The following is a 56,611-nucleotide window of genomic DNA, read 5'->3' on the forward strand; positions in this document are numbered from 1 at the left end:
CGAGCAGAACCACCGTAGGTTTTAGCCAGAACGGTAGTGATTGCAGCAGTCAGGGTAGTTTTACCATGGTCAACGTGGCCGATAGTACCAACGTTGACGTGCGGTTTTGTACGTTCAAATTTTTCTTTAGACACGGCTATATTCCTTACTATAGTGCTCTCCCCTCAGGAGAGAGCACGGGACTTAGGTTTTAATCCTGTGGATTACTTACCACGGGCTTCAATAACGGCCTGAGCAACGTTGTTAGGCGCATCATCATACTTCAGGAATTCCATGGTGTATGATGCACGACCTTTGGTCAGAGAACGCAGCTGAGTTGCATATCCGAACATTTCAGACAGCGGAACTTCAGCGTGGATCTTAACGCCAGTTACTTCGGATTCCTGACCGCGCAGCATACCGCGACGACGGCTCAAGTCACCGATAACGTCACCGGTGTTCTCTTCAGGAGTTTCTACTTCAACCTTCATGATTGGCTCAAGCAGAACTGGTTTTGCTTTCTTAAAGCCTTCTTTAAAGGCAATAGACGCAGCCAGTTTAAACGCCAGTTCAGAGGAGTCAACGTCGTGGTAAGAACCGAAGTGCAGACGGATACCCATGTCAACAACCGGATAGCCAGCCAGAGGGCCCGCTTTCAGCTGTTCCTGGATGCCTTTATCAACGGCAGGGATGTATTCGCCAGGAATTACACCACCTTTGATGTCGTTGATGAACTCGTAACCTTTCGGGTTAGAGCCCGGCTCCAGTGGGTACATGTCGATCACAACGTGACCGTACTGACCGCGACCACCAGACTGCTTAGCGTGTTTACCTTCGATATCGGTAACTTTCGCGCGAATCGCTTCGCGGTAAGCAACCTGAGGTTTACCCACGTTCGCTTCAACGTTGAACTCGCGCTTCATACGGTCAACGATGATGTCCAGGTGCAGTTCACCCATACCTGCGATGATGGTCTGGTTAGATTCTTCATCAGTCCATACGCGGAATGATGGGTCTTCTTTCGCCAGACGGCCCAGAGCCAGACCCATTTTTTCCTGGTCAGCTTTGGTTTTTGGTTCAACCGCGATGGAGATTACCGGCTCAGGGAATTCCATACGCTCCAGAATGATCGGGTGATCCGGGTCACACAGGGTGTCACCGGTGGTCACGTCTTTCAGACCGATAGCTGCAGCGATGTCGCCCGCACGAACTTCTTTGATCTCTTCACGTTTGTTAGCGTGCATCTGTACGATACGGCCAAAACGTTCACGCGCCGCTTTCACGGAGTTCAGGATGGTGTCACCGGAGTTAACCACACCAGAGTAAACGCGGAAGAAGGTCAGGTTACCCACGAATGGGTCGGTAGCAATTTTGAACGCCAGTGCAGAGAACGGCTCGTCGTCGCTTGCGTGACGCTCAGCCGGAGTATCTTTACCGTCGTCCAGGATGCCGTTGATCGCAGGAACGTCAACCGGGGATGGCAGGTAGTCAACTACCGCATCCAGCATCGCCTGAACACCTTTGTTCTTGAACGCAGAACCACAGGTTACCAGGATGATTTCGTTGTTCAGAACACGCTGACGCAGAGCTTTTTTGATCTCTTCTTCAGACAGTTCTTCACCACCCAGGTATTTCTCCATCAGCTCTTCAGAAGCTTCAGCAGCGGATTCGATCAGGTTCTGGTGCCATTCGTCAGCCAGGTCCTGCATCTCAGCCGGGATATCTTCGTATTCGAAGGTAACGCCCTGGTCTGCATCGTTCCAGTTGATGGCTTTCATTTTCACCAGATCGATAACGCCGGTGAAGCCTTCTTCAGCACCAATTGCCAGCTGCAGCGGAACAGGGTTCGCGCCCAGACGGGTTTTGATCTGGCCAACAACTTTCAGGAAGTTAGCACCCATACGGTCCATTTTGTTAACGAACGCGATGCGTGGAACTTTATATTTGTTCGCCTGACGCCATACGGTTTCAGACTGTGGCTGAACACCACCAACTGCGCAATAAACCATTACCGCGCCGTCAAGAACACGCATGGAACGTTCTACTTCGATGGTGAAGTCAACGTGCCCTGGGGTGTCGATGATGTTTACGCGATGCGGTTCGTACTGCTTAGCCATACCTGACCAGAATGCAGTAGTCGCTGCGGAGGTGATAGTAATACCACGCTCCTGCTCCTGTTCCATCCAGTCCATGGTGGCTGCGCCGTCATGAACTTCACCGATTTTATGGTTTACACCGGTGTAGAACAGAATACGTTCGGTAGTAGTGGTCTTACCGGCGTCGATGTGCGCACTGATACCGATGTTACGGTAGCGTGCGATGGGTGTTGTACGAGCCATTTGATTCCTCGTTTGTTTCTTTAGGCGTTCAGTTAAGTAACCCAGAGCGGGCAGCTTCTCTGAAGCGCCCGCCTGGTGACTAATACTCCGAAGGGATTACCAACGGTAGTGTGCGAACGCCTTGTTGGCTTCTGCCATACGGTGAACGTCTTCACGTTTCTTAACTGCAGTACCTTTGTTTTCTGCAGCATCAGAAAGTTCGTTCGCCAGACGCAGAGCCATGGATTTATCACCGCGTTTACGAGCAGCTTCAACGATCCAACGCATTGCCAGGGCATTACGACGAACCGGACGAACTTCAACTGGAACCTGATAAGTAGAACCACCAACGCGGCGGGACTTAACTTCTACAGTTGGGCGAACGTTGTCGAGAGCGACTTCGAAAGCTTCCAGTTCATTTTTACCAGAACGCTGAGCCAGGGTCTCCAGCGCGCTGTATACGATTGCTTCTGCAGTAGATTTTTTACCATCTACCATCAGGATATTTACAAATTTTGCCAGCAGTTCTGATCCGAATTTCGGATCTGGAAGAATTTTACGCTGACCAATGACGCGACGACGTGGCATGGGAATACTCCGTTGTTAATTCAGGATTGTCCAAAACTCTACGAGTTTAGTTTGACATTAAGATAAATCAGTTTGGCCTTACTTAACGGAGAACCATTAAGCCTTAGGACGCTTCACGCCGTACTTGGAGCGAGCCTGCTTACGGTCTTTAACACCTGAGCAGTCCAGCGCACCACGAACGGTGTGGTAACGAACACCCGGAAGGTCTTTAACACGACCGCCACGGATCAGGATCACGGAGTGCTCCTGCAGGTTGTGACCTTCACCACCGATGTAGGAAGTCACTTCGAAACCGTTAGTCAAACGCACACGGCATACTTTACGCAGTGCGGAGTTTGGTTTTTTAGGAGTGGTGGTATACACACGAGTACATACACCACGTTTCTGCGGGCATGCTTCCAGCGCAGGCACGTTGCTCTTTGCAACTTTGCGTGCACGTGGTTTGCGTACCAGCTGGTTAACTGTTGCCATTAAATAGCTCCTGGTTTTAGCTTTTGCTTCGTAAACACGTAATAAAACGACCTCATACAATATGAGGACGCGAAATTTTAGGGCTACGTCGAAAAGGTGTCAAGAAATATACAGCGATCTCAAATCACCAGTTCATTTGACTGGCGTGCGTCACAGTAAGATTGACGAAATCAGTATAGCCAACCACGTCAATTTTGGCTGAAATTTGACCAGAAAGACCCCGCGCATCCAGATCGTCCTTTAGCGCAGAGACAGTTATGGGGGCATTCGTGAGGATTTCAACGAAACGGCTGCCTTCCAGCGCAGCAAGTACGCCATCCTGAATCAGCAGCAGGTCATCACCTTCGCGCAGCATGCTCAGTAGCGTGTCGATATCACATTGCCACGGTGAGCGGCTCAGGGTATGGAGCATGGCAGCCTCAGAAAGTCAGAACAGTGTCGTAGTGAGAGAGTTGTTCGCGCAGCGCAGCAGAAGACAGGCACGAGACATCCAGAACAAAAGGCGTCTTCTCATCTAATCCGCGAGCGGCCAGCGAGTCGGCACACACATAGAAGGTTTCAATGTCGTACAGCGGCAACACTTTAAAGGTGGCGATGTAATCCCGCATCAAAATCGCCTGCGGTTGCTGGCCCGCCAGAAGCTGAAACACCCCGTCCCCTAAAAAGAAGACGCCGATCTCCTCGGTCAATGCAGATGTCGCGAGCAGCGCATCCAGCCCTTCTCGGCCCGATGCGCTACCGTGCGGGGCAGTGGTAAAAACAAACGCGATGCGTTTCATCAGAATTGCACCACTCGGTCACAGGTGAGCGCAGCCTGCGCCAGCGCGCCCAGACCACTTAGTGAAAATCCGGGCTGCAGGTTGGAACCGGCTAAACCAAGACGCGCGGCTTCGGTTGTATCAGCGACACCGCGACGCAGGGCCGCTGCCACGCAGATATGCAATTCAACACCCTGCGTCTTATTTAACGCCTGCCAGGCGCGCACCAGATCAAACTCATCGCTGGCCGGCGACGTAAACTGGTTCGCGTTATAGACCCCTTCCCGATAAAAGAAGACGCTCACCAGTTCATGTCCGGCTTTTAGCAGCGCCTGGGCAAATTGCAGTGCGCTGCTGGCCTGCTGAGTGCCATACGCCGGGCCTGTCACCATTAACGCAAAACGCATTACTTATCCTGCCCCAGGAAATCACCGCTTTTGAACTGGCGAATATAGAGGTAGACCGTATGTTTGGAAATGTTCAGGCGGTCAGCCACCTGATTGATGGCGTCTTTGATATCAAAAATGCCTTTTTCATAGAGATTCAGCACGATCTGACGGTTCTTGGCGTTGTTCGATACGTTGCGATCGGCATTCACCTCTTCAATCGTGAACTCCAGCGTCTGCGTGACGAGATCCTCAACTGAAGAGGCAAAGTTAACAGAAGAGCCCACGTCTGGCGTTTCAGGCGGAATAAAGGTGCTCATGATTTGCGAGAATGGCACATCAAGGTTCATGTTGATGCACAGCAGTCCGATCACACGATGCTCGCGATTTCGAATAGCAATGGTTTCTGATTTCATCAGCACGCCGCTTTTGGCGCGAGTGAAATAGCATTTGGAGACGCTGCTGTCCGCGCCGGTCATGTCATGCAGCATACGCAATGCAAGGTCGGTAATTGGCGAACCAATTTTACGGCCAGTATGCTCACCATTAGCAATGCGGATGGCGGAACACTTCAGATCTTGCAGGGAGTGCAATACGATTTCGCAGTGGGACCCAATGAGCATCGCTAACCCGTCCACCACCGCTTCGTAGGATTTCAGAATATCGAAGTCGGTCTGGTCGAAAGGACGTTGATCCAGCAAATCAAGTTCACTGGTTTCGTTGGTTAAAAGCGACCTGGACATGAAAAAAACACTCCTTTTCAGGAGCCTGTCGTTAGGTTTTCAGGGCAGGCTCATTATCTACACGGACAACTAAATTAATACAGCGTACCTGGCACTTTCCAGTGTTAATTATATCTGCCCCACAATAAAAAAAACCGCCGCCTTAAAGGCGGCGGTTTTCATTACATTACTTCTTCGCGTCTGCGGCAGCTTTTTGATCTGCCTGCGCTTCTGGTTTCGCATCGGCTTTCGGTGCCGGTTTGATATCCAGCAGCTCTACGTCAAACACCAGCGTAGAGTTGGCAGGGATACCCGGAACGCCGGTTTTGCCATAGGCCAGATCCGGTGGGATAACCAGCTTGATCTTACCGCCTTTCTTGATGTTTTTCAGACCTTCAGTCCAGCCTGGGATCACACCATCCAGACGGAAGGAGAGCGGCTCACCGCGGGTGTAGGAGTTATCGAACTCTTTACCGTCGATCAGCGTACCTTTGTAGTTCACCACGACAGTATCGCTGTCTTTCGGTGCATCACCGGTACCTTCTTTCTCAACTTTGTATACCAGACCGGTAGAAGAGGTTTTTACGCCCTTCTCTTTAGCAAAGGTATCGCGGTAGGCTTTGCCTTTCGCTTCGTTGTCTTTCGCGTCCGCTTCCATCTTCGTCTGAGCGGCACCTTTCACACGCGCTTCGAACGCCTGCAGAGTCTGTTCAATTTCCTGGTCAGACAGTTTGCTCTTATCAGCAAACGCATCCTGAACACCCGCGATCAGCTGAGCTTTGTCCAGTTTGATGCCCAGTTTCTCTTGTTCTTTCAGAGAATTTTCCATGTAACGACCCAGAGATGCGCCCAGTGCGTAGGCAGATTTCTGGTCGTCATTTTTGAACGCCGCTTTGCTGTCTGCAGTTGCAGCAGGCTTCGCAGCAGTATCAGCAGCGAAGGACAGCGGCGCGTTCAGCGCAACAGCCATCGTCGTCGCCAGCAGCGTTACTTTAAACAGTGATTTCATCCATATCTCCAGGGCCTGGGGACTCTCACCCCAGCATTAAACGTAAATGAGCTACGTACTATAAAACGTTGTGGAAGAAATCTACAGACAGACTCTCCCGATTCTCGCCACTTTTAAGACTATTTTTGTTTAAATAAGTTTCTTGCCAAAGGGATGGATACTGCACTAAGGAACAAACTCAGTTAAACTTCGCCGCCGCTGGCCCATTATGGCGAATCAGAAACAGACGAGGTGAATGATGAAGGACACAACGATTGAAGCGAGACTGGCTGAACTGGAAAGCCGCCTGGCTTTTCAGGACATCACCATCGAAGAGCTTAACCAGACCGTGACCGCGCATGAACTCGAAATGGCGAAACTGCGGGATCATATGCGCCTGCTGACGGAAAAGCTGAAGGCTACGCAGCCGTCAAACATCGCCTCACAGTCTGAAGAGACGCCACCACCTCACTATTGAGGCGAAAAAAAAGCGGGATAATCCCGCTTTTTTATTTTCCGTTATACGGAATTAGTGGCAGCCACAGCCGCCGTTACCGCAACCACCTTTACCGTGGTCGTGACCATGGTCGTGGCCATGGCCACCGCAGCAGCCGTCATGGCCGTGATCGTGGTCATGGTCGTGACCGTGCGCACCGTGAACGTGACCATGAGCCAGCTCTTCTTCGGTTGCTTCACGGATAGCGACAACTTCTACGTTGAACTTCAGGTTCTGGCCAGCCAGCATGTGGTTGCCATCAACCACAACGTGGTCGTCTTCAACTTCAGTAATTTCAACCGGAACCGGGCCCTGGTCAGTTTCCGCCAGGAAGCGCATGCCAACCTGCAGTTCGTCAACGCCCATGAACACGTCTTTAGGAACGCGCTGAACCAGGTTGTCGTCATACTGGCCGTATGCGTCGTTCGCGCCTACAGCAACGTCAAATTTATCGCCAACTTCATGACCTTCCAGCGCGTTTTCCAGGCCGGAAATCAGAGAACCGTGACCATGCAGGTAGTCCAGCGGCGCACTCACCGGAGACTCATCAACCAACACACCGTCTTCTGTACGTACCTGATAGGCCAGGCTGACCACCAGGTCTTTTGCTACTTTCATGATATCTCCTGAGCGTGGGAAAATTGCTGGCGCAGATTGTAGCGGAAATCTGCACCCGTGTACCCTTTAGCTTAAAAAAACTCAGGGCATATCGCTAGTCCGGATGAAAAATGCCGATCACTTGCTCTTCTTTGCGTACATGATCGCGCGCTTCTTTGTCGGCCTCACGCATCTGGTGGCCGCACTTAACACACTCAACAACATCAATATTATTTTCACGCCACATTGCCAGAGTATCTTGCGCCTGGCAGGAAGGGCACTTTGCGCCCGCAATAAAGCGTTTACGTACAGCCATATTTGGTTACCCTTTATTCAAATTCGTCCCAGCCGTCCAACTGGCGTCGTTCCTGCTGCATCTCACGCTGGAAAATCTCCTCCAGCTCGCGACGCGCTTCCCGCACGCGGGAAATCTGCGCCGTATCCGTGTGTACGGGCATCAGCTCGCGCAGCATTCGCATATCCAGCCGTCGGAAGTGCATCTGGGCCCGCTGCGCCTGATGCGGGTGCATACCCAGCGAAATCAACGCTTTGCGCCCCAGCTCCAGCGCACTGGAAAACGTCTCACGCGAGAAGTGTTTCACACCCGCCTGCAACAGTTCGTGCGCTTCAACACGTCCCCGCGCACGCGCCAGAATATGCAGATGCGGGAAATGCTGCTGGCAGAGTTCGACCAGCTTCATCGTATCTTCCGGATCGTTACAGGTTATGACGATCGACTCCGCCGCCTCCGCACCTGCGGATCGCAGCAGTTCGAGCTGCGTCGCATCGCCGTAGTAAACCTTATAACCATATTTGCGCATCAGGTTGACCGCGCTGATATCCCGCTCGAGCACCGTGATGCGCATTTTGTTCGCCATCAGCAGACGACCAATCACCTGCCCGAAGCGGCCAAACCCCACCACAATCACTTGCGGCTTATCGTCTTCCACCCACGGGGCTTCATCTTCATCGTCAGCCGGGTTTAAGCGGCGCGACAGCAGTTTATCCACCAGCTTCATCAGCAGCGGCGTGGTCATCATCGACAGCGTGACCGTCACCAGCAGAAGCGCCATCTGATCGTCTTTGAACAGTTTCTGGGACGATGCCGTAGAGAACAGCACAAACGCGAACTCTCCCCCCTGGCTTAGCACGCTGGCAAACTGCATACGTTCCGAACTGCGCAGCCCGGATATACGCGCCAGGACATACAGCACCAGCGTTTTCACCGCCACCAGCACAGCCACGCTCACAATAACCCACAGCAGATGGGTATAGAGCACACCGAGATTGAGCGCCATGCCCACCGAAATAAAGAACAGCCCTAACAGCAGCCCTTTAAAGGGTTCGATCGCAATTTCCAGTTCGTGGCGGTATTCGCTCTCGGCGAGCAGCACCCCGGCGATAAACGTACCCAGCGCCATCGACAGCCCCAGCGCGTCCATAAACAGCGCAGAGCCTAATACCAGCAGCAGCGTTGCGGCGGTAAACACCTCGCGCACGCCTGACGCGGCGATGAAGCGGAACACCGGCCGCAGCAGAAAACGTCCCCCAATTAGCATGCCCGCAAAAGCCAGCACCTTCATGGAGACTTTTGCCCAGTCAAAGTGATCGTCACTCGGCCCGGCCAACAGCGGCACCAGCGCTAACGCCGGGATCACCGCTAAATCCTGAAACAGCAGCACCGAAAAGCCCAGTTGCCCCGACTCACTGCGGTTCATGCCCTTATCCCGCATCAGCTGCAATGCCATCGCCGTTGAGGACATGGCAAGGCCAATACCGCCGATGGTCGCCGCCTGCCACGAAAAGTCAGTGAGCATCAGCAACCCGGCCAGAATGGCCGCGCTGAACAGCACCTGCGCCGCACCAACGCCAAAGATAGAGCGCCGGAGCTGCCACAGCTTTGACGGATTAAGCTCCAGGCCAATGATGAACATCAGGAAGACCACACCCAGCTCGGAGAAATGGAGAATTTCATCGACATCGCTGATGAATCCCAGCCCCCAGGGGCCAATCGCGATCCCCGCCAGCAGATACCCGAGTACCGCGCCAATACCGAGCCGTGCGGCCAACGGTACAGCCACCACCGCGGCAAACAAAAACAGCACCCCGGCGAGGAGTAAATTCGATCCTTCCATTAACGCCCTCCTGCCGGAATCGGTGATGCCAGCCATTCTCCGTACGCTCTGGCGTGGCTCGCCAGCGCCTTCGGATCCTGACGCCGTGCCCAGTAGACAATAATCGGGCTCATCCAGTGCATACGGCACATCGCCGCCGTCAGTTCAAACGGTCGCAGGATATCGCTCATCGGATAACGGTTAAGGCCATCGTAGCGGTAGGCGCTCTCCGGCTCACCGGTGGTAATCACACTACGCCAGTACTTTCCCGCCAGTTGGTTGCCCCCCACCCCGCTGGAAAACCCCCGGCTCAGCACCCGATCCAGCCACTCTTTCAGCAGGGCCGGACAGCTATAGGTATAGAGCGGATGCTGGAACACAATCACATCATGCTGACGCAGCAATTCCTGCTCGTACGGAATATCGATAAAGAAATCAGGGTAGTGCGCGTAGAGGTCGTGCACCGTCACGTTACTGAGCTGAGTAGCCGGCTTAAGCAGGACGCGGTTTGCCACCGAGTCCTGAGATTCCGGATGGGCATACAGCAGCAGCACTTTTGCTGTCTGAGACATCACTCCCCTCCCGGTTCTGTTTCTGTTTTTGTGTATCGTCGTTGTTTTGGGCTACCATGGCGGCCCGGTGCGGAAAATGGCCCACACCTTACATTATCATAATGACAAATTAACATAGTCGGAACATACGGCGCTTCTATGATTGTTTTCTCCTCGTTACAAATTCGCCGCGGCGTGCGCGTCCTGCTGGATAACGCCACCGCCACCATTAATCCAGGTCAAAAAGTGGGTCTGGTCGGCAAAAATGGCTGCGGTAAATCCACCCTGCTGGCGCTGCTGAAAAACGAGATTAGCGCGGATGGCGGTAACTTTACTTATCCGGGAAACTGGCAGCTCGCCTGGGTAAACCAGGAGACGCCCGCCCTGAGTGAGCCGGCGCTCGACTATGTTATTGATGGCGATCGTGAATACCGTAAGCTGGAAGCGGAACTGAACGCCGCCAACGAGCGCAACGATGGCCACGCCATCGCCACTGTCCACGGCAAGCTGGACGCCATCGACGCGTGGACCATTCGCTCCCGCGCTTCCAGCCTGCTCCACGGCCTGGGGTTCAGCAACGAACAGCTTGAACGTCCCGTCAGCGACTTCTCCGGTGGCTGGCGTATGCGTCTTAACCTGGCGCAGGCGCTGATCTGCCGCTCCGATTTGCTGTTGCTCGATGAACCGACCAACCACCTCGATCTCGATGCGGTCATTTGGCTGGAGAAGTGGCTCAAGAGCTATCAGGGCACTCTGATTCTGATCTCCCACGACCGCGACTTCCTCGATCCGGTTGTGGATAAAATCATTCATATCGAACAGCAAAATATGTTCGAATACACCGGAAACTACAGCTCTTTCGAACGCCAGCGGGCGACTCGCCTCGCCCAGCAGCAGGCGATGTACGAAAGCCAGCAGCAGCGCGTGGCGCATCTGCAGAGTTTTGTTGACCGCTTCAAGGCCAAAGCCTCAAAGGCCAAGCAGGCCCAGAGCCGCATCAAGATGCTGGAACGCATGGAGATGATTGCCCCGGCGCATGTGGATAACCCGTTCCACTTTAGCTTCCGCGAGCCGGAGAGCCTGCCAAACCCGCTGCTGAAGATGGAAAAAGTGAGCGCCGGATACGGCGATCGCATCATCCTCGACTCCATCAAACTCAACCTGGTGCCAGGTTCGCGCATTGGTCTTCTGGGGCGTAACGGTGCCGGTAAGTCAACGCTCATCAAACTGCTGGCGGGCGAGCTTAACCCGGTAAGCGGCGAAATCGGTCTGGCGAAAGGCATCAAGCTTGGCTACTTCGCCCAGCATCAGCTGGAATTTTTACGCGCGGATGAATCCCCTATCCAGCATCTGGCACGTCTGGCGCCGCAGGAGATGGAGCAGAAGCTGCGCGACTACCTCGGCGGCTTTGGCTTCCAGGGTGATAAGGTCACTGAAAACACAGAGCGTTTCTCCGGCGGCGAAAAAGCGCGTCTGGTGCTGGCGCTGATCGTCTGGCAGCGCCCGAACCTGCTGCTGCTCGATGAACCGACCAACCACCTCGACCTCGACATGCGTCAGGCGTTGACCGAAGCGCTGATTGAGTTTGAGGGCGCGCTGGTTGTGGTCTCGCACGATCGGCACCTGATCCGCTCCACCACGGACGATCTCTATCTGGTGCACGACGGTAAAGTCGAGCCGTTTGACGGCGACCTGGAAGACTATCAGCAGTGGCTGACGGACGTGCAGAAGCAAGAGAACCAGCCGGAAGAGTCGGCGAAAGAGAACGCCAACAGCGCGCAGGCGCGTAAAGATCAGAAGCGTCGTGAAGCTGAACTGCGTACTCAGACTCAACCACTGCGTAAAGAAATTGCCCGTCTCGAAAAAGAGATGGAAAAGCTCAACGCCACGCTTGCCGCCGTTGAAGAGAAGCTGGGCGACAGCGAACTGTATGACCAGAGCCGTAAAGCGGAGCTGACCGACTGTCTGCAAACCCAGGCGAAGACCAAATCCAGCCTCGAAGAGTGCGAAATGGCATGGCTGGATGCCCAGGAACAGCTGGAAGCGATGCTGCAGGCTGACTGACACGCCGGGAGGGTTATGGGTTTCGATATCACGAGCGACATTACATTCCGTAAGCTCAGCATCTTCATGACGTTTATGGAGAAGGGCAATATCGCGCGTACTGCCGAAACGCTGGGTCTGAGCGGCGTCAGCGTGCATCGTGCACTGCATACTCTGGAAGAGAACGTCCGCTGTCCGCTCTTTACCCATAAGGGACGTAACCTGATTGCCCTTCCGTCCGCCTGGACGCTGCTGGAGTATTGTCAGGAAGTTATGCAGGTGATGGAGCGCGGGCTGGAAGAGTCCCGTAAAGTCGCCGGTATTGGTCAGGGACGGTTGCGCGTCGGCACGCTCTACTCGCTGACGCTGGAAACCGTGCCGCGCCTGATCATGGGCATGAAGTTGCGTCGCCCGGATCTGGAGATGGATCTGACCATGGGCTCCAACGATACGTTGCTGCATATGCTTGACGACGGTACGCTGGACGCGATCCTCATCTCGATTTCCGAAAGCAATATCGACCGCAACAGCCTTGAAGTCCTCCCCCTGTTTCATGATGACATTTTCCTGGCCGCGCCTGCCTCTGCCACGCTGAATACCAGCGGGCTGGCGGATTTACGCGATTACAAAGATCAGAAATTTGTCTCGCTGGCAGAAGGGTTTGCCACCTATGCGGGGTTCCAGGAGGCATTTCATATCGCTGGATTTGAACCGGAAATCGTCACCCGCGTGAATGACATTTTCTCAATGCTCAGCCTGGTTCAGGCGGGCGTCGGCTTTACGCTGATGCCGGGCAGGATGAAGAAGGTCTACGAAAATTCAGTGCAGCTACTGAAGCTGGCAGAACCGTACCAGATGCAGCAGCTTATCGCGATTGTGTTCGCCCGCAACCGCGAGCAGGACCCGAGCCTGCGGGCATTAGCCGCCGAAGGGCGGATGTATGCGCGCAGCCTGCAGGAAAGTGTGTGATACAAAACAAGGCAACCGAACCCGTAGGCCCGGTAAGGCGTAGCCGCCACCGGGCTAAAAATTCACGCACGAAGCCTTCCTGCCAGATGCACCGCCACATCCACACCGCTGCGCTCGAGTGATATGGTCTCCCCTTCCCACGCCGCCTGACGTGTCAGGCAGGTCAGGACGCCACCGGGCGGCATCTCGATCGCCAGCCGGGCTTCGCGTTCGTTCGCGGAAATCATCGCCTCCTGCCAGCGCACCGTACGCGCCATGTTCATCGCCAGATCGTCCGCGATCTTTTCCGGCTGCCAGAGCACGCGCCCGGTGCTGCCGCTCAGGTACGCACAGCGTGGACGAGCCAGCGTGACGGACTCAAACGCCGCCGCCAGCTTTTGTGCCGGCTCCGCCAGCAGTTCACAATGGGATGGCACGCTGACTGCCAGCCTTTGCACTTTGCTCGCCCCCTTTTCCAGAGCGCATTTTGCCACCTGCGCCATCCCTTCATCGGATCCGGCAATGACGATCTGCGTTTCGGCATTCAGGTTAGCAATATACGTTCCGCTACCCTCGATAAGCTGTTCCACCTGCGGCAGGGTTAAGCCCATGATGGCCGTCAGGCCGTAGCCGTGGGGCCAGGCCTGCTCCATCAGGTCGCCACGCAGCGCCACCAGCTTAAGCGCGTCCGTAAATTCCAGCGCCCCTGCCACTACCGCCGCGGGATAAGCGCCAATCGATAAACCGCTGACGATGTCAGGCGACACGTCACGTCGCTCCAGCTCGCGCGCCCAGGACACGCCAGCAATCAGCAGAGAAAGCTGAACCGCACGGGTATGGGTTAACGAGGCGGCACTGTCCAGCGTATCAACTTCGGCACCCAGCACCTCACGCGCCTGAGCCAGTTCCGTTCCCGGCAGGTTTTGCAGCATACCTTCATGCTGCGTACCCTGCCCCGGAAAGGTAAACAGTATTTTCATCACTCCTCCCTGCGCCATGGGTCAACCACCAGGCGTGGCCCACGGCGGGTTTTCAGCAGCGTTTTGCCATCGCGCAGCCACTCCGCCAGCGCGAATCCGCCCTCTGGCGTATCCACCTGGGTATCAGCCCGGCACAGCGCACCACTCAACTGCGACTGCCAGGCGGTAAACGCGTCGGGTGATATCGGCTGCGGGGCGCGGATCAGCAGATCAAGATCGCTGTCGGCATGGATCACCGGAATGCCGGTCGCCAGCGCATAGCCGGTGCTGCCGGTTATGCCCCACGTCCACGGCCACGACTGCTGCGCAAGCTGTAACGCCACCTGAACCGGTGGCTGGGTGACAAACGGCGAACGCAGCAGATCGGCGGTGACGCACAGCTCTTCAGGTGACACCACGCGTAACACATTCCCGGGCTTCACCCATCCGGCCGCCCGCTGGTCGCGGCGCAGTCCGCGCACGCCAACGGGGATTCGGCCATCGTTATCAACATCACGCCGCACCACCACCGGCAGGCCGGTATGCCAGGCGGCATCCACCCAGGTTTCAGTAATACCTTCCAGCGCGTCGCGCGAGGTAAGCCAGATGAGGTCGTGGGGGCGTAATGTTGTGGTCATGATTACATTCCTGAAGTCAGCGAGATAAACAGCGGCAGCGACAGGATACACAGGACTGAGCTTAACAGCAGTACCGCTTCTGCATCCGGTGACTGCACGCCAAAGCGGTTACCAAACACGACCCCGAAGAAGCCCGCGGACAGCGCAATCATCAGAATAGCGGTGATCGCCACGGAGCCGTGCAGACCGAAGATTAAAACGATGCCCCAGGCAATGGCTGGCTGGATAAGCAGCTTAGCGATGGTGGAAGTGATCACCATGGTGTTGATCTGCAGCTTACGGGCAGAGAGGATCACCCCGGTCAGGAACAGCGCCGCAGCGGTGGCAGACAGCCCCAACGGTTTAATTGCAGAGAGGACCAGTTCCGGCATTTTGATGCCGATGGCGGATAAAATCACACCCAGCAGAGGCCCCATCACGATCGGTTTTTTAATGGATCGCCACATCAGCACCGGCAGCATAGAGAGGGTTGAGCCGGAGGTATTGCCCTCAGCGCGCGCTTTTTCCCGCTCCAGGATCAGCAAACAGAACGGCGTCATCAGCACGGACCCGCAGGCAATAGAGACCGCCACAGACAAAGACGTGGTAGATCCTTCACCCAGCACGCTGCCCAGAATCGGCAGACCAAGCGCCGCATAGTTTGGCAGCGCGACGGTGAGCGTCAGCACGGCCGCATCCTGAGGGGATTTTTTAAAGACCTTCGTGGCAAGGAAATAGATGGCTGCGTAGGTGATCCACATCGCCAGAGTCAGTACCAGGATCAGCGGCGACTGCGCCACGATACCGGTCCACGGGGTTTGCACGGTCGCGCTGAACAGCGCGGCAGGCAGCGCAAAATCCATGACGAAGATATTGAGCAGGGAAACATTTTTGTTATCGACCATCTTTGCCTTACCGGCCCAGAATCCCAGCAGCATGATGACGAAAATCGGTGCGAGAGCATGAACAATTACGTAAGTCATAAATCACCTGTGATTAAAAAGAAGTAGCACTGGCGCGATGATTATTATTTTCAGGATGCAGTTTCCCGCACGGGCGTAACGGATACGCCCGTGAGGTTGTGCATCTGGCAGGTCTCTTTTTACTTACCAGCTGGCGCGCATACGTTCGCGTACGAGCGCCGAGCTGCGGCGATTGTCAGCACCCAGACGGCTTTTCAGCGTCGGATCCTGACGAGCGTCACTGATGGCCTGTTGCAGGGTGGTTTTCACCAGCGTCAGGTCGCTATCGGATGGGGCATCCGGGTTGCTGATATCCAGCAGGCTCGAGAGCAGCCCCAGCGTGGCGTAGTTGCTGATGTCATACGCCATAGGTGGAATAGTGGCGGCCAGTTTTTCCAGCGCCTCCACGCTGCGCAGGGTGATCCGCGCGGCAGACGCTTTCCCCATGGCATGGATGAGCACGCCTTTATCGTTAAAAGCAATCAGTCGGTTGGCCTGGTAACCATGCGCCAGAAACGCGCCGGACATGGCTTTACCCACAATCAGGCCAATCACCGCATGACCCGCCAGGCGCGCGTTGGCGTAGGCGGCCGCAGCGCCTGCCAGCGCCTGGTGGATACCAAACGCCTCTTCGCGACGGCCATAAGCCTGGCTTGGGACGTCGATCACCGCCACAATCGGGCGTTTAACGGCTTTATCAGCATCTGCCGCGACGGTTTCGCTGACCACTTTCGCCAGCGTCCAGCCTTCAAGCAGGCCGACTTCCCCTTTCGCCGCGCGCGGGAAGTGGTTGTTGGCATCCGGCACTACGGCGATAAAACGCACCGTTTCACCGTTCAGCTCGCCGTCTGCCGCCTGCACGGACGGGCACAGCCCCTCAATACGTTTGGCGTTCGGGACGAGGGTTTCCAGCCAGCGTTCGCCACGGCTCATTGCGTTACTCATCATTTCACCTCCCGGGCAAAAAGCGCGTTAATCTGTTCGGCATCGGCCTGCTTGCGGGTGTCGAAATTCATCAGGCGGTTCAGGTAATCGTCGTAGTTATCGGTACGATGTTTTGCCGGTACGCCTTTGACGATGGCCTCGTTCATCGCGGCTTTCACCGCATTCACCCCGTCGCCGACCAGCGCGTCCACCAGCCCGCTCTGATAGCGCACCTCGCCGCCGGTCATGCTCCAGATAAACGGACGGTCGCGGGAGTCGTACTCTTCAATGCCCGCTTCCTGCTCAATAACCTGCGGGCCGTTTAACCCCAGACGCGCTTCGCGGGTCACAATCAGGTAGCTGCAAAGCGCCGCGGCGATGGACATGCCGCCGAAGCAGCCCACGGTCCCGGCCACAATCCCGATAACGGGCGTGTAGCGACGCAGGTCAACAATCGCCGCGTGGATATCGGCAATCGCCGCCAGGCCGAGGTTAGCTTCCTGCAGGCGTACGCCGCCGGTTTCGAGGCACAGCACCGCCTGAGTCGGAATGCCGTTGCGGTTATCTTCCGCCGCCAGCTCCAGCGCTGCTGCCATTTTTGCGCCGGAGACCTCGCCCATGCTGCCGCCCTGGAACGCGCCTTCAATCGCCACGACGACCGCAGGCTGGCCGTTGATAGTCCCTTTCGCGACCACCATGCCGTCATCGGCCTGCGGCACAATGCCCTGTGGCCCCAACCACGGAGAGATAATGCCTGCAAACGGATCCAGCAGCTCGCGGTAGCTGCCCTCGTCGAGCAACGCCTGCGCACGCTGGCGCGCTTTTAATTCGATAAAGCTGCTGTCATCACGCATGGCTCACCCCTTCAAAAACCTGTTCGATACGAATGCGCGCCACGCCCGGCGTCGCGCCAAAGTCGTGGATGGTCAGTTTGCCTGCGGGCAGACTGCTGACGGTCTCCAGGCGGCTGAATAATGCCTCCCAGCGTCCACGGCTGTTGTCGACGGAGGTGGTGATATCAATGGTTAAGGTCTGGCCCGGTTCGGCGGTGAACAGCACCTCCATATCCCCGGATCCAACTACCCCTGCCAGCGCCCGGCCGCTTAACGTGCGGCTGGCTGGCATGGTCAATGTGATTTTTTCCATAACATCCTCTTAATGCTTTGAATAGGGCGTTTCGACACGGTCAAGAAACAGCGTGGCGGCAAGCAGGTCGGCGGCACCGCCCGGTGAGGCATTGAGTGTCAGCATCTGGCGATCTAACCGCGCCAGCGCCTGCTGCCCCGCGAGCGTTGCGCATCCTCCGGCGTTCAGTACCGCCCGGGCGCCGTTCTGCATGGCGTCCAGCCCCTCCATTCCAGCGCGCGACAGCACGCAGGTATCGGTGAGCGAAGTCATGATTGCCATCAGCGCGTCGAGTCTGGCGTTTGTTTCGCTGCTGCCGTTGAGGCGGCTCAGGCGAAGCTGCGGCAGCGCGCGCTGCATGATGTGCGGAAACGCCTGCTGAGCCTCTTCCCGCGCGCCAGGTACGCGGTAGCGGTGCGTGGCGCGTAACCCCTTACTGAACACCTTCGGTGCCGCGTCGTCCGGGAGTTGCGCCAGCTGTGCGGCGGTGTTAGCGACGGTTTGCGCGCGGGCGTCGCCACCCAGCATCGCCACCGCGCTCACCAGCAGCCCCAGCGCCCAGATTGCGCCACGGTGCGTATTCACGCCGTCGGTGGCGATCATCATCTGCCGTTCGCCTTCACGGCCAAGGCGGCCAACGGTTTGCCGTAGGGCAATATCCGCCGGACGCTGCCAGCTCTGCTGCGCCAGCGCCTGAAACGTGGAGGTCAGGCTGTGCGCAGAGCACTCCATCAGCGCAAGCGATAAATCGTGGTGCGCGCCGTTCCCCCGACTGTCCACCAGACCGGGTTTCGGGCTTAAGCGTGCTTCGTCAATCAGACACTGCGTGGCGGTTCGCGCCAGCCATTCGGCACCGCCTTCAACCTGAATCTGGGGCAGTAGTGTCATTACCAGCTCCGGAATTTCGCAGGTGGGTTGTAGAGATCGCCGGACCACTCAACGAGGTCAGCCACGCTGCCCGCCGCCAGCAGAGAGCGGGTGGCATCAGTACGGCGAATCCCCATGTCTTCCGGGTACACGACCTTGCCGCTCTGGCGCAGTTCCGCCACGCGTCTGGCATCCACGCCCAGACCGATATCGGTGATACCGGCCACGGCCGCGACCATGGCGCGACGCTCTTCCAGATCTTTTGCCCGGTAGAGGTAGGCAATCCCCTCTTCCGTCAGCACGTGGGTGACGTCATCGCCGTAAATCATCACCGGTGCCAGCGGCATGCCGGAGGCTTTCGCCACGTCAACGGCGTCCAGTTTTTCCACGAAGGTGGGCTTCACGCCCGCCTGGAAGGTTTCCACCATCTGCACGACCAGTTTTTTACCGCGTTGCATCGGGTCGGGTTCGGTGATCATGTTCAGCCAGGCCGGAGTGGCGTGGCGACGGCCGTGTGGATCATGGCCCATGTTCGGCGCGCCGCCGAAGCCGGAGAGACGACCGCGGGTCACCGTTGAGGAGTTGGCGTAACCATCCACCTGCAGGGTTGAGCCGATAAACATATCCACCGCGTACTGGCCCGCCAGCTGGCAGAAGGCGCGGTTGGAGCGCATGGAGCCGTCAGCACCGGTGAAGAACACGTCCGGACGGGCGCGGATGTACTCTTCCATCCCCAGTTCGCCGCCGAAGCAGTGCACGCTCTCCACCCAGCCGCTTTCAATCGCCGGGATCAGCGTCGGATGCGGGTTCAGCGTCCAGTGTTTACAGATTTTGCCCTTCAGGCCGAGCTGTTCACCGTAGGTGGGCAGCAGCAGCTCAATTGCCGCGGTGTTAAAACCGATCCCGTGGTTCAGAGACTGCACCTGATGTTCAGCGTAGATGCCTTTGATGGCCATCATCGCCATCAGGATATGTTCCTGTTTGATCAGGCGCGGGTCGCGGGTAAACAGCGGTTCGATAAAGAATGGCTTGTCGGCCACCACCACGTAGTCAATCCAGGAGCCTGGGATATCAACGCGCGGCAGGTCGCATTCGTCGTCCACCAGCTCGTTAACCTGTGCGATGACGATGCCATCGTGGAACGCGGCGGCCTCCACCAGCGCCGGGGTATCTTCGGTACTTGCCCCGGTGTAGAGATTGCCTTTGCGGTCTGCTTTAAACCCGGCGATCAGCGCCACGTTTGGTGAAAGGTCGACGTAGAGACGTGAATACAGTTCGATATAGGTATGAATAGCACCGATTTCGAGTTGACCATCCTCCAGCAGCTGGGAGATGCGCAGACTCTGTGTGCCGGAGAAGGAGAAGTCCAGCTTACGGGCAATGCCCTTCTCAAAGATATCCAGATGTTCACTGCGGCCAACGCTTGGCATGATCATGTGCAGGTCATGCACAACTTGCGGGTTTACTTCGGCCAGCGAGCGGGAAAGAAAATCCGCCTGCTTCTGGTTGTTGCCTTCCAGAACGACCTTATCGCCTGGTGCGATCAGCTTTTCCAGCATGGCGACAAGGTCGCCGGTTGGCAGAACCTTGCCCTGCACCGGTACGGAGGCCAGACGACGCGCTTTTTCGCTGCGTCGGGTGTTCCATTGCCGGGTGGGTATTTGCCCAGATAACATTATTAACCTCCTGATTCAGCACATCATTTTGATTTGCTTAACGCTGAGTAAAGTCTGCACCCTGGCGGAAAAGGCATCAATTAAGCGTAGAGTGAAATCATTAGCCTGAGAGTAATAATCAAGGTAAATATTTGTGATCGGGATCAGTTCATGCTTCGGAAAACCAGGCTAAACGGGGTACAATTCGGAAGGTATAGTAAATTTCTGACAAGAATCAGCATCGCCCTTATGACCCAAATCATTCCCTCAGACTTCGACCTCACCGCCGAAGACAGCACTGATTTCGTGCCCATGCGCGGCGTGGCCAACCGCCACCTGCAGACCATGCTGCCGCGCCTGATCCGGCGCAAGGTGCAGTTCACTCCGCACTGGCAGCGGCTGGATTTGCCGGACGGTGATTTTCTGGATCTCGCCTGGAGCGAAGATCCCGAACAGGCGCGCCATAAACCCCGCCTGGTGGTGTTTCATGGTCTGGAAGGCAGCCTGCACAGCCCGTATGCCCATGGGTTAATCCAGGCGGCAAAAGCGCGCGGCTGGCTGGGCGTGGTGATGCATTTTCGGGGATGCAGCGGCGAGCCGAATCGTCAGAAACGCATCTATCACTCCGGCGAAACCGAAGATGGCACCTGGTTTTTGCACTGGCTGCGGGATAATTTCGGCACCGTGCCGACGGCGGCGGTGGGCTATTCGCTCGGCGGAAATATGCTGGCCTGTCTGCTGGCTAAAGAGGGAGACGCGGTACCGCTGAATGCCGCGGTGATTGTCTCTGCCCCCTTCATGCTGGAACAGTGCAGCTACCACATGGAGAAAGGCTTTTCCCGGGTCTATCAGCGCTATCTGCTCAACCTGCTAAAAGCCAATGCGGCGCGCAAGCTGAAGGCCTATCCGGATACCCTGCCAGTAAGCCTGCGACAGTTGAAAAAGGTCCGCCGCATTCGTGAGTTCGACGACCTGATCACCGCCAAAATTCATGGGTTCGCCGATGCCATTGACTACTATCGTCAGTGCAGCGCCATGCCGCTGCTCAGCAAGATCACTCAGCCGACGCTGATCATTCACGCGAAAGATGACCCGTTTATGGATCATCACTCCATCCCTGCACAGGAATTTCTGCCCGACAACGTTCACTACCAGCTGACCGAGCACGGCGGCCACGTGGGGTTTGTCGGCGGAACGCTGCGTCGCCCGAAAATGTGGCTGGAGACGCGCATTCCTGACTGGTTAACCCCTTACCTGGACGGTGTAACATGATTATCCCCTGGCAGGATCTGGCGCCCGAAACGCTCGATAATCTGATTGAAAGCTTTGTCTTGCGTGAAGGCACCGATTATGGTGAACATGAACGCTCGCTTGAGCAAAAGGTCAACGATGTTAAACGCCAGCTTAAAAGCGGCGACGTGGTGCTGGTGTGGTCTGAACTGCATGAGACGGTCAATATCATGCCCCGCAACGCGTTTCACGGCTGATCTTTCAACCTTTCCAGTCAGGGAGTTGCTATGTCTGCCAGACATCCGGTTATTGCCGTTACGGGGTCGAGTGGTGCGGGAACCACCACCACCAGCCTCGCGTTTCGCAAGATTTTCGCCCAGTTGAATCTCCGCGCGGCGGAGGTCGAAGGCGACAGCTTTCACCGCTATACGCGCCCGGAGATGGACATGGCCATCCGCAAAGCGCGTGATTTGGGCAAACACATCAGCTACTTCGGCCCGGAGGCCAATGACTTCGGCCTGCTGGAGCAAACGTTTCAGGAGTACGGCCTAAGCGGCAAAGGGCAGTCCCGCAAATATTTGCATACCTACGACGAAGCCGTTCCCTGGAATCAGGTCCCGGGCACCTTTACCCCCTGGCAGCCGCTGCCGGAACCTACCGACGTGCTGTTTTACGAAGGATTGCACGGCGGCGTGGTGACGCCGCATCACGACGTGGCGCGACATGTGGATCTGCTGGTCGGCGTGGTGCCAATCGTTAACCTGGAGTGGATCCAGAAGCTGACGCGAGACATCAGCGAGCGCGGCCATTCACGCGAGGCGGTGATGGATTCGGTCGTTCGCTCAATGGAAGATTACATCAATTACCTGACACCACAGTTTTCCCGCACCCACATCAACTTCCAGCGTGTGCCGACGGTGGACACCTCCAACCCGTTCGCGGCCAAAAGTATCCCGTCGCTGGATGAGAGCTTTGTGGTGATCCATTTCCGCAATCTCGACGGCATCGATTACCCCTGGCTGCTGGCGATGCTGCAGGGCTCGTTTATTTCTCACATGAATACGTTAGTGGTGCCCGGCGGAAAAATGGGGCTGGCGATGGAGCTGATCATGACGCCGCTGGTGCAGCGCTTGATGGAAGGGAAACAGATCGCATAATCATATTCCCTCTCCCTTTGGGAGAGGGTTAGGGTGAGGGCATCAACATGCACGATGCCCCATTAATTACGCCTCGATCACTTCATACGAATGGGTAATTTTTACCGCTTTCTCCAGCATTAACGCCACAGAGCAGTATTTCTCCGCAGACAGATCCACCGCGCGTGAGACGGCAGCATCTTTCAGCGCTTTCCCGGTGACAACAAAATGCAGGTTAATGTGCGTGAACAGGCGTGGCGCCTCTTCGCGACGTTCTGACGTGAGCTTGACCTCACAGTCGGTCACATCATGACGGCCCTTTTGCAGAATCGACACCACGTCAATCGCGCTGCATCCCCCTGCCGCCATCAGCACCATCTCCATTGGGCTGGGTGCTTTATCGCCGGAGTTACCGTCCATCAAAATCTGGTGTCCCGACGAGGACTCGCCCAGGAACGTTAAACCTTCTACCCATTTCACGCGCGCTTGCATATTCATTAGCTCCAACGTTGCATTTTTGGTGACAGATTACGCGTGCGTTACATTTCTCGCAATGGAAGGCGACCTGCGTCATGCTGAAGCGAGACACCAGGAGACACGCGGCGAAAGCTATGCTAAAACACTCTGGATGCTACAGTAATACATTGACGTTACACATGTATGCAGAGGACATCAAACTTTACTGGCTGCGAAACGTTACGACAGCCGACTTCCCAGGTATGGGTAAGAATTCGATTGCAACCCCAGAGTCCGGATGCATCTTATGACTCTGGTGACAGCTTATAACAGAGGATAACAGCGCATGGTGCTTGGCAAACCGCAAACAGACCCGACTCTCGAATGGTTCTTGTCTCATTGCCACATTCATAAGTACCCATCGAAGAGCACGCTGATTCACCAGGGTGAAAAAGCGGAAACGTTGTATTACATCGTCAAAGGCTCGGTGGCAGTGCTGATCAAAGATGAAGAAGGGAAAGAGATGATCCTTTCTTATCTGAACCAGGGCGATTTTATCGGTGAACTGGGCCTGTTTGAAGAAGGCCAGGAACGTAGCGCCTGGGTTCGTGCAAAGACAGCATGTGAAGTGGCTGAAATTTCCTACAAGAAATTCCGTCAGTTGATTCAGGTTAACCCTGACATCCTGATGCGTCTTTCTTCGCAGATGGCTCGCCGTCTGCAGGTGACATCAGAGAAAGTGGGTAACCTCGCCTTCCTGGACGTGACCGGCCGTATCGCGCAGACCCTGCTGAACCTGGCGAAACAGCCAGACGCTATGACCCACCCTGACGGCATGCAAATTAAAATTACCCGCCAGGAAATTGGCCAGATCGTCGGTTGCTCCCGTGAAACAGTGGGCCGTATCCTGAAAATGCTGGAAGATCAGAACCTGATCTCCGCCCACGGTAAAACCATCGTGGTTTACGGAACCCGTTAATCCCGATAAAACGGCGTGCCATCGCAAGGTGTCACGCCGTTTTTGTCTCTACTCCCCATGTGGCGCAGGCTGATTTATCACCCGGAAGTTAACTACGCACTGCGACAAACGCTGGTGTTGTGCCTTCCTGTGGCCGTGGGCCTGATCCTTGGGCATCTTCAGCAGGGGCTGCTGTTTTCACTGGTTCCCGCCTGCTGCAACATTGCCGGTCTCGACACCCCGCATAAGCGTTTTTTCAAACGTCTGATTATCGGCGGTTCGCTGTTTGCCGGGTGTAGCCTGGCCGTGCAGCTTTTGCTGGCCCGCGATATTCCGCTGCCGCTGATCCTGAGCGTGCTGGCGATGACGCTGGGGGTGACCGCCGAAATCAGTTCGCTGCACGCGCGTTTACTGCCCGCCTCACTCATCGCGGCCATCTTTACCCTGAGTCTCGCAGGTAACATGCCAGTGTGGGAGCCGCTGCTGATCTACGCCCTTGGTACGCTATGGTATGGCCTGTTTAACTGGTTCTGGTTCTGGCTGTGGCGGGAACAGCCGCTGCGTGAATCCCTGAGCCTGCTCTATGTCCAGCTTGCGGAGTACTGCGAAGCCAAATACACACTGCTGACCCAGCATACCGACCCGGAAAAATCGCTGCCGCCGCTGCTGACGCGCCAGCAGAAGGTGGTGGATCTGATAAGCCAGTGCTACCAGCAACTGCATATGCTGGCCGCCAACAAGAACCACGAATATAAACGGCTGCTGCGCACCTTCCAGGTGGGGCTGGATCTGCAGGAGCATATCTCCGTGAGCCTGCACCACCCGAAGGAGGTGCAAAAGCTGGTGGAGCGCAGCCATGCCGAAGCGGTGATCCGCTGGAACGCGCAGACCGTGTCCGCACGCCTGCGGGTACTGGCCGACGACATTCTTTATCACCGTTACCCCACCCGCTTTAACATGGACAAGCAGCTCGGCGCACTGGAGAAAATCGCCCGCCAGCACGAGGATAACCCGGTAGGCCAGTTTGCCGCCTGGCACTTCAGCCGTATTGCCCGCGTCCTGCGTACCCAGCGCCCGCTCTATCCCCGCGATCTGATGGCGGATAAGCAAAAGCGCCTGCCGCTGCTGCCTGCGCTTAAAAGCTATCTCTCGTTTAAATCTTCCGCCCTGCGCAACGCCGCCCGGATTAGCGTGATGCTGAGCATCGCCAGCCTGATGGGCATGGCGCTGCATCTGCCCAAACCCTACTGGATATTAATGACGGTACTGTTTGTTACCCAGAACGGCTACGGCGCCACGCGAGTGCGTATTCTGCACCGGGCGGGCGGAACCATGGCGGGGTTGATTATCGCCGGCGTAACGCTGCACTTCCACGTGCCGGAAGGCTATACACTGGCAGGCATGCTATTGATTACCCTGGTGAGCTACCTGATCATCCGCAAAAACTACGGCTGGGCGATGGTGGGCTTTACGGTCACGGCGGTATACACCCTGCAATTGCTTACGCTCAATGGCGAACAGTTTATTGTCGCCAGGCTTATCGATACCCTGATTGGCTGTCTGATTGCCTTTGGTGGTATGGTCTGGCTGTGGCCACAATGGCAAAGCGGCCTGCTCAGGCAGAACGCCCACGACGCGCTGGAGGCCGACCAGCAGGCTATCCGCCTGATCCTGAGCGACGATCCGCAGCCCTCCCCGCTGGCGTATCAGCGGATGAAGGTCAACCAGGCGCATAACGCCCTGTTCAACTCGCTGAATCAGGCGATGCAGGAGCCCGGCTTTAACTCGCACTATCTGGCGGATATGAAGCTCTGGGTAACGCACAGTCAGTTCATCGTCGAACATATCAACGCGATGACCACGCTGGCGCGTGAACATACCATGCTAACGCCAGACCTGGCGCAGCGCTATTTGCAGTCGTGTGAGATTGCCCTGCAGCGGTGTCAGCAGCGTCTGGAGTATGACGCGCCGGGTGAATCGGGGGATTCGAACATTCTGGAAGCGCCGGAAACGCTCACCCACGGGCCAATGAGCACGCTGGAGCAGCATCTGCAACGCATTCTGGGGCATCTGAACACCATGCACACCATTTCGTCGGTGGCATGGCGTCAGCGTCCGCATCACGGCATCTGGTTAACGCGGCGGTTAAAACGAACCGAGTATTAGCCTTTAACGATCTTCGCGACCGCCGCAGCAAAGCGGGTTAATCCATCTTCAATATCGTTCTCTTCGACCACCAGCGACGGCGCAAAGCGCATCACGTCCGGGCCGGCGTTGAGCACCATCACCCCTTCGTGAGCAGCGGCGTGCAGGAAATCGCGCGCGCGGCCTTTGTACTGCGGCTTCAGCTCTGCGCCAATCAGCAGTCCCATGCCACGGATCTCGCTGAAGACGTCGTACGTTTCGTCGATCTGCTGCAGATGTTTCACGAACAGCTCGCGCTTCGCCTGAACGCCGCTTAATACCTCCGGCGTATTGATGATATCAAACGCCGCACCGGCGATGGCGCAGGCCAGCGGGTTTCCGCCGTAGGTGGAGCCGTGAGAGCCAACGTGGAACGCGGAGGCGATCTCCTGGGTGGTGAGCACCGCGCTGACCGGGAAGCCGCCGCCGAGCGCTTTGGCGCTGGTCAGAATATCCGGCGTCACGCCGTAGTGCATATAGGCGAACAGGGAGCCTGTACGCCCCATCCCGCTCTGGACTTCATCAAACACCAGCAGCGCCTGATGCTGATCGCACAGCGCGCGCAGCCCTTTGAGGAATTCCGGCGTTGCCGCCGTCACGCCACCTTCACCCTGAATCGGCTCAACCACGACCGCGCAGGTATGGTCATCCATCACCGCTTTCACCGCATGCAGATCGTTAAACGGCACATGAATGATATCGGCGGGTTTCGGACCGAAACCGTCGGAATACTTCGGCTGGCCGCCAACGGAAACGGTAAACAGCGAACGACCGTGGAAAGCGTTATGGAAAGCGATGATTTTGGTTTTGTATGGGCTGTGGCGTGTGGAAGCGTAGTAGCGCGCCAGCTTGAAGGCGGTTTCGTTGGCTTCGGTCCCGGAGTTCATAAACAGCACGCGCTCGGCGAAAGTCGCGTCAATGATCTTGCGCCCCAGGCGCAATGCCGGTTCGTTGGTAAAGACGTTGCTGGTGTGCCACAGGGTTTCGCCCTGGGTTTTCAGTGCCTCGACCAGTGCAGGATGGCAATGCCCCAGCGCCGTCACCGCAATCCCCCCGGCGAAATCCACGTACTCTTTCCCCTGCTGATCCCAGACGCGGCTGCCTTTTCCCTTTACCGGGATAAACTCGGCCGGTGCATAAATCGGCAGAATGACTTCATCGAATGTCGCGCGGGTAATTGCAGATTGTTCAGTTGCCATGTCATGACCATCCATTTTATGTCACATTGATTGTGAAAATATAATCACAAAATATGCATAAAAAATCACAGCAAGGCAACAGATATTCAGCGATTGAGGAAATTAGCCAGCAGCTGGTGCCCCTGTTCGCTGAGAATACTCTCCGGGTGGAACTGCACCCCTTCGAGATCCCATTCACGATGGCGAATGCCCATGATCTCCTGCGTCTCGCTCCAGGCGGTCACCTCAAAGCAGTCGGGCAGCGTCGGCGGATCAATCACCAGAGAATGGTAGCGCGTGACGGTTAACGGGTTATTTAACCCGCTAAACACGCCCGTGCCGGTGTGGGTAACCGGTGAGGTTTTACCGTGCATCACCCTGGCAGCACGGACGATGGTGGCGCCAAACACCTGCCCGATGGCCTGATGGCCAAGGCAGACGCCAAGTATCGGCAGCCTGCCGGCGTAGTGGCGGATCACATCCAGAGAGATTCCCGATTCCGATGGGGTACACGGCCCCGGCGAGATAACGATTTTCTTTGGGGCCAGCGCGTCAATCTCGGTCAGGCTGATGTCGTCGTTACGGCGGACAACCACCTCTGCACCCAGTTCACAAAAATACTGGTAAAGGTTCCAGGTGAAGGAATCGTAGTTATCAATCAGCAGAATCATGGCGGCTCCCGAAAAAAATGCCGCCCTATTCTACTCAGATTCCCGCGCTTCGCTCACTACTTTGGCAAAGATAGCGTTCAGGGCGGACAAATCTCCCGTTGCGCCGCTCTGGTTAGCCGCGACCCACTGCTCAGGATCGATATCGCGCCAGTCCAGCAGGTAACCCGCATGGATCGCCAGCTGTTCAAAGAAAACACGCTGAGCAATGCCATTACCGCTGGCAAAAGGATGCAGCATATTGATTTCACAATAGTAATGGCTTATCCGCTCGATAAACTCCTCTTTCTGAAGACCCACCAGGTACCGGTCGCTTTCCAGTGCCGACATCAACTCATTGCCCATCTTCTCAATATATTCGAAATGGCAAAAAGGAATCTCCCCTTTGAAAATATCGTCCGTACGGTATTCACCTGCCCGTTTCATCTCTCTACGATACAGATGGCGGTGAATAAGGCACAGATGGGGCAACCCAGGCGCTGAAGGCCCAAGTTCCAGCGTCTCAATCTGGGGCTCTGAAGGACCATGACCCTTTTCAAGGAGACAACTGGCCTGAAAATTGACGTTACGCTGCTGCTCCCAGAGACGGGATTTTTGCTTATCGGTGAGTTTTTTCACTTAACGCCTCCCTGAATATGTCCGTTTGCCAAAGTATAAGCAGCAAAACGCGCTTTCGCAGGGAGGGCTAACAACACGGGCGAGACGCGCCCGTGTCAAAAAGGATTACGGCAGTACTTTTGCAGAGAGGATCACGACCGGTTTGGATGGTACATTCTGGTATGGCCCAACGTCGTGGGTCTGTACCTGAGAAATCTTGTCCGCCACGTCCATTCCTTTTACCACTTTACCAAACACCGCATAGCCGAAGTCACGCTGGCCGTGGTCGAGGAAGGCGTTATCCGCCACGTTGATAAAGAACTGGCTAGTAGCGCTGTCTTTATCCGCCGTACGCGCCATGGCGATGGTGCCACGGGTGTTCAGCAGGCCGTTGTCCGCTTCGTTTTTGATCGGTGGATTCGGCTGTTTCTGCTGCATCTGCTCGTTGAAACCGCCGCCCTGCACCATAAAGCCTGGGATCACGCGGTGGAAGGTGGTGTTGTTGTAAAAGCCGCTGTTTACGTAGTCGAGGAAGTTTTTCACAGAAACCGGGGCTTTCTGGCTATTCAGTTCCAGCTCAATATTCCCTGCGGAGGTGGTCAGCAGAACATGAGGGTCCCCTTTTGCTGCCAGCGCAGCCGGGGAAACGGCAGAAAGAGCAAACACAGCTGCGACAGCCGCCAGTGTTGATTTGAGCATGAGAATTCCTTAACAAAGCGCAGTATAAAAAGCGAATGGCTTGATTCTAAAGAGCAGTATGAACGGAGACCAGCCTTTTACCTAATTTTACGAAATTGAAACAGTTGTTACCGCGCAAACGATTGGTTATGACGCAATTTTATGTGATCACGATCACATAAAAACCTGCAATGAAGATCATATTTTCTTTAAAAGATATGAATGGATCACTTTCGCGACTAAAATCTGCCCGCTCTCAGCGCCTATCCGGCGCTTTTCTTTTCCTGAACAGGCCAGACATGACTAACAGCAATCGTATCAAGCTCACATGGATCAGCTTCTTCTCCTACGCCCTGACCGGCGCGTTGGTGATCGTCACCGGGATGGTGATGGGAAATATCGCAGACTACTTCCAGCTGCCCGTTTCCAGCATGAGTAACACCTTCACCTTCCTCAACGCGGGGATCCTGATCTCCATTTTCCTGAATGCCTGGCTGATGGAAATTGTTCCGCTGAAAACGCAGCTGCGTTTTGGTTTTGTGCTGATGGTCGCCGCCGTGGCGGGTCTGATGCTGAGCCACAGCATCGCCCTGTTCTCCGCCGCCATGTTCGTGCTCGGTCTGGTCAGCGGGATCACCATGTCGATTGGTACCTTCCTGATTACCCATATGTATGAAGGCCGTCAGCGCGGCGCGCGCCTGCTGTTTACCGACTCCTTCTTCAGCATGGCCGGGATGATTTTCCCGATGGTCGCGGCCGTTCTGCTGGCGCGCAGCATTGAGTGGTACTGGGTCTACGCCTGTATCGGCCTGGTTTACGTGGCCATCTTCATTCTGACCTTCGGCTGCGAATTCCCGGTTCTGGGTAAAAAAGCACAGACCACGGCAGAGCCTGTGGCGAAAGAGAAATGGGGTATCGGCGTACTGTTCCTCTCCATTGCCGCACTGTGCTACATCCTGGGTCAGCTGGGCTTTATCTCCTGGGTGCCGGAATACGCCAAAGGTCTGGGCATGAGCCTGAACGACGCGGGTAAACTGGTGAGCGATTTCTGGATGTCTTACATGTTTGGCATGTGGGCGTTTAGCTTCATCCTGCGCTTCTTCGATCTGCAGCGCATCCTGACCGTGCTGGCAGGCCTGGCTACCGTGCTGATGTATCTGTTCATCAACGGTTCCCCGGACCACATGCCGTGGTTCATTCTGACCCTGGGCTTCTTCTCCAGCGCCATTTATACGTCGATCATCACCCTGGGCTCCCTGCAGACCAAAGTGGCCTCGCCGAAGCTGGTGAACTTCGTCCTGACCTGCGGCACCATCGGCACCATGCTGACCTTTGTGGTGACGGGCCCGATCGTCGCCCACAGCGGTCCGCTGGCGGCGCTGCACACCGCTAACGGCCTGTACGCCGTGGTGTTCATCATGTGCTTCATCCTGGGCTTTGTAACTCGCCACCGCCAGCATAACGCTGCAGCGGCGTCGCACTAATCCCTGCGCCCCTCTGCGCTACGCAGAGGGGCTGTTTCTGGCAAAACTTATCTCTTCTCCCCCGCTATCCATCTGGATCCAGGTCTGCGCAAGCTGCGTGGTGGCAATAATCCGCCCCTGCCGAATGGACCAGCGCACCGGCACCTGACAGCGTACCGCCTCAAACCCACTCTCTGCAGGCAAAATCACCAGGTTCGCCGGGTTACCCGTCTCAATACCGTAATCGCTCAGGCCAAAGGTGCGGGCGCTGTTATGGGTGATCAGGTTCAGGCCGCTGTCAATTTGCGGGTAGCCCATCATCTGACAAACATGTAGCCCCATATGCAGCACCTGCAGCATATTGCCGGTACCGAGCGGATACCATGGATCAAACACATCATCATGACCAAAGCAGACGTTAATGCCCGCCGCCTGTAGCTCCTTCACGCGGGTAATGCCCCGACGCTTCGGATAGTCGTCAAAGCGCCCCTGCAGGTGGATATTCACCAGCGGATTCGCCACGAAGTTAATACCCGACATCTTCAGCAGGCGGAACAGCCGCGAGGTGTACGCGCCGTTGTAAGAGTGCATGGCGGTGGTGTGGCTGGCCGTGACCCGCGCGCCAATGCCAGCTTCATAGGCCAGCGTGGCGACCGTCTCCACAAAGCGGGACTGCTCATCGTCGATTTCATCACAATGAATATCCAGCGGACGGTCGTATTTCTTCGCCAGGTCAAAGGCGATATGCAGGGACTGCACGCCGTATTCCCGGGTGAATTCGAAGTGCGGGATGGCACCCACCACATCCGCGCCCAGCGTTAATGCCTCTTCCAGCAGCGCCGCGCCGTTCGGGTAAGAGAGAATGCCTTCCTGCGGGAATGCCACGATTTGCAGCGTCACCCACGGGGCGACCTCCTGTTTAACCTCCAGCATCGCCTTCAGGGCGGTAAGTGTCGGGTCGGAGACATCCACGTGGGTGCGGACAAACTGGATCCCGTTGGCAATTTGCCACTTCAGCGTTTTCCATGCGCGCGCTTTGACATCTTCATGGCTGAGCAGCGCCTTACGCTCCGCCCAGCGTTCAATCCCTTCAAACAGCGTGCCGGACTGGTTCCAGTGTGGCTCGCCCGCCGTCTGCGTGGTATCCAGGTGAATATGCGGCTCAATAAACGGTGGAATGGCAAGTCCGCCGCGGGCATTCAAGACTTCATAGCTTTCGCTGTGGGTCTCGTCCATGGGCGTGATAGCACCAAACCGACCGTTCTCGATGGCGATCTGCCACAGCCCTTCGCGATCCGGTAAACGAACATTCTGCACAAGCCAAAGCGGTGTTGTAGACATACCTTTCCCCTGAAAAACGCGGCTGAAATTAAGGAGTACCTGTTTTTCCAAAAATAGCCACTCTTTTTGTACATAAAATCGACGACAACGAAAAGCCAGCGATTTCCATAACTTATAAAAATCCTGACAAATCATACATATACCACCTAAGGAGTAGGCGAAGGCGTATTTGATTTGCATCAATAAGTGCCCCTGCTGAATCGTTAAGGTAGGCAGTAATAGAAAAGAAATCGAGGCAAAAATGAGCAAAGTCAGACTCGCTATCATCGGTAACGGCATGGTCGGCCACCGCTTTATTGAGGATCTTCTCGATAAAGCCAGCGCTGAGCAGTTCGATATTACCGTGTTCTGTGAAGAACCCCGCAAGGCGTACGACCGTGTGCACTTGTCTTCCTACTTCTCCCATCATACCGCCGAAGAGCTCTCTCTGGTGCGTGAAGGTTTCTATGAGAAGCATGGCGTAAAAGTGCTGGTGGGCGAACGCGCTATCACCATCAACCGTCAGGAGAAAGTGATCCACTCCAGCGCTGGCCGTACGGTTTTTTACGACAAGCTGATCATGGCGACTGGCTCATATCCGTGGATCCCGCCTATCAAAGGTTCGGAAACACAGGATTGCTTCGTTTACCGTACCATTGAAGATCTCAACGCCATCGAATCCTGCGCACGTCGCAGTAAACGCGGCGCAGTGGTCGGGGGCGGCCTGCTGGGTCTGGAAGCAGCCGGAGCGTTGAAAAACCTCGGCGTTGAAACGCACGTCATCGAATTTGCCCCGATGCTGATGGCCGAACAGCTGGACCACATGGGTGGCGATCAGCTGCGCCGTAAGATTGAAAGCATGGGCGTGAAAGTCCACACCAGCAAAAACACCAAAGAGATTGTGCAGGAAGGCACCGAAGCGCGTAAAACCATGCGCTTTGCCGACGGCAGCGAGCTCGAAGTCGACTTTATCGTCTTCTCCACCGGTATTCGTCCACGCGACAAGCTGGCCACCCAGTGCGGTCTGGCGGTTGCCCAGCGCGGCGGGATCATGGTGAACGATACCTGCCAGACCTCCGACCCGGATATCTATGCTATCGGCGAATGTGCCAGCTGGAATAACCGCGTGTACGGTCTGGTGGCGCCGGGCTATAAAATGGCACAGGTCGCCGTTGACCATATCCTCGGAAACGAAAACGCCTTCGAAGGCGCGGACTTGAGCGCCAAGCTGAAGCTCCTGGGCGTGGACGTGGGCGGCATCGGCGATGCGCATGGCCGCACGCCGGGCGCGCGCAGCTACGTTTATCTCGACGAGAGCAAAGAGATCTATAAACGCCTGATCGTCAGCCAGGACAACAAAACCCTGCTCGGCGCGGTGCTGGTGGGCGACACCAGCGACTACGGCAACCTGCTGCAACTGGTGCTGAACGCCATCGAACTGCCGGAGAATCCGGACGCGCTGATCCTCCCGGCGCACGCTTCCAGCGGCAAGCCGTCTATCGGCGTCGATAAACTGCCGGACAGCGCGCAGATCTGCTCCTGCTTCGACGTCACCAAAGGCATGTTGATCTCCGCCATCAACAAAGGCTGTCACACCGTTGCGGCGCTGAAAGCGGAAACCAAAGCCGGGACCGGCTGCGGCGGCTGTATTCCTCTGGTCACTCAGGTGCTGAACGCCGAACTGGCGAAACAGGGCATCGAAGTGAACAACAACCTGTGCGAGCACTTCGCGTACTCTCGCCAGGAGCTGTATCACCTGATCCGCGTGGAAGGCATTAAATCCTTCGACGAACTGCTGGCCAAGCACGGCCAGGGCTATGGCTGCGAAGTGTGTAAACCGACCGTCGGCTCCCTGCTGGCCTCCTGCTGGAATGAGTACATCCTCAAATCAGAACATACGCCGCTGCAGGACACCAACGACAACTTCCTGGCAAATATCCAGAAAGACGGGACTTACTCCGTTATCCCACGCTCTGCGGGCGGTGAAATCACCCCGGAAGGGCTGGTGGCCGTGGGCCGTATCGCGCGTGAATTTAACCTCTACACCAAAATCACCGGTTCCCAGCGTATCGGCCTGTTTGGTGCACAGAAAGATGACCTGCCGGAGATCTGGCGTCAGCTGATTGAGGCGGGCTTCGAAACCGGTCACGCGTATGCCAAAGCGCTGCGCATGGCAAAAACCTGCGTGGGCAGCACCTGGTGCCGCTACGGCGTGGGCGACAGCGTGGGCTTCGGCGTCGAGCTGGAAAACCGCTACAAAGGCATTCGTACCCCGCACAAAATGAAGTTCGGCGTCTCCGGCTGTACCCGTGAATGTGCCGAAGCGCAGGGGAAAGACGTGGGGATCATCGCCACCGAGAAAGGCTGGAACCTGTACGTCTGCGGTAACGGCGGGATGAAACCACGCCACGCTGACCTGCTGGCGGCCGATCTTGACCACGACACGCTGATTCAGTATCTCGACCGCTTCATGATGTTCTACATCCGTACCGCCGACAAACTGACCCGTACCGCTTCCTGGCTGGATAATCTGGAGGGTGGCATCGACTACCTGAAGTCGGTCATCATCGACGATAAGCTGGGCCTGAACGAACATCTGGAAGCGGAGATGGCGCGCCTGCGCGCGGCGGTGATTTGCGAGTGGACGGAAACCGTCAACACGCCAGCGGCACAGACACGCTTCAAACACTTCATCAACAGCACCCAGCGCGACCCGAACGTGCAGGTAGTAGCAGAGCGCGAACAGCATCGTCCGGCGACACCTTATGAACGTATTCCGGTGACGCTGGTGGAGGAAAACGCATGAGCCAGTGGGTAAACATCTGCAACATTAACGACATTCTGCCGGCAACCGGCGTCTGTGCGCTGCTGGGAAACGAGCAGGTCGCGATTTTCCGCCCTCGCCACGACGAACAGGTTTTTGCCATCAGCAATATCGACCCGTTTTTTGAGGCCAGCGTCCTCTCCCGCGGGCTGATTGCCGAGCATCAGGGTGAACTGTGGGTCGCCAGTCCGCTGAAAAAACAGCGTTTCCGTTTAAGCGACGGATTGTGCATGGAAGATGAAAGCTACTCGGTGAAGCACTACGACGTTCGCGTGAAGGACGGCCAGGTGCAGTTAAAAGCCTAACCCCCCGCCTTTCCTATAGGAAAGGCTTATGACCCCTTATGGGTAACGGCAGGAAAAACCGTATGTTTCCGGCGATTCCTGCTGTTATTCTGACGTCAATTCTTACCCCCTCCATGAATGCTGTGAGGTAATGTCGTGAACCACCTGCCGATTTTCTGTCAATTACGCCATCGCGACTGCCTGCTTGTGGGTGGCGGCGATGTGGCTGAACGCAAAGCCCGCTTGCTGTTAGAGGCAGGTGCCCGTCTTACGGTTAACGCCCTCGCCTTCGCACCACAGTTTGAAGCCTGGGCGAAGGAAGGGATGCTCACGCTGAATCAGGGGGAGTTTAACGAGTCCCTGCTGGATACCTGCTGGCTGACTATTGCCGCGACGGATGACGATGAAGTGAATCAGCGCGTTAGCGATGCCTGCGAAGCGCGCCGTATATTCTGCAACGTGGTGGATGCGCCGAAAGAAGCCAGCTTTATCATGCCGTCGATAATCGACCGTTCACCGCTGATGATTGCGGTGTCGTCAGGTGGCCGCTCGCCGGTTCTCGCCCGCCTGCTGCGGGAAAAACTGGAAGCACTGCTGCCGCAACATCTTGGGCAAATTGCCCACTATGCAGGGCAACTGCGTTCACGAGTGAAGCAAACCTTCGCGACCGTGGGCGAGCGCCGTCGCTTCTGGGAAAAATTCTTCGTCAATGACCGGCTGGCCCAGTCGCTGGCCAATCAGGACGTGAAGGCGGTTGAAGAGACGACCGAGCAGTTACTCTCTGAACCGCTGGATCATCGTGGCGAGGTGGTTCTGGTAGGCGCAGGCCCCGGTGATGCGGGATTACTGACGCTGAAAGGACTCCAGCAGATCCAGCAGGCCGATACCGTTGTGTATGACCGTCTGGTCTCCGATGAGATCATGAATCTGGTACGTCGCGATGCGGACCGGGTGTTTGTGGGTAAACGTGCGGGTTATCACTGCGTGCCGCAGGAAGAGATTAATCAGATCCTGCTGAGAGAAGCGCAAAAAGGAAAACGTGTGGTGCGCCTGAAGGGCGGGGATCCGTTTATCTTTGGTCGCGGCGGCGAGGAACTGGAAACCCTGTGCAACGCAGGTATTCCGTTCTCTGTGGTGCCTGGCATTACGGCAGCATCTGGCTGTTCGGCATACTCCGGTATTCCATTGACCCATCGTGATTACGCGCAGAGCGTGCGTCTGGTGACGGGGCACCTGAAAACCGGCAGCGAACTGGACTGGCACAACCTGGCCGCCGAAAAGCAGACGCTGGTCTTCTATATGGGGCTGAATCAGGCCGCTACGATCCAGGCGAAATTACTGGAACACGGCATGGAAACGGATATGCCCGTCGCACTGGTGGAAAACGGCACCTCCATTAAGCAGCGCGTGGTAAATAGCGTGCTGACACAGCTGGGTGAGCTGGCGCAGCAGGTTGAAAGCCCGGCGCTGATTATTGTCGGCCGCGTGGTTGAACTGCGCGATAAACTCAACTGGTTCTCAAATCACTAGCGCATATTCTCCCCTCTTCGAGTAGTCCTTAACCGGACTACTCCCCTGTTACTGCTGTCGATAACATACCTCCCGCGAAATGGAACTTTTCCATTTATTCCCTCGTGTTACATCCAATTTAGTTTTTTTAAGACAAGGAATGCGTATGTTCAAACTGGCTAAAGCTGCCGTTCTGGTAGGCCTGTTATCGACTCTGACGGCCTGCACCGGCCACGTGCAAAACACCAAAAATAACTGCAGCTACGATTACCTGCTGCACCCGGCGATCTCCATTTCGAAGATCATCGGGGGTTGTGGCCCGGCGGCACAGCAGTAAGCTGTTTTACAGGTGTAAAAAAACCGGGGATTCCCCGGTTTTTTTGTTTAGAAAAGTGCGGCGTGATGCCCTCACCCTGGCCCTCTCCCACAGGGAGAGGGTACAAACCCTAAAAACGGTAACGTCGTTACCGTTTTGCTTTTACCTACGGCTTACCCACAAACCCAATCGCTTCGTACACCGCTTTCAGGGTTTCTGACGCGCGCGCGCTGGCTTTTTCAGCGCCCTCTTTCATCACCTTCTGCAGGAAGGCTTCATCGTTACGGTAGCGGTGATAACGCTCCTGCAGCTCGGTCAGCATACCGGAAACGGCATCCGCCACTTCGCCTTTCAGGTGGCCGTACATCTTGCCTTCAAAGTGCTGCTCCAGCTCAGGAATGCTCTGGCCGGTCACACCGGAGAGGATATCCAGCAGGTTGGAAACCCCCGCTTTGTTCTGTACATCGTAGCGCACAACAGGCGGCTCGTCGGAGTCGGTCACGGCACGCTTGAGCTTTTTAACCACCGATTTCGGATCTTCCAGCAGGCCGATAACGTTGTTGCGGTTATCGTCAGACTTGGACATCTTTTTGGTCGGCTCCAGCAGCGACATCACGCGTGCACCAGATTTTGGAATAAATGGCTCTGGCACTTTGAACACTTCGCCATACAGGGCATTAAAGCGCTGGGCGATATCACGGCTCAGTTCAAGATGTTGCTTCTGGTCTTCACCCACCGGTACCTGGTTAGTCTGATACAGTAGAATGTCAGCCGCCATCAGCACCGGATAGTCAAACAGACCGGCGTTAATGTTCTCGGAATAGCGCGCGGATTTATCCTTGAACTGCGTCATGCGGCTCAGTTCACCAAAGTAGGTGTAGCAGTTCAGCGCCCAGCCAAGCTGTGCATGCTCCGGCACGTGAGACTGAACGAAGATGGTGCTCTTTTCAGGATCGATCCCGCAGGCCAGATAGAGCGCCAGGGTGTCCAGCGTGGCTTTACGCAGCTTCTCAGGATCCTGACGGGCGGTAATAGCATGCAGATCCACAATGCAGTAAATGCAATGGTAGTCATCCTGCATGCTAACCCACTGACGTAACGCACCCATGTAGTTACCAATGGTCAATTCACCTGACGGCTGGGCGCCACTAAAAACGATGGGCTTAGTCATTTTTCAATTCCTGATGTTCACTGTATGAAAGCCCGAGTGCGGGCAACAAATCTTTGAAGCGATCGAACACGACGTCCGGCTCACTCAGGGTAATGGCCTCACCGTAGTTGTAGCCATAAGTTAACCCCACGGAGGGACAACCCGCCGCTCTGGCAGCCAGAATATCATTGCGTGAATCACCGACAAAGAGCAGCTCAGCAGGTGTTAAGGATAATTTTCCTGCCACCAGCAACAGCGGTTCCGGGTGCGGCTTTTTATTCTGTACGTCATCACCGCCCACAATCACGGTGAAGTATTTCGCGATATCCAGTGCGTCCAGCAATGGCGCAACAAACGGCGTCGGCTTGTTGGTAACCAGCCCCAACGGAATGCCTTTCGCATGCAGCGCGCTCAGCGTTTCCTTCACGTCCGGGAACAGGAAGCTGCCTTCTTCAACGGTTTCTGCGTAGAAACGGTCAAACAGTTTGCGCAGAATACGCAGTTGTTCTTCCTGCGGGATATCCGCGTGATCAACGCTCGGTTTACCCTGTGCGGAACGTTGTGACGCACGCTCCTGGCGAGCCCACGTCAGGGCGCGCTCCATCAGGACATCTGCGCCATTACCAATCCACGTCACGACGCGATCTTCGCCCGCGACGGGCAGTTCAAGGGCATACAGCGCCTGGTCGACGGCGCTCGTTAAGCCCGGCGCGCTGTCAACCAGCGTGCCATCGAGGTCAAATGCAATACCCCGGGTTGCCTGCAATTTATCCATGACTTACCTTCGCCAGCTCGCGGCGCATTTCATCTATAACTTTTTTGTAATCCGGTTGGTCGAAAATTGCCGAACCTGCAACGAACATATCCGCGCCCGCAGCCGCAATTTCACCAATGTTATTCACCTTCACGCCACCATCCACTTCCAGACGGATGTCATAACCTGACTCATCAATACGACGGCGCACTTCACGCAGTTTATCGAGCGTGTGAGGAATGAATGACTGCCCGCCAAAGCCCGGGTTAACGGACATCAGCAAGATAACGTCCAGCTTATCCATCACATAGTCGAGATAGCTCAGCGGCGTTGCCGGGTTAAAGACCAGGCCCGCTTTACAGCCGTTTTCTTTAATCAGCTGCAGCGTGCGGTCAACGTGTTCAGACGCTTCCGGGTGGAAAGTAATGATACTGGCGCCCGCCGCGGCAAAATCAGGCACGATGCGGTCAACCGGTTTCACCATCAGATGGACGTCAATGGGCGCGGTAATACCGTAGTTACGCAGCGCCTTGAGCACCATGGGGCCAATGGTCAGATTAGGAACGTAGTGGTTATCCATAACGTCGAAATGGACGACATCCGCACCCGCGGCGAGCGCGTTAGCAGTGTCCTCACCCAGGCGGGCAAAATCGGCCGACAGAATTGAGGGAGCAATCAAAAACTGTTTCATCCGCATCTCCTTGAAATGTGTTTACCGGCGGGCAAAACGGCTCAGGGGCGATAAAGAGCCAGGAGTTCGTCCACCTTTTTACGTGTGCCGCCGTTGCTGCTAATGCTACGCCGCACTTTGACCTGAAAATGCTTCGCGGCTTTGTACCATTCGCGCGTATCAGGGGTATCGTGATTCGAAATTAACACCGGAATTCTTTTGCTGACCAGCTTTTCCGCCATCTCCGCCAGACGGGCCTGCTCGGCCGGACTGAAGCTGTTGGTGTGATAGGCGGTAAAATTCGCCGTCGCAGACAGCGGGGCGTAAGGCGGATCGCAGTAAACCACCGAGTCTACGCCCGCCAGTTCCATACACTCTTCATATGAGAGGCAGTGGAATTCTGCATTCTGCGCTTTTTCAGCAAAGTGATACAGCTCGTCCTGCGGGAAGTAAGGGCGCTTATAGCGGCCAAACGGCACGTTGAATTCCCCACGCAGATTATACCGGCACAGGCCGTTGTAACCATGGCGGTTGAGATAGAGGAACAACAGTGCCCGACGGAACGGATCCTGGCTCTGGTTAAACTCAGTGCGCAGCTGGTAGTAAACATCCGGGTGATTGTTCTCGGGCGTAAACAGCTTGCGCGCCTCTTCCACATACTCATCGGTACGCAGTTTGACGATGTTATAGAGGCTGATGAGATCGCTGTTGATATCCGCCAGGATATAACGAGAAAAATCGGTGTTCAGGAACACCGATCCTGCGCCCACAAAGGGCTCGATAAGACACTCGCCTTTAGGCAGGTGCTTTTTAATATCATCAAGCAGGGGGTATTTCCCCCCTGCCCATTTCAGAAAAGCGCGATTTTTTTTCATGCTGACTAACTGATTACACCTTCTCCGGCTGTGGAGAAAGCTCCGACAGCATCCTGCGCTTTAAACATTACTTAAGATCGGCCTGAACCTGATGAATGGGCTTCGCCCACGGGTTTTTCGCCTGAACGTCTGCTGGCAGTGTCGCCACGGCACGTTTCGCTTCATCTTTAGAAGCATACACACCGCTCACCAGCACATACCACGGCTGCCCGTTACGGGTCGTCTGATAAACCACGTAGTTTTTCAGATTCGATTTCTTCGCCCAACCGTTGAGGTTGTCATAGTTGGACGAACTGCTCAGCTGCAGCGTGTAGTTACTGGATGGCGCAGATTTCAGTGAACCGACGTTACCCGTCGTTTTACCGGTTGTGCCAGCCGATGCTGTGGCGGTTGCAGCTGGAGCCGTTGTCGCCGCAGGTGCAGTGGTGGTGGCCGTGGCTTTCGGTGCAGTCTGCGTCACTGGCGCTTTTGCAGGCTCGCTTGCCGCAGCGGTTTCAGTCCGTTTCGGCTGCACCGGGGTTGCTTTGACTTCTGGTGCTTTTACCACAGCCTGAGGTTTGGTTTCACGCTTAGGTTCAATGACCGCCTGCTTACGTTCCTGACGTGGTGCAGTCTGAGTCTGACGCGGCTTGCTTTCCGTTGCTGCGGTTTGTGGCTGAGCGTTGCCACCGCGAACAGGCGCAACGGTTGCAGGTTCAGTTGGCAGCGTAGAGTTCACCACGACGTTATCCACCTGCTGCTGGTTTTGCGGCTGCATCAGCGCGTTGTTCAGATCGCCCTGAACTTCTACACGCTGCTGGCCTTCTGGCGTGGCAGGTGCCTGATTCTGAGCGGGGGTAGAAGAGACTGGCGGCAGGGAAACATCCTGCGGCGTCGTTGTGTTACTGGCGGTCTGCTCTGCGGAGGTGGTCCCCGGCGCTGGCTGTGCACCATTTGCCTGATCTGCCGCATCGTTACCGGAGAGGTTGATGCTCTTCTCAGTGGAAGCCGTTTGCTCGCCAGAATTCGTGGAAGGCGCTTTCAGCGCGGAGCCAATGCCGACAATCAGCAGCACAAGCACCAGAACGCCCAGTCCCATCATGATGTACTGGCGGGAGGCTGGTTTCTGCGCGGCCGCTTTTTTACGTTTACGCGGGCGACGCTCTACTGGCTCTTCGTCCATTGAATCTTCTTCGGACTCATAATCCTCTTCTTCTCGCTCATCACGCGCATTGCGGCTACGTGAAGGGCGACGATCGTCTGCATCCAGATCAACATCGTCAAAGTTGATCTGCGGCTCGTTATCACGTTCTGAAGATTGACGAGAACGACCAGTACGACGATCGCTGGGATCGGGTTTCAGCTCGTCTTCTGGTTTGAATTCATCCATTTAACACCCCACTCAAAGGCTTATGCCAACGACTTTGCATTTCGCCTGAAGCTAAACGACCACCGGTAACAGTGGCCTGACCTTTCTAGTTGTTACGCCTGCTGACAATCAGCGATAGCGCCAAGAACGACATCGTGCGGCACTCCGCCGCGCACTTCACTCTTCCCTATTGCAAGCGGGAGTACAAGACGCATCTCACCTGCCAATACTTTTTTATCGCGCATCATGTGGGGTAAATACGCTTGCGCCGACATCTCCTGCGGCCCGGTTACCGGCAAGCCAGCACGTTCCAGCAGTGCGATGATACGTGCCGTCTCTTCTGGTTTGAACTGACCCAGACGTTCGGAGGTACGGGCAGCCATCACCATGCCAGCAGCGACAGCTTCACCGTGGAGCCAGTTTCCGTAACCCATTTCGGCTTCAATCGCGTGGCCAAACGTATGCCCAAGATTCAGTAAAGCACGTAAGCCCGTTTCACGCTCGTCTGCTGCAACAACTTCTGCTTTCAGCTCACAACAACGGCGAATGCAGTATGCCAGTTTAGCCTCATCCAGGCGCAGCAGCGCATCCATATTCTCTTCCAGCCAGTTAAAGAACTCGCCGTCGAGAATAATGCCGTATTTGATCACTTCAGCCAGGCCAGAGGCCAGTTCGCGTGCTGGCAGGGTTTTCAGACAGTCGAGATCCACCACCACCGAAGCAGGCTGGTAGAACGCGCCAATCATGTTTTTGCCGAGCGGATGGTTGACCGCGGTTTTGCCGCCAACGGAAGAGTCGACCTGAGACAGTAAGGTGGTCGGAATCTGAATAAAACGGACACCACGTTGATAGCTTGCTGCCGCAAAGCCCGTCAGATCGCCCACAACACCGCCGCCAAGAGCAAGCAGTGTCGTATCGCGACCATGGGGTTTTTGCAGCAATGCGGTAAAGACGGTATCCAGTACCGTCAGGCTTTTATACTGCTCGCCATCGGGCAGAATTACACTGTCGACCTTCACGCCTGCCTGCTCAAGCAGGTGGCGAACGCGGTCAAGATAAAGCGGAGCCAGCGTCTCATTGGTGACCAGCATCGCCTGATCACCCGCTTTCAGTGGTAAAAAGGAAGCTGGGTCGTTAAACAAACCAGCCGCGATGGTGATAGGGTAACTACGTTCCCCGAGAGTAACTGTAATCCTCTCCATGACGCGACATCCACCTTTAATGCTTTTACCCGCAGGCGAGTGTATATAAAGCCAGAATCAGTTGCTTTCCAGCATATGAATAATCTGGTTTGCAACCACTTTAGCGCTCTGATCATCAGTACGAATGGTCACATCAGCAATCTCTTCGTACAGAGGATTGCGTTCATCGGCCAACGCTTCCAGAACTTCGCGTGGTGGCGTTTCAACCTGCAGCAGCGGGCGCTTTTTATCGCGCTGCGTACGTGCCAGCTGTTTTTCAATGGTCGTCTCAAGATAGACCACTACGCCACGGGCGGAGAGACGGTTGCGGGTTTCGCGAGATTTTACAGAACCGCCGCCGGTCGCCAGCACGATGCCCTGTTTTTCCGTGAGTTCGTTGATCACTTTTTCTTCTCGGTCACGGAAACCTTCTTCGCCTTCTACATCGAAGACCCAGCCCACATCAGCTCCGGTTCGTTTCTCAATCTCTTGATCAGAATCGTAAAATTCCATATTGAGTTGTTGAGCTAACTGACGCCCAATAGTGCTTTTGCCGGCACCCATAGGCCCAACCAGAAAGATATTGCGTTTCTCTGCCATTTTTTCGGTACTACTAAGACTATTCGTTAATGGTAATCCCCGCTTCGCAGACACCCGGCGTAGCAGGACATGAACTGAAACCTCATATGCAATAGAGCGAGAGTCAGACTAAAAATTATCTCAATACTCCGGCTTGTTTGGCAACTGATTAAATCACCGCACCAGACGCATAAGACAACAAGACGTCAGTCCAACTCAAATCGGTACTCCTTGTATGCTAATTCATGCCCCACGTCAAACATCTGCAACAAACTGAATGCAAAATCATTGCGGGGATCGTTACCCGTCAGTGAATAGCCACCAGACGTGGTGTTATAAACACCACTAATTCACGCCGTTCGTTGTCTTTACCGTCATGACGAAAAAGCTGCCCAAGCCAGGGGATTTTACCGAGCCCGGGTACGCTATCACTCCCGGTTTTATTCTTTTGCGAGAAAATACCGCCCAGCGCCAGCGTTTCTCCACTTTTTACCTCCACCTGAGTCTCTATTTCTTGTTTGTCGATAGCCAGCGTTTCGCCATCGGCCTGTTGCAACACCTGCCCCGGCATATTTTCACTGATATGTAATTTCAGACGCACGCGCCCACCCGGCAGTACCACTGGGGTGACCTCCATGCCTAATACCGCCTCTTTGAACTCCACAGAGGTGGCCCCACTCTCCCCGCTGGAGACCTGGTATGGGATCTCACTGCCCTGTTTGATACTGGCTGGCTGCATGTGTGAGGCGAGCAGTCGCGGGCTGGCGATGATATCGACCTGCTGTTTTTGCTCCAGTGCTGACAGCTCCAGATCCAGCAGCCTGCCGTTAATACGCCCGATGTTAAACCCCACATGGCTGGTGGCGCTGGCCACGGACAAATCACTGCCAAGGGTTGTCATTTGCCCAACCTTGCCCACTTCAGTGGCCTCGGCAAGATTCCATTTCACCCCCAGCTCCCGCAGACTTTTTTCGTTGATGGTGACGATATGCGCCGCCAGTTCGACCTGCTCGACGGGAATATCCATCTGTGTTGCCCAGCGCTGTAGCGTCTCCAGTACGGCTTTATTATCCCTGACCAGCAGCCGGTTGGTGCGTTTATCAAGAGACAGACTGCCCTTCGGACTGAGCAGTTTCTCCGCTGCGTTTTGCAGCTCCCCGGCATCTGCGTATGAAAACGAAATGCTTTGCGAGAGCAGCGGAGCCTCAAGCTGCCTGCGGGCCCGGTCCTGTGCTTTACGCTCCTGCTGTTCGCGCTGCCAGGCCGCCGTATTGACATAGAAAATGCCGCCCTCCTCGCGCAGAACCAGCCCTGCGCTGGCGATCACCGTCTGTAAGGCCTGTCGCCACGGAACATGCGTCAGACTGAGCGATAAAGTGCCGCTTACGTCGGGTGACACCACCAGATTACGATTCTCCTGCGCCACCAGCGCCTGCAGGACCTGAACCACAGGAACGTCATCCACCACCAGCGTGACCGGCTTCGGTGCGGCGGCCAGCGGAGTGACGATCGTCAGTAACAGCAGCGTTATCCTTAAATTCATATTTTTTCGTTCCTTCTCGTTGCCACGTCCATTGCGCTGGCTCACAGGTTTCACCCACGTCTACGACGAGTTGCGTCTCATTCATTGCGCTGACCCGCCAGCCCGCCGGTAAACGTTCCTCTAAGTGCAGGCGATACCAGCGCTGTTTCCCGTCCTGCAACAGGCCAACCCCGCCGACCATGCCGCGATAGTGCCACTGCGTCAGCTCGCCAACGGCACAGGGATCGTCGGGCGGATGAAACGGATCGCGCATCCCGGTGAGTAACAGCACTGAGCAAACCAGCAGGTAGCGCAGGCTATTTCGCATGGTCTAGCTCCAGTTGCACTCGCAGACGTAACGCCGCGCCCTGAGGCGCAAGCGTAAAGGCGGCAATCCGGACATCTTGCTGCGCCAGCCGGGCGAAAACCGTCAGGATTGCTGGCCACTCGGCATCCAGCGCCAGCTCTCCACCGCCCGGAAGGGGTTTCCAGTGCACCAGCGTTGCGCCATCAGCCTGAAAATCCAGCGGGGAAAAGCGCACCACCGGGCGTGCGTCAGGCTCAGGTGTCCGGCGCGGCGCGTTGCTGGCGACAGGCCAGAGCGTCGCATGGCGCTGTACGGCGTCGGCCATTTGCTTCTGAAGCGCAGCAAGCTGTGAATTAAGCGGCCTCAGGAACAGGCCCCATGCGGTTCCCCACAACAAGGCAACGCCCAGCCCACCGCACAGGAGCAGGTACCGGCGACGGCTCTCACACCAGCGTTCAAATATTCTGTTCACACGTTACCCCTGGCCTGTGAGCTGAAAAGTGAACATCCAGCGCCCGTGATTATCCTGCCGTATCTCCCCTGCTGACCCAGGGGTAAAACCCGCTATTTGTCGCAGAGCATCACCCATTGCCGACAGGGCGGGCAGTGCTGAGGCATAGCCGTTAATCATCAAAGAGGGCGGTTGGTAACGAAGCTCAGTGAACCATGCCTGCGCCGGAATGGCATCGGAGAGTGACGCCAGCACCGGGTGCCACGCCATACGCTGTGGCTGGCGCGTGGGAGCGGGTGTGGCAAGAGGTAGACGAGAAGACAGCGCGCGCTGCACGGTCTGCATGCCCGCCAGTTCAGCCTGCAGGGCGTGCAGTTTCAGGTGGGCGTGCATGCTCAGACTGAAGACCGTTGCCAGCGTCAGAATACAGGTGGCCGCAGACAGCCCTCCCCAGAACCGCACGCGGCGCGCGCGTCGTTGCTGTCGCCACGGAAGAAGATTGGTCATGCTCATTCAGGCACCTCGCTCATGGCCAGCGCCAGCGCGACGGTATAATCGGCACCACACTCCGGCAGCGGGGGCTGACAGCGAGAGACGAACTCCCACGGGTCGCGCTGGCTATCAAACAGCGCGATATCGTCCGGCGCGAGAGCCAGCAGTGCCGCCAGTTCAGCCACGCTTTTGGCCTCGGTAGCGAAGCGGCGCCCCCACTGGTGGCGCATTGCCCACAACCACTGATGTTCGTCTCGCCACGCGACACACTGCGCTGGTGCCACCGCAGGAAGAAAATTTGCCAGCGCGCTGGCATCCGGGGTAATCGTCACCAGCCGTAAATGCAGCGTTTTCGCGAGCGTCAGTAGTGTTTCAACCTCTTTGTTTTGCGCAGCGGTGACATGAAATGTGTTGCTGAACGTGTCCTGCGCGTAATCGAAGCACAGCGCATCAGGGGACATCTCCAGCTCACGCGAGAGCGCAGCCCCTAGCCAGGAGAGCTGTTCGCTGTCGCGCAGGGCGATAGCCGGGCGGGGCAACGATCTTTGCAGGGTACGCGCCGCCGGAAATGAGAGAAACACCCGGTGCTGATGCGGCAACGTACGCCGCCAGCCGCGTAATGCGTCAAGCAATTGTTCTGGCTGACAAATTTTCCCGTCGAGGATGATGCCTTCCGTCAGCGGTATCGCCCACCAGCGGCGCAGACACCAACTGAGACGCTCACGAACCAGCGCGACAATCAGCACCCTATCTTGTTGAATATGAACGCCCGTTTGCCATGTTTTGAAAGCCATGCTTCACGATCTCCTTATCGCCCGTCGCCGTGACGGCTATATCAATGAATCAGGCTTGCCTTTATACTACCGCGCGATTGTTTAGAAACTGCCCAAGTGAAACCAGATGGGAAATCTCCGGTGAAGTTCGTAAAGTATTTATTAATCCTTGCAGTGTGTTGCATTCTGCTGGGAGCAGGCTCGATTTATGGTTTGTACAAATATATTGAGCCGCAGCTACCTGATGTCGCTACGCTTCGTGATGTGCGGCTCCAGATCCCAATGCAGGTCTACAGCGCCGACGGCGAGCTGATGGCGCAGTACGGCGAAAAACGCCGTATCCCGCTGACCTTAAACCAAATTCCCCCTGTGATGGTGAAGGCCTTCATCGCCACAGAGGACAGCCGTTTTTACGAGCACCACGGCGTTGACCCGGTGGGGATTTTCCGTGCCGCAAGCGTTGCGCTGTTCTCCGGGCATGCCTCTCAGGGGGCAAGTACCATTACGCAGCAGCTGGCGCGTAACTTCTTCCTCAGCCCTGAAAAGACGCTGATCCGTAAGATAAAAGAGGTGTTCCTCGCGATCCGCATTGAGCAGTTGCTGAGTAAAGACGAAATCCTTGAGCTTTACCTCAACAAGATCTATCTCGGTTATCGCGCCTATGGCGTGGGTGCTGCGGCACAGGTGTACTTCGGCAAGCCCGTGGAGCAACTGACCTTAAGCGAAATGGCGACCATTGCCGGCCTGCCTAAAGCCCCGTCCACGTTTAACCCGCTCTACTCGCTCGATCGCGCCACCGCACGTCGCAATGTCGTTCTGTCACGTATGCTGAGCGAAGGCTACATCAGCCAGAGTGAATATGAGCAGGCACGCAACGATGTCATCGACGCCAACTACCATGCGCCAGAAATCGCCTTCTCTGCCCCGTATCTGACCGAAATGGTTCGCCAGGAAATGGTCAGCCGTTATGGGGATAAGGCCTATGAAGATGGTTATCGCGTATACACCACGGTTACCCGTAAAGGGCAGCAGGCGGCACAGGATGCGGTGAGAAATAACGTGATGGACTACGATATGCGTCACGGCTATCGCGGCCCGTCCAACGTGCTGTGGAAGGTGGGCGAAAGCGCCTGGGACAGTAAAAAAATCACCAGTACGCTGAAAGCGCTGCCTACCTACGGCCCGCTGCTGCCTGCGGTGGTGACGCAGGCCACGCCTCAGGAAGCCGTAGCAACGCTTGCGGATGGCACCTCAGTCTCCTTGCGTATGGACGGGATCCGCTGGGCGCGTCCGTACCGCTCTGACACCTTACAGGGACCAACGCCACGCAAAGTGACCGATGTCGTACAAACCGGACAACAAATCTGGGTGCGTCAGGTGGGCGATGCCTGGTGGCTGGCGCAGGTGCCAGACGTCAACTCCGCGCTGGTCTCCATTAACCCGCAAAACGGTGCCGTGCTGGCGCTGGTGGGTGGGTTTGATTTCAACCAGAGCAAATTCAACCGCGCGACGCAGGCGCTGCGTCAGGTCGGTTCGAATATCAAACCGTTCCTCTACACGGCGGCGATGGATAAAGGCTTAACGCTTGCCAGTATCCTCAATGACGTGCCGATCTCTCGCTGGGATGCCGGTGCCGGTTCCGACTGGCAGCCGAAGAACTCGCCGGCGGAATACGCAGGTCCTATTCGCCTTCGTCAGGGGCTGGGTCAGTCGAAAAACGTGGTGATGGTGCGTGCAATGCGTGCGATGGGCGTCGATTACGCGGCAGAGTATCTGCAACGTTTTGGCTTCCCGGCACAGAACATCGTGCGCACCGAATCGCTGGCGTTAGGCTCGGCATCGTTCACGCCGCTGCAGGTGGCGCGGGGGTATTCGGTCATGGCCAACGGCGGCTTCCTGATCGACCCGTACTTCATCAGTAAAATCGAAAACGACCAGGGCGGTGTGCTGTTCGAAGCGAAACCGAAAATTGCCTGTGCGGAGTGCGATATTCCGGTGATTTACGGCAATACGCCGAAGTCTGACGTGCTTGAAAACAAGGACATGGAAGATGTCGCCGTGTCGCAGGAGCAGCCGAACGGCGTGGTGCCGCAGCCACAGCTGGAACAGGCAAACCAGGCGCTGGTAGCGCAGAGCGGTGCGCAGGAGTATGCCCCGCATGTGATCAACACCCCGCTGTCATTCCTGATCAAGAGCGCGTTGAACACCAACATCTTCGGTGAACCGGGCTGGCAGGGTACCGGCTGGCGTGCCGGGCGTGATTTACAGCGCCACGATATCGGCGGTAAAACCGGGACCACTAACAGCTCGAAAGATGCCTGGTTCTCCGGTTACGGCCCGGGCGTGGTGACCTCGGTCTGGATCGGTTTTGACGATCACCGCCGCGATTTAGGCCGCACCACGGCGTCTGGCGCGATCAAAGATCAGATTTCCGGCTACGAAGGTGGGGCCAAAAGTGCGCAACCGGCCTGGGATGCCTATATGAAATCCGTTCTTGAGGGCGTGCCGGAGCAGCCACTGACGCCACCGCCGGGCGTGGTCACGGTCAATATCGACCGCAGCACCGGGCAGTTAGCCAACGGTGGCAATAGCCGTGAGGAGTATTTCATCGAAGGTACGCAGCCAACCACGCAGGCGGTACATGAGGTGGGTACAGAGATTATTGATAACGGCGAGACGCACGAGCTGTTCTGACAACAAAGCAAAACGGCAACCTCGGGTTGCCGTTTTTGTGTTTGCTCCCTCTCCCGTGGAAGAGGGTTGGGGCATCAGGCCACTACAGCCGCCCCTGCCCCTTCAGCCATTCCCGCACCAGGAACAGCGCGCTCACGTTACGCGCCTCATTGAAGTCAGGATCTTCCAGCAAATCCATCAGGTGCGCCAGTGGCCAGCGAACCTGGGGCAGCGGCTCCGGCTCGTCACCTTCCAGCGATTCAGGGTAAAGATCTTCAGCCACCACAATGTTCATTTTGCTGGAAAAATAGGAGGGAGCCATGCTCAGCTTTTTCAGAAACGATAGCTCTTTCGCGCCAAACCCAACCTCTTCTTTCAGCTCGCGGTTTGCTGCTTCAAAGACCGTTTCACCCGGATCAATAAGCCCTTTCGAGAAACCCAGTTCATAAGATTCCGTGCCCACTGCATACTCGCGGATCAAAATCAGATGGTCATCAACAATGGGGATGATCATCACCGCTTCACGCGATGAGGGGCGCATACGTTCATAAACGCGACGCACGCCGTTGCTGAACTCCAGGTCCACACTTTCGACATTAAACAGCCGGGATTTCGCGACAGTTTCAACACTCAGAATGGTGGGTTTTTGTAGTGGTTTGCTCATCTTGACGGGTCTTTGAAGTGTGAACTGACTTTATTGTGCGATACGCCGCACGGTTTCGGCAATGTCAATTGTTCTTTATTTACATTTGTGCAACCTGACAGGAATCAATCCTCAAATCAAAACAAATGTCAAGAGGTTGAAATGTTTCCAGGAATTTGCTGATATCGCGCCATGACAGGCTTTGCTATCATCATCGGTCACTGGGATGCGCTGCAGAATGCTCAAGTTCGACTCCATGCTTGCCGATAGCCAACCACAGACTCTCATTCATTGTTAAAGGTGCACTGACTACACCTGTAAGAAGATAAAGTAAGATGGGGAAAGCATGAGCACCATTTTGATCGTTCTCGCTGCTATGCTGGCCGGCGCTTTAGTTGCAGGGTGGGTATACAGGCGTCGCGTACAGCGTCGTTTCAGGCTGCCCTTTTTAACGGCCTTTGCCGGTGCCACAACGCGTAAACTCACGCAAGAAGAGCGCGATGCTGTTGAGAACTATCTCGAAACCCTCAACCGTTCCCAGTTAACGCCCGGGCCAACGGGGGCTACTGCTGCGCCGGTCACCCTCAATCTGAACGCACAAAGCGACACCGTGCTCTGCGTGACGCGCTCCATCACCCGTTATGGCATCACGACGGACGATCCCAATAAATGGCGTTACTACCTCGACTCCGTTGAAGTGCATCTGCCTCCCTCCTGGGAGCAGTACATTAATGACGAAAACAGCGTTGAGCTTATCCATACCGATTCGCTGCCGCTGGTCATCTCCCTGAACGGCCATACGCTGAATGAATACATTCATGAAGCACCGCGCTTTGCGCTGGAACGCGCGAGTTCAAAGCAGGCCTCCATTCGCGGTGAAGAGACCGAGCAAATTGAACTGCTGAACATTCGTCAGGAGACTCATGAAGAGCACGCCCTGAGTCGTCCGGATGGCATTCGCGAGGCGGTCCTGATTGTGGCCGCCTTCCTGCTCTTTTTCTTCTGTCTGCTGACGCCGGATGTGTTTGTCCCATGGCTCGCGGGCGGTGCGCTGCTGCTGTTGGCCGCCGGGCTGTGGGGGCTGTTTGCGCCTCCGGCCAAAACCTCTTTGCGTGAAATTCACTGCCTGCGCGGCACCCCTAAGCGCTGGGGCCTGTTCGGTGAGAACGATCAGGAACATATCAACAATATCTCCCTCGGGATTATTGACCTTATCTATCCGCGCCACTGGCAGCCATGGATTGCACAGGATTTGGGGCATAAAACCGATATTGATATCTACCTTGACCGCCATGTTGTGCGTCAGGGGCGCTTCCTCTCCCTGCATGATGAAGTGAAAAACTTCCCGCTTCAGCACTGGCTACGCAGTACGGTTATCGCCGGGGGCGCAGCGCTGGTCTTTGCTCTGTTGCTGCTGTTCGTGCCGCTGGATATGCCCATCAAATTCACCCTGTCGTGGATCAAAGGGGCACAAACCGTAGAAGCCACCAGCGTTAAGCAGCTGGATGACGCTGGCGTGCGGGTGGGTGATACGCTCCGTCTGAAGGGGACCGGGATGTGTAACATCCACACCCCAGGGGCCTGGAATACCCGTCAGAACTCGCCGTTCATGCCGTTCGACTGCTCGCAAATCGTCTGGAACGATGCGCCGCCGTTGCCGCTGCCGGAATCAGATGTCGTCAATAAAGCCACTGCGCTCACCCAGACGCTCAACCGTCAACTGCACCCGAAAACCGATGATGATTCACGCGTCAGCCCTGCCCTGCGTTCTGCCATTCAGAAATCCGGAATGGTACTGCTGGATGACTTTGGCGAAATCGTATTGAAAACGCAGGATTTATGTTCAGCACAGGATGAGTGCGTTCGCCTTAAAAATGCGCTCGTGAACCTGGGTAACAGCAAAGACTGGGACTCGCTGGTGAAGCGCGCCGAAGCGGGTCGTCTGGACGGCGTGAACGTGCTACTGCGCCCGGTGAGTGCCGAATCGCTGGATAACCTGGTGGCGACCTCTACCGCGCCGTTTGTGATGCGTGAAACCACCCGTGCGGCCCAGGCGCTGAATAGCCCGGCGCCTGGCGGCTTTGTGATTGTCAGCGATGAAGGCAGCGACCTGGTCGATCAGCCTTATCCGCAGATTGCCCTGTACGACTACCCGGCTCAGGAACAATGGGGGCAGTTCCAGCGTCTGGCGCAGATGCTGATGCAAACGCCATTCAGTGCCGAAGGGATTGTGACCAGTATCTTTACCGATGCCAACGGTACGCGCCATATCGGCCTGCACCGGATGCCTGACAGCGCGGGTTTATGGCGTTATATCGGTACATCACTGCTGATGATCGCCATGCTGGTGTCTATTTTCTGGAACGGCATCATGGCCCTGCGCCGTTACCAGCGTTCGCGCACCCGGCTTGCTGAGATCCAGCAATACTACGAAAATTGCCTTAATCCTAAGCTGGTCCCCTCCTCTGAGAGCCTGATCGGATAACATCGCTGCGCGACAAGTTGTGCTACCCTGTCGCGCACGTTTCTTCTGGCTGGAGTTCCCCTATGCATCTTGATATCGCCTGGCAGGAGGTTGATACCGTCCTGCTGGATATGGACGGCACGCTGCTCGATCTCGCCTTCGATAATTACTTCTGGCAAAAGCTGGTCCCGGAGACCTATGGCGAACAGCAGGGTATCTCCCCGGCAGAAGCGCAGGAATTCATTCGTTCGCAATATAGCGCGGTGCAACATACGCTAAACTGGTACTGTCTGGACTACTGGAGCGAACGACTCGGTTTGGATATTTGTGCCATGACCACCGCCCAGGGCCCGCGCGCCGTACTGCGTGAGGACACCGTGCCCTTCCTGGATGCGCTGAAAGCAAGCGGCAAGCGCCGTATTTTGCTGACCAACGCCCATCCGCATAATCTGGCCGTGAAGCTGGAACATACGGGTCTTGCGTCACACCTTGATTTATTACTTTCCACCCACACATTTGGTTATCCGAAAGAGGATCAGCGGTTGTGGCATGCGGTGAAGGAAGAGACCGGTTTACAGCCGGAACGCACGCTGTTCATTGATGACAGCGAGCCCATTCTGGATTCCGCCGCGGCGTTTGGCATTCGCTACTGCCTGGGCGTGACCAATCCTGACTCCGGCCTGGCGGACAAAAGCTATCTGCGGCATCCGGGGCTGGGTGACTATCGTCAGATGATCCCCTCACTGACCGTGAAGGAGACGCCATGAAAGAAAAACCCTCAGATGGGGTAAGACTGGATAAATGGCTGTGGGCAGCCCGTTTTTATAAAACGCGCGCCCTTGCCCGCGAGATGATTGACGGCGGAAAGGTGCATTACAACGGCCAGCGTAGCAAGCCGAGTAAGCTGGTTGAACTGAATGCCACCTTAACGCTGCGTCAGGGCAACGATGAACGAACGGTGGTGATTAAAGCCATTACCGAACAACGACGGCCCGCATCTGAAGCCGTACAGCTTTATGAAGAGACGGCTGAGAGCATTGAAAAGCGCGAAAAGACCGCGCTGGCGCGCAAAATGAATGCGCTGACCATGCCCCACCCGGACCGGCGACCGGATAAAAAAGAGCGCCGCGATCTGATGAAATTTAAACACGGTGAGACCGAGTAACCCTCACCTGCACGAGAGACTATTATGGCCCAACACGACCAATTACACCGCTATCTGTTTGAACAATTCGCCGTGCGTGGCGAGCTGGTCACCGTATCCGAAACCTGGAAACAGATTCTGGAAAACCACAACTACCCGCTGCCGGTGAAAACCCTGTTGGGCGAACTGCTGGTTGCCACCAGCCTGCTGACCGCCACGCTGAAGTTTGCCGGTGATATCACCGTGCAGCTGCAGGGTGATGGCCCGATGTCGCTGGCCGTGATCAACGGTAACAATCAGCAGCAGATGCGCGGCGTCGCGCGCGTTCAGGGCGACGTTCCTGAAAATGCCGACCTGAAAACGCTGGTGGGGAATGGCTACCTGGTGATCACCATCTCCCCGGAAGAAGGTGAACGCTATCAGGGCGTGGTCGGTCTGGAAGGCGATACCCTGGCCGCCTGTCTGGAAGATTACTTCATGCGTTCAGAACAGCTGCCAACTCGCCTGTTCATCCGTACCGGTGAAGTAGACGGGCAACCCGCTGCAGGCGGTATGCTGCTGCAGGTTCTGCCCGCACAGGATGCGCAGACCAATGATTTTGAGCACCTGGCGACGCTGACCGAAACCATCAAGGCGGAAGAGCTGTTCAACCTGTCGGCGACCGATGTGCTGTGGCGTCTGTATCATGAAGAAGAGGTGACGGTTTACGATCCACAAGCCGTGGAGTTTAAGTGCACCTGTTCACGTGAACGCTGCGCTGGCGCACTGAAAACCCTGCCGGATGAAGAGATCGACAGCATTATGGCTGAAGACGGTGAAATCGATATGCACTGTGACTACTGCGGTACGCACTATGTGTTCAACTCGATGGATATCGCTGAGATCCGCAACAACGCCTCTCCGGCGGATCCGCAGGTTCACTGATTCATAAAGCAACGGCTCCACAAGGAGCCATTTTGTTAACGCACCAGTGCATTATCGTAGTTTATCTCTACGCGTTCACCGAAGATCTCAATATCCGCCCACGGCTTCACAACGGGTTTCACCTTCCCCTGCTGCACTGCGCGTTCCAGCTCTTCCCGTGATAAACCATCAGGCATTTTCCAGGTATCGCCTGCCAGCTTCCAGCCGGTACCGGTTTGCGTGTACACCACAATCGTGCGGTCGCTAAACTGATAAATCACCGCTTCAGGCTTGCCGTCGCCATTCAGATCCAGCGACATCAGTAAGCAGGTTTTCCGCTCGCGGCTGCAGGAATCAAATCGGTACAGGTTATTCAGCATCGCCTGCCATAACCCCTTGTCGGGGCGAGACGTACCCGGTGCGAGTGTGAACTGCTTCTCAAGCATCCCGGCTGTCATCTTCCCTGCTCCGTCCCGGTTTCCGCTGAGAAGGCCGTACAGCTCACGCTGGCGCTTTGGCTCAGCCATAAACTGCCGATCGTATTGCAGCGTCTGCATGGCTTCGCGTCCCTTACGCCCGCTGTTGCTGAGCATATAGAGGCTGACCTGATCCGCGTTGATGCGCCCGTCATGATAACGGGACATGTGGCTTTCAACGCTGATACGCCACGGATCAAGCACCGGCGTATGAATCAGGATCAGGAGAATAAGCGCAAGTAACCCCGTTAGCGGGATAACGGACGCCTGCAGCTTTTGTGCCTGGCGGCGACAGAAGACAACGCTTATGCAAAATCCTACCGCCCAGACCAGCGCTACCAGCGTAATGAGCACGCCATACAGACGCTCCGGCGACCAGCCATATTGCGAAATGCGCAGCCATAACGCCCACCCTGCTAACACCGGATAGGCGGGAACGATAGCGATGGCGAGACGAACCATCCCGTTGAGAAGCGCATAGTAAGGTAGCGTCTGACGCTGCGGATGCCAGACAATCGTCACCAGAAAAAGGAGCAGTAGCGCTAAGGCGGTCAGCAGGCCCGCCGCGGATATCCGTGCTGAAATGGCCTCAAAGCCCATCACGGGCAATGCGCCAATAAACAGCAGGGCTAAGGCCGCCATCAGAGGCAACAGGCCAGTGGCGATCAGGGTAAGCAGATTTTGTAATGCGCGCATCAAGCGCACCTGCATACGCGCCAGCACGGCGACACTGGCAGAAACCACGCCAATCGCCACTGAAATAAACCAGTCAGACTGGAAGAAAAGGCGATCAAAAAACTGAATGCCAATGAGTTTGAAGAGTTCAGCCCAGAGGAAAAGCACCAGCCAGAAGAGGCCGTTGGAGATAAAAATAGTGAGTATAGTCAGCGCGTTGTGCCAGTGCTTATCGTAAAAATCACTGTAGAACGAGGCCGTCGTCGCAGGCGACAGACGCCTTTGCAGCCATGGCAACATCAATAGCATCATCAACAGAAGATGAAAGCCCCAGACAAGCACGGCCTCTTTAATTTCCCAGTGTTCAAGCCCGGACACGCTCCACTTAAGCCAGGCCCCCATACCGGCGACAACAGCGCCAACGATCGCGAGCGCCAGCCAGAGTAACGGTTTTCTGAATGACGTCACGGAAAGCGCGACAGTGGCGGTCATCGCCACCGTTGCAGGCATCACGCACAAAGACCACACCGTATCGGATGGCAATTTCGCATACGCGATGTACTCGCTGATCCCGTAGCAAATCAGCCCCTGTAAAGCGCCCACCAGCACGATGGCCAGGCGCGTTGAAGGGGATAACGTTTCACTGTTTTCCATCTCTCATC

General features: G+C 56.0%; 59 protein-coding genes. 18 read left to right on the forward strand and 41 right to left on the reverse strand.

From position 1 onward, the window contains the following. The 9 genes from AK59_RS1000000124220 to fkpA form a co-directional block, all read right to left on the reverse strand. A partial coding sequence (locus tag AK59_RS1000000124220; protein WP_009484166.1) for a GTP-binding protein occupies positions 1-134 on the reverse strand: 134 nt, incomplete at its 3' end. Between the two features lie 69 nt (positions 135-203). After that, positions 204-2,318, reverse strand: a complete 2,115-nt coding sequence (fusA, locus tag AK59_RS0104405) for an elongation factor G (protein WP_029882142.1) — start codon at positions 2,316-2,318, stop codon at positions 204-206. Between the two features lie 96 nt (positions 2,319-2,414). Then, on the reverse strand, positions 2,415-2,885 hold the full coding sequence (gene rpsG / locus AK59_RS0104410) for a 30S ribosomal protein S7 (RefSeq protein WP_003861706.1): 471 nt from the start codon (positions 2,883-2,885) through the stop codon (positions 2,415-2,417). 96 nt (positions 2,886-2,981) lie between these two features. Next, complete coding sequence (rpsL, locus tag AK59_RS0104415; protein ID WP_000246815.1) at positions 2,982-3,356, reverse strand: 30S ribosomal protein S12; 375 nt, start codon at positions 3,354-3,356, stop codon at positions 2,982-2,984. A 124-nt stretch (positions 3,357-3,480) separates the two neighbouring features. Then, entirely contained in the window at positions 3,481-3,768 is a 288-nt protein-coding gene (tusB, locus tag AK59_RS0104420; protein ID WP_013099033.1) for a sulfurtransferase complex subunit TusB, read from the reverse strand. 7 nt (positions 3,769-3,775) lie between these two features. After that, positions 3,776-4,135 carry a sulfurtransferase complex subunit TusC gene (gene tusC / locus AK59_RS0104425; RefSeq protein ID WP_029882143.1) on the reverse strand — a complete coding sequence of 120 codons (360 nt, stop codon included), beginning with the start codon at positions 4,133-4,135 and terminating at the stop codon, positions 3,776-3,778. Next, a complete protein-coding gene (gene tusD, locus AK59_RS0104430) occupies positions 4,135-4,521 on the reverse strand; it encodes a sulfurtransferase complex subunit TusD (RefSeq protein ID WP_029882144.1) in 387 nt (128 codons plus the stop codon). Before tusD ends, tusC begins: the two co-directional genes overlap by 1 nt. Then, a complete protein-coding gene (locus AK59_RS0104435) occupies positions 4,521-5,243 on the reverse strand; it encodes a helix-turn-helix transcriptional regulator (protein ID WP_003861697.1) in 723 nt (240 codons plus the stop codon). The genes tusD and AK59_RS0104435 overlap by 1 nt, the downstream gene beginning before the upstream one ends. A 166-nt stretch (positions 5,244-5,409) precedes the next feature. Then, a complete protein-coding gene (gene fkpA / locus AK59_RS0104440) occupies positions 5,410-6,231 on the reverse strand; it encodes an FKBP-type peptidyl-prolyl cis-trans isomerase (protein WP_013099036.1) in 822 nt (273 codons plus the stop codon). Between the two features lie 238 nt (positions 6,232-6,469). Here fkpA and AK59_RS0104445 point away from each other — a divergent pair, with 238 nt between their 5' ends. Continuing rightward, positions 6,470-6,688 (forward strand): protein SlyX, encoded by a 219-nt coding sequence (locus AK59_RS0104445; RefSeq protein WP_003861693.1) that lies wholly within the window; start codon positions 6,470-6,472, stop codon positions 6,686-6,688. Positions 6,689-6,739: 51 nt separating this feature from the next. Here AK59_RS0104445 and slyD read toward each other — a convergent pair whose 3' ends face one another. From slyD to kefG, 4 genes are all read right to left on the reverse strand, one after another. Continuing rightward, positions 6,740-7,324, reverse strand: coding sequence for a peptidylprolyl isomerase (gene slyD / locus AK59_RS0104450; protein WP_013099037.1), 585 nt, complete (start codon positions 7,322-7,324; stop codon positions 6,740-6,742). 94 nt (positions 7,325-7,418) lie between these two features. Continuing rightward, a complete protein-coding gene (locus AK59_RS0104455; protein WP_013099038.1) occupies positions 7,419-7,619 on the reverse strand; it encodes a YheV family putative zinc ribbon protein in 201 nt (66 codons plus the stop codon). Between the two features lie 13 nt (positions 7,620-7,632). After that, positions 7,633-9,438 (reverse strand): glutathione-regulated potassium-efflux system protein KefB, encoded by a 1,806-nt coding sequence (gene kefB, locus AK59_RS0104460; RefSeq protein ID WP_029882145.1) that lies wholly within the window; start codon positions 9,436-9,438, stop codon positions 7,633-7,635. Further along, positions 9,438-9,989: a glutathione-regulated potassium-efflux system ancillary protein KefG gene (gene kefG, locus AK59_RS0104465; RefSeq protein ID WP_029882146.1), complete on the reverse strand. Its 552-nt coding sequence runs from the start codon at positions 9,987-9,989 to the stop codon at positions 9,438-9,440. Before kefG ends, kefB begins: the two co-directional genes overlap by 1 nt. A 138-nt stretch (positions 9,990-10,127) precedes the next feature. Here kefG and AK59_RS0104470 point away from each other — a divergent pair, with 138 nt between their 5' ends. Both AK59_RS0104470 and AK59_RS0104475 read left to right on the forward strand, forming a co-directional pair. Then, complete coding sequence (locus AK59_RS0104470) at positions 10,128-12,032, forward strand: ABC transporter ATP-binding protein (RefSeq protein ID WP_013099041.1); 1,905 nt, start codon at positions 10,128-10,130, stop codon at positions 12,030-12,032. Positions 12,033-12,047: 15 nt separating this feature from the next. After that, positions 12,048-12,980, forward strand: a complete 933-nt coding sequence (locus AK59_RS0104475; RefSeq protein WP_013099042.1) for a LysR family transcriptional regulator — start codon at positions 12,048-12,050, stop codon at positions 12,978-12,980. A 62-nt stretch (positions 12,981-13,042) separates the two neighbouring features. Here the strand turns inward: AK59_RS0104475 and mdcH are convergent, their stop codons facing one another. The 8 genes from mdcH to mdcA all read right to left on the reverse strand — a co-directional run bounded on the left by mdcH (position 13,043) and on the right by mdcA (position 20,089). Next, entirely contained in the window at positions 13,043-13,939 is an 897-nt protein-coding gene (gene mdcH / locus AK59_RS0104480) for a malonate decarboxylase subunit epsilon (protein ID WP_029882147.1), read from the reverse strand. After that, positions 13,939-14,556 carry a malonate decarboxylase holo-ACP synthase gene (locus AK59_RS0104485; RefSeq protein ID WP_029882148.1) on the reverse strand — a complete coding sequence of 206 codons (618 nt, stop codon included), beginning with the start codon at positions 14,554-14,556 and terminating at the stop codon, positions 13,939-13,941. The genes mdcH and AK59_RS0104485 overlap by 1 nt, the downstream gene beginning before the upstream one ends. Positions 14,557-14,558: 2 nt before the next feature. Next, positions 14,559-15,518: an AEC family transporter gene (locus AK59_RS0104490; protein ID WP_029882149.1), complete on the reverse strand. Its 960-nt coding sequence runs from the start codon at positions 15,516-15,518 to the stop codon at positions 14,559-14,561. 123 nt (positions 15,519-15,641) lie between these two features. Further along, on the reverse strand, positions 15,642-16,442 hold the full coding sequence (gene mdcE / locus AK59_RS0104495; protein ID WP_029882150.1) for a biotin-independent malonate decarboxylase subunit gamma: 801 nt from the start codon (positions 16,440-16,442) through the stop codon (positions 15,642-15,644). Continuing rightward, entirely contained in the window at positions 16,442-17,275 is an 834-nt protein-coding gene (locus tag AK59_RS0104500) for a biotin-independent malonate decarboxylase subunit beta (RefSeq protein WP_029882151.1), read from the reverse strand. The genes mdcE and AK59_RS0104500 overlap by 1 nt, the downstream gene beginning before the upstream one ends. Continuing rightward, the gene (gene mdcC, locus AK59_RS0104505; protein ID WP_029882152.1) at positions 17,268-17,567 is read right to left on the reverse strand and encodes a malonate decarboxylase acyl carrier protein; all 300 of its coding nucleotides are present in this window, start codon (positions 17,565-17,567) and stop codon (positions 17,268-17,270) included. Before mdcC ends, AK59_RS0104500 begins: the two co-directional genes overlap by 8 nt. 9 nt (positions 17,568-17,576) lie before the next feature. Further along, positions 17,577-18,434 (reverse strand): triphosphoribosyl-dephospho-CoA synthase, encoded by an 858-nt coding sequence (locus tag AK59_RS0104510; RefSeq protein ID WP_029882153.1) that lies wholly within the window; start codon positions 18,432-18,434, stop codon positions 17,577-17,579. Beyond that, the gene (mdcA, locus tag AK59_RS0104515) at positions 18,434-20,089 is read right to left on the reverse strand and encodes a malonate decarboxylase subunit alpha (RefSeq protein WP_029882154.1); all 1,656 of its coding nucleotides are present in this window, start codon (positions 20,087-20,089) and stop codon (positions 18,434-18,436) included. The genes AK59_RS0104510 and mdcA overlap by 1 nt, the downstream gene beginning before the upstream one ends. A 228-nt stretch (positions 20,090-20,317) precedes the next feature. Here mdcA and AK59_RS0104520 point away from each other — a divergent pair, with 228 nt between their 5' ends. Genes AK59_RS0104520 through AK59_RS0104530 form a run of 3 tightly spaced genes read left to right on the forward strand, consistent with a single transcriptional unit; the run spans position 20,318 to position 22,455 of the window. Beyond that, positions 20,318-21,340, forward strand: coding sequence for a hydrolase (locus AK59_RS0104520; protein WP_029882155.1), 1,023 nt, complete (start codon positions 20,318-20,320; stop codon positions 21,338-21,340). Further along, positions 21,337-21,555, forward strand: coding sequence for a YheU family protein (locus AK59_RS0104525; RefSeq protein ID WP_013099053.1), 219 nt, complete (start codon positions 21,337-21,339; stop codon positions 21,553-21,555). Before AK59_RS0104520 ends, AK59_RS0104525 begins: the two co-directional genes overlap by 4 nt. A 30-nt stretch (positions 21,556-21,585) precedes the next feature. Next, entirely contained in the window at positions 21,586-22,455 is an 870-nt protein-coding gene (locus AK59_RS0104530) for a phosphoribulokinase (protein ID WP_013099054.1), read from the forward strand. A 66-nt stretch (positions 22,456-22,521) separates the two neighbouring features. Here the strand turns inward: AK59_RS0104530 and AK59_RS0104535 are convergent, their stop codons facing one another. Continuing rightward, entirely contained in the window at positions 22,522-22,926 is a 405-nt protein-coding gene (locus AK59_RS0104535; protein ID WP_028027906.1) for an OsmC family protein, read from the reverse strand. A gap of 310 nt (positions 22,927-23,236) precedes the next feature. On the opposite strand from AK59_RS0104535, the gene crp reads away from it, so the two are divergent. Continuing rightward, the gene (gene crp, locus AK59_RS0104540; protein WP_000242758.1) at positions 23,237-23,869 is read left to right on the forward strand and encodes a cAMP-activated global transcriptional regulator CRP; all 633 of its coding nucleotides are present in this window, start codon (positions 23,237-23,239) and stop codon (positions 23,867-23,869) included. 57 nt (positions 23,870-23,926) lie between these two features. Continuing rightward, a complete protein-coding gene (locus AK59_RS0104545) occupies positions 23,927-26,014 on the forward strand; it encodes a YccS/YhfK family putative transporter (protein ID WP_013099057.1) in 2,088 nt (695 codons plus the stop codon). On the opposite strand, the gene argD is transcribed toward AK59_RS0104545, so the two are convergent. The 4 genes from argD to ppiA form a co-directional block, all read right to left on the reverse strand. Further along, a complete protein-coding gene (gene argD, locus AK59_RS0104550) occupies positions 26,011-27,231 on the reverse strand; it encodes a bifunctional acetylornithine/succinyldiaminopimelate transaminase (RefSeq protein ID WP_014833535.1) in 1,221 nt (406 codons plus the stop codon). The two genes, AK59_RS0104545 and argD, sit on opposite strands and share 4 nt — an antisense overlap. 86 nt (positions 27,232-27,317) lie before the next feature. After that, a complete protein-coding gene (gene pabA, locus AK59_RS0104555) occupies positions 27,318-27,881 on the reverse strand; it encodes an aminodeoxychorismate synthase component 2 (RefSeq protein WP_013099059.1) in 564 nt (187 codons plus the stop codon). A 30-nt stretch (positions 27,882-27,911) separates the two neighbouring features. Beyond that, positions 27,912-28,496 (reverse strand): putative adenosine monophosphate-protein transferase Fic, encoded by a 585-nt coding sequence (locus AK59_RS0104560; protein WP_029882156.1) that lies wholly within the window; start codon positions 28,494-28,496, stop codon positions 27,912-27,914. Between the two features lie 105 nt (positions 28,497-28,601). Then, entirely contained in the window at positions 28,602-29,174 is a 573-nt protein-coding gene (ppiA, locus tag AK59_RS0104565) for a peptidylprolyl isomerase A (RefSeq protein WP_013099061.1), read from the reverse strand. A 278-nt stretch (positions 29,175-29,452) separates the two neighbouring features. Between ppiA and tsgA the strand changes: the two genes are divergently transcribed. Further along, entirely contained in the window at positions 29,453-30,637 is a 1,185-nt protein-coding gene (gene tsgA, locus AK59_RS0104570) for an MFS transporter TsgA (protein ID WP_013099062.1), read from the forward strand. A gap of 18 nt (positions 30,638-30,655) precedes the next feature. Here the strand turns inward: tsgA and AK59_RS0104575 are convergent, their stop codons facing one another. Further along, the gene (locus tag AK59_RS0104575; RefSeq protein WP_029882157.1) at positions 30,656-31,957 is read right to left on the reverse strand and encodes a cytosine deaminase; all 1,302 of its coding nucleotides are present in this window, start codon (positions 31,955-31,957) and stop codon (positions 30,656-30,658) included. A 241-nt stretch (positions 31,958-32,198) separates the two neighbouring features. Between AK59_RS0104575 and nirB the strand changes: the two genes are divergently transcribed. The 4 genes from nirB to AK59_RS0104595 all read left to right on the forward strand — a co-directional run bounded on the left by nirB (position 32,199) and on the right by AK59_RS0104595 (position 36,890). Then, entirely contained in the window at positions 32,199-34,742 is a 2,544-nt protein-coding gene (gene nirB / locus AK59_RS0104580; RefSeq protein ID WP_029882158.1) for a nitrite reductase large subunit NirB, read from the forward strand. Beyond that, positions 34,739-35,065, forward strand: a complete 327-nt coding sequence (gene nirD, locus AK59_RS0104585) for a nitrite reductase small subunit NirD (RefSeq protein ID WP_013099065.1) — start codon at positions 34,739-34,741, stop codon at positions 35,063-35,065. The genes nirB and nirD overlap by 4 nt, the downstream gene beginning before the upstream one ends. 135 nt (positions 35,066-35,200) lie before the next feature. Continuing rightward, positions 35,201-36,574, forward strand: a complete 1,374-nt coding sequence (gene cysG / locus AK59_RS0104590; RefSeq protein ID WP_029882159.1) for a siroheme synthase CysG — start codon at positions 35,201-35,203, stop codon at positions 36,572-36,574. A gap of 145 nt (positions 36,575-36,719) precedes the next feature. Then, positions 36,720-36,890, forward strand: coding sequence for a YhfL family protein (locus tag AK59_RS0104595; protein WP_008503029.1), 171 nt, complete (start codon positions 36,720-36,722; stop codon positions 36,888-36,890). Positions 36,891-37,035: 145 nt separating this feature from the next. Here AK59_RS0104595 and trpS read toward each other — a convergent pair whose 3' ends face one another. The 12 genes from trpS to AK59_RS0104655 form a co-directional block, all read right to left on the reverse strand. Continuing rightward, a complete protein-coding gene (gene trpS, locus AK59_RS0104600; protein ID WP_013099067.1) occupies positions 37,036-38,040 on the reverse strand; it encodes a tryptophan--tRNA ligase in 1,005 nt (334 codons plus the stop codon). Then, positions 38,033-38,794 (reverse strand): phosphoglycolate phosphatase, encoded by a 762-nt coding sequence (gene gph, locus AK59_RS0104605; protein ID WP_029882160.1) that lies wholly within the window; start codon positions 38,792-38,794, stop codon positions 38,033-38,035. The genes trpS and gph overlap by 8 nt, the downstream gene beginning before the upstream one ends. After that, on the reverse strand, positions 38,787-39,464 hold the full coding sequence (gene rpe / locus AK59_RS0104610) for a ribulose-phosphate 3-epimerase (protein ID WP_008503032.1): 678 nt from the start codon (positions 39,462-39,464) through the stop codon (positions 38,787-38,789). Before rpe ends, gph begins: the two co-directional genes overlap by 8 nt. Positions 39,465-39,505: 41 nt before the next feature. Next, the gene (gene dam, locus AK59_RS0104615) at positions 39,506-40,318 is read right to left on the reverse strand and encodes an adenine-specific DNA-methyltransferase (protein WP_013099069.1); all 813 of its coding nucleotides are present in this window, start codon (positions 40,316-40,318) and stop codon (positions 39,506-39,508) included. A gap of 67 nt (positions 40,319-40,385) precedes the next feature. Then, positions 40,386-41,687, reverse strand: coding sequence for a cell division protein DamX (damX, locus tag AK59_RS0104620; protein ID WP_029882161.1), 1,302 nt, complete (start codon positions 41,685-41,687; stop codon positions 40,386-40,388). A gap of 92 nt (positions 41,688-41,779) precedes the next feature. Further along, entirely contained in the window at positions 41,780-42,868 is a 1,089-nt protein-coding gene (aroB, locus tag AK59_RS0104625) for a 3-dehydroquinate synthase (RefSeq protein ID WP_029882162.1), read from the reverse strand. Positions 42,869-42,925: 57 nt separating this feature from the next. Then, the gene (aroK, locus tag AK59_RS0104630; protein WP_003861630.1) at positions 42,926-43,447 is read right to left on the reverse strand and encodes a shikimate kinase AroK; all 522 of its coding nucleotides are present in this window, start codon (positions 43,445-43,447) and stop codon (positions 42,926-42,928) included. A 286-nt stretch (positions 43,448-43,733) separates the two neighbouring features. Next, positions 43,734-44,969, reverse strand: a complete 1,236-nt coding sequence (gene hofQ, locus AK59_RS0104635) for a DNA uptake porin HofQ (RefSeq protein ID WP_029882163.1) — start codon at positions 44,967-44,969, stop codon at positions 43,734-43,736. Then, the gene (locus AK59_RS0104640; protein WP_029882164.1) at positions 44,884-45,276 is read right to left on the reverse strand and encodes a HofP DNA utilization family protein; all 393 of its coding nucleotides are present in this window, start codon (positions 45,274-45,276) and stop codon (positions 44,884-44,886) included. The genes hofQ and AK59_RS0104640 overlap by 86 nt, the downstream gene beginning before the upstream one ends. Next, entirely contained in the window at positions 45,266-45,727 is a 462-nt protein-coding gene (locus AK59_RS0104645) for a HofO family protein (RefSeq protein ID WP_029882165.1), read from the reverse strand. The genes AK59_RS0104640 and AK59_RS0104645 overlap by 11 nt, the downstream gene beginning before the upstream one ends. 3 nt (positions 45,728-45,730) lie before the next feature. Further along, entirely contained in the window at positions 45,731-46,219 is a 489-nt protein-coding gene (locus AK59_RS0104650) for a PilN domain-containing protein (RefSeq protein WP_013099077.1), read from the reverse strand. Continuing rightward, positions 46,216-46,992 (reverse strand): hypothetical protein, encoded by a 777-nt coding sequence (locus AK59_RS0104655; RefSeq protein ID WP_029882166.1) that lies wholly within the window; start codon positions 46,990-46,992, stop codon positions 46,216-46,218. The genes AK59_RS0104650 and AK59_RS0104655 overlap by 4 nt, the downstream gene beginning before the upstream one ends. Positions 46,993-47,112: 120 nt before the next feature. Here AK59_RS0104655 and mrcA point away from each other — a divergent pair, with 120 nt between their 5' ends. Further along, positions 47,113-49,665 (forward strand): peptidoglycan glycosyltransferase/peptidoglycan DD-transpeptidase MrcA, encoded by a 2,553-nt coding sequence (gene mrcA / locus AK59_RS0104660; protein WP_013099079.1) that lies wholly within the window; start codon positions 47,113-47,115, stop codon positions 49,663-49,665. An 82-nt stretch (positions 49,666-49,747) separates the two neighbouring features. Here mrcA and nudE read toward each other — a convergent pair whose 3' ends face one another. Next, positions 49,748-50,308 carry an ADP compounds hydrolase NudE gene (gene nudE / locus AK59_RS0104665; RefSeq protein WP_029882167.1) on the reverse strand — a complete coding sequence of 187 codons (561 nt, stop codon included), beginning with the start codon at positions 50,306-50,308 and terminating at the stop codon, positions 49,748-49,750. Positions 50,309-50,633: 325 nt separating this feature from the next. Between nudE and AK59_RS0104670 the strand changes: the two genes are divergently transcribed. The 4 genes from AK59_RS0104670 (at position 50,634) to hslO (ending at position 54,819) form a co-directional block, all read left to right on the forward strand. Beyond that, complete coding sequence (locus AK59_RS0104670) at positions 50,634-52,772, forward strand: intracellular growth attenuator family protein (protein WP_013099081.1); 2,139 nt, start codon at positions 50,634-50,636, stop codon at positions 52,770-52,772. Positions 52,773-52,834: 62 nt separating this feature from the next. Then, positions 52,835-53,518, forward strand: coding sequence for a GMP/IMP nucleotidase (gene yrfG / locus AK59_RS0104675; RefSeq protein WP_013099082.1), 684 nt, complete (start codon positions 52,835-52,837; stop codon positions 53,516-53,518). Continuing rightward, positions 53,515-53,916 carry a ribosome-associated heat shock protein Hsp15 gene (gene hslR / locus AK59_RS0104680; RefSeq protein WP_013099083.1) on the forward strand — a complete coding sequence of 134 codons (402 nt, stop codon included), beginning with the start codon at positions 53,515-53,517 and terminating at the stop codon, positions 53,914-53,916. The genes yrfG and hslR overlap by 4 nt, the downstream gene beginning before the upstream one ends. Before the next feature lie 24 nt (positions 53,917-53,940). After that, entirely contained in the window at positions 53,941-54,819 is an 879-nt protein-coding gene (gene hslO, locus AK59_RS0104685; RefSeq protein ID WP_013099084.1) for an Hsp33 family molecular chaperone HslO, read from the forward strand. Positions 54,820-54,854: 35 nt separating this feature from the next. On the opposite strand, the gene AK59_RS0104690 is transcribed toward hslO, so the two are convergent. Further along, positions 54,855-56,603 (reverse strand): DUF4153 domain-containing protein, encoded by a 1,749-nt coding sequence (locus tag AK59_RS0104690; protein WP_029882168.1) that lies wholly within the window; start codon positions 56,601-56,603, stop codon positions 54,855-54,857. Positions 56,604-56,611: the final 8 nt, after the last annotated feature.

This window comes from Enterobacter sp. T1-1, assembly GCF_000710795.1.
In the GTDB taxonomy this organism is placed as follows: Bacteria; Pseudomonadota; Gammaproteobacteria; order Enterobacterales; family Enterobacteriaceae; genus Enterobacter; species Enterobacter cloacae.

Bases quoted from the DNA above. Each gene is read 5' to 3' on its own strand.
- AK59_RS0104545 (WP_013099057.1), top strand. From the start codon at position 23,927: ATGTGGCGCAGGCTGATTTATCACCCGGAAGTTAACTACGCACTGCGA.
- mdcE (WP_029882150.1), bottom strand. From the start codon at position 16,442: ATGAGTAACGCAATGAGCCGTGGCGAACGCTGGCTGGAAACCCTCGTC.
- AK59_RS0104475 (WP_013099042.1), top strand. From the start codon at position 12,048: ATGGGTTTCGATATCACGAGCGACATTACATTCCGTAAGCTCAGCATC.
- AK59_RS0104455 (WP_013099038.1), bottom strand. From the start codon at position 7,619: ATGGCTGTACGTAAACGCTTTATTGCGGGCGCAAAGTGCCCTTCCTGC.
- AK59_RS0104530 (WP_013099054.1), top strand. From the start codon at position 21,586: ATGTCTGCCAGACATCCGGTTATTGCCGTTACGGGGTCGAGTGGTGCG.
- aroB (WP_029882162.1), bottom strand. From the start codon at position 42,868: ATGGAGAGGATTACAGTTACTCTCGGGGAACGTAGTTACCCTATCACC.
- slyD (WP_013099037.1), bottom strand. From the start codon at position 7,324: ATGAAAGTAGCAAAAGACCTGGTGGTCAGCCTGGCCTATCAGGTACGT.
- hofQ (WP_029882163.1), bottom strand. From the start codon at position 44,969: ATGAATTTAAGGATAACGCTGCTGTTACTGACGATCGTCACTCCGCTG.
- gph (WP_029882160.1), bottom strand. From the start codon at position 38,794: ATGGATAAATTGCAGGCAACCCGGGGTATTGCATTTGACCTCGATGGC.
- AK59_RS0104650 (WP_013099077.1), bottom strand. From the start codon at position 46,219: ATGAGCATGACCAATCTTCTTCCGTGGCGACAGCAACGACGCGCGCGC.
- tsgA (WP_013099062.1), top strand. From the start codon at position 29,453: ATGACTAACAGCAATCGTATCAAGCTCACATGGATCAGCTTCTTCTCC.
- nirD (WP_013099065.1), top strand. From the start codon at position 34,739: ATGAGCCAGTGGGTAAACATCTGCAACATTAACGACATTCTGCCGGCA.
- AK59_RS0104490 (WP_029882149.1), bottom strand. From the start codon at position 15,518: ATGACTTACGTAATTGTTCATGCTCTCGCACCGATTTTCGTCATCATG.
- nudE (WP_029882167.1), bottom strand. From the start codon at position 50,308: ATGAGCAAACCACTACAAAAACCCACCATTCTGAGTGTTGAAACTGTC.
- AK59_RS0104640 (WP_029882164.1), bottom strand. From the start codon at position 45,276: ATGCGAAATAGCCTGCGCTACCTGCTGGTTTGCTCAGTGCTGTTACTC.
- fkpA (WP_013099036.1), bottom strand. From the start codon at position 6,231: ATGAAATCACTGTTTAAAGTAACGCTGCTGGCGACGACGATGGCTGTT.
- rpsG (WP_003861706.1), bottom strand. From the start codon at position 2,885: ATGCCACGTCGTCGCGTCATTGGTCAGCGTAAAATTCTTCCAGATCCG.
- aroK (WP_003861630.1), bottom strand. From the start codon at position 43,447: ATGGCAGAGAAACGCAATATCTTTCTGGTTGGGCCTATGGGTGCCGGC.
- crp (WP_000242758.1), top strand. From the start codon at position 23,237: ATGGTGCTTGGCAAACCGCAAACAGACCCGACTCTCGAATGGTTCTTG.
- AK59_RS0104445 (WP_003861693.1), top strand. From the start codon at position 6,470: ATGAAGGACACAACGATTGAAGCGAGACTGGCTGAACTGGAAAGCCGC.
- damX (WP_029882161.1), bottom strand. From the start codon at position 41,687: ATGGATGAATTCAAACCAGAAGACGAGCTGAAACCCGATCCCAGCGAT.
- rpsL (WP_000246815.1), bottom strand. From the start codon at position 3,356: ATGGCAACAGTTAACCAGCTGGTACGCAAACCACGTGCACGCAAAGTT.
- AK59_RS0104435 (WP_003861697.1), bottom strand. From the start codon at position 5,243: ATGTCCAGGTCGCTTTTAACCAACGAAACCAGTGAACTTGATTTGCTG.
- mdcC (WP_029882152.1), bottom strand. From the start codon at position 17,567: ATGGAAAAAATCACATTGACCATGCCAGCCAGCCGCACGTTAAGCGGC.
- argD (WP_014833535.1), bottom strand. From the start codon at position 27,231: ATGGCAACTGAACAATCTGCAATTACCCGCGCGACATTCGATGAAGTC.
- fusA (WP_029882142.1), bottom strand. From the start codon at position 2,318: ATGGCTCGTACAACACCCATCGCACGCTACCGTAACATCGGTATCAGT.
- nirB (WP_029882158.1), top strand. From the start codon at position 32,199: ATGAGCAAAGTCAGACTCGCTATCATCGGTAACGGCATGGTCGGCCAC.
- mdcA (WP_029882154.1), bottom strand. From the start codon at position 20,089: ATGTTATCTGGGCAAATACCCACCCGGCAATGGAACACCCGACGCAGC.
- AK59_RS0104655 (WP_029882166.1), bottom strand. From the start codon at position 46,992: ATGGCTTTCAAAACATGGCAAACGGGCGTTCATATTCAACAAGATAGG.
- tusC (WP_029882143.1), bottom strand. From the start codon at position 4,135: ATGAAACGCATCGCGTTTGTTTTTACCACTGCCCCGCACGGTAGCGCA.
- yrfG (WP_013099082.1), top strand. From the start codon at position 52,835: ATGCATCTTGATATCGCCTGGCAGGAGGTTGATACCGTCCTGCTGGAT.
- pabA (WP_013099059.1), bottom strand. From the start codon at position 27,881: ATGATTCTGCTGATTGATAACTACGATTCCTTCACCTGGAACCTTTAC.
- AK59_RS0104470 (WP_013099041.1), top strand. From the start codon at position 10,128: ATGATTGTTTTCTCCTCGTTACAAATTCGCCGCGGCGTGCGCGTCCTG.
- trpS (WP_013099067.1), bottom strand. From the start codon at position 38,040: ATGACTAAGCCCATCGTTTTTAGTGGCGCCCAGCCGTCAGGTGAATTG.
- AK59_RS0104575 (WP_029882157.1), bottom strand. From the start codon at position 31,957: ATGTCTACAACACCGCTTTGGCTTGTGCAGAATGTTCGTTTACCGGAT.
- AK59_RS0104535 (WP_028027906.1), bottom strand. From the start codon at position 22,926: ATGCAAGCGCGCGTGAAATGGGTAGAAGGTTTAACGTTCCTGGGCGAG.
- mdcH (WP_029882147.1), bottom strand. From the start codon at position 13,939: ATGAAAATACTGTTTACCTTTCCGGGGCAGGGTACGCAGCATGAAGGT.
- ppiA (WP_013099061.1), bottom strand. From the start codon at position 29,174: ATGCTCAAATCAACACTGGCGGCTGTCGCAGCTGTGTTTGCTCTTTCT.
- hslO (WP_013099084.1), top strand. From the start codon at position 53,941: ATGGCCCAACACGACCAATTACACCGCTATCTGTTTGAACAATTCGCC.
- tusD (WP_029882144.1), bottom strand. From the start codon at position 4,521: ATGCGTTTTGCGTTAATGGTGACAGGCCCGGCGTATGGCACTCAGCAG.
- AK59_RS0104690 (WP_029882168.1), bottom strand. From the start codon at position 56,603: ATGGAAAACAGTGAAACGTTATCCCCTTCAACGCGCCTGGCCATCGTG.
- kefB (WP_029882145.1), bottom strand. From the start codon at position 9,438: ATGGAAGGATCGAATTTACTCCTCGCCGGGGTGCTGTTTTTGTTTGCC.
- AK59_RS0104520 (WP_029882155.1), top strand. From the start codon at position 20,318: ATGACCCAAATCATTCCCTCAGACTTCGACCTCACCGCCGAAGACAGC.
- AK59_RS0104500 (WP_029882151.1), bottom strand. From the start codon at position 17,275: ATGCGTGATGACAGCAGCTTTATCGAATTAAAAGCGCGCCAGCGTGCG.
- AK59_RS0104510 (WP_029882153.1), bottom strand. From the start codon at position 18,434: ATGACACTACTGCCCCAGATTCAGGTTGAAGGCGGTGCCGAATGGCTG.
- AK59_RS0104525 (WP_013099053.1), top strand. From the start codon at position 21,337: ATGATTATCCCCTGGCAGGATCTGGCGCCCGAAACGCTCGATAATCTG.
- rpe (WP_008503032.1), bottom strand. From the start codon at position 39,464: ATGAAACAGTTTTTGATTGCTCCCTCAATTCTGTCGGCCGATTTTGCC.
- AK59_RS0104670 (WP_013099081.1), top strand. From the start codon at position 50,634: ATGAGCACCATTTTGATCGTTCTCGCTGCTATGCTGGCCGGCGCTTTA.
- dam (WP_013099069.1), bottom strand. From the start codon at position 40,318: ATGAAAAAAAATCGCGCTTTTCTGAAATGGGCAGGGGGGAAATACCCC.
- kefG (WP_029882146.1), bottom strand. From the start codon at position 9,989: ATGTCTCAGACAGCAAAAGTGCTGCTGCTGTATGCCCATCCGGAATCT.
- AK59_RS0104595 (WP_008503029.1), top strand. From the start codon at position 36,720: ATGTTCAAACTGGCTAAAGCTGCCGTTCTGGTAGGCCTGTTATCGACT.
- tusB (WP_013099033.1), bottom strand. From the start codon at position 3,768: ATGCTCCATACCCTGAGCCGCTCACCGTGGCAATGTGATATCGACACG.
- hslR (WP_013099083.1), top strand. From the start codon at position 53,515: ATGAAAGAAAAACCCTCAGATGGGGTAAGACTGGATAAATGGCTGTGG.
- AK59_RS0104485 (WP_029882148.1), bottom strand. From the start codon at position 14,556: ATGACCACAACATTACGCCCCCACGACCTCATCTGGCTTACCTCGCGC.